Origin of the sequence: Mycobacterium sp. 1164985.4 (genome assembly GCF_001668575.1) — a bacterium.
Classification (GTDB): Bacteria; Actinomycetota; Actinomycetes; order Mycobacteriales; family Mycobacteriaceae; genus Mycobacterium.
The window spans coordinates 1-56445 of the sequence record NZ_LZMD01000038.1 but is presented as its reverse complement, the minus strand read 5'-3'; the positions used below and the strand labels follow the sequence as shown (position 1 = coordinate 56445).

Genomic DNA, 56445 nt, shown 5'->3' with positions numbered 1-56445 from the left:
AGATCAACCTGATCCAGTCGGGCGGCAACTACGGGTGGCCGATGGCTGAGGGCCGCGCGGACACCCCGGGGTTGACCGATCCGGTGATCCAGTGGCCGGTCGATCAAGCGTCGCCGTCCGGATTGGCGTATCACGACGGCTCGCTGTGGGTGGCGTGTCTGCGGGGCCAGCGGCTGTACCGGATACCGGTGGGGGCGGACGGCTCATTGGCGGATCCGGCCGCACTGTTCGTCGGACAGTACGGGCGACTGCGCACCGTCGTGGCCGCACCCGATGGCGCGCTCTGGTTCACCACCAGCAACCGCGACGGACGGGGCAGCCCCCGCGACGGCGACGACCGGATCCTGCAGTTCCGACCATGACCTCGCGTCAAAGCCGTGCGGAGCGGGCCGATTTGGTGTGTGAGGGCGGTGGCGTCCGAGGTATCGGCCTGGTCGGTGCCGTGCATGCGCTCGCCGCTGCCGGATACGAGTTCCCGCGCGTCGCGGGCTCGAGCGCCGGCGCGGTCGTCGCGTCCATGGTGGCGGCACTGCAGGCGGCGGGAGAACCGCTGTCGCGCCTGGACGAGCTCGCACAGAGCATCGACTACTCGAAGTTCGCGGACCCGACGCTGCTCACGCGGATACCGGTCGTCGGCCCAGCGCTGTCGCTCATCGCCAACGACGGGCTGTACAAGGGCGACTATCTGGAGAACCTGCTGATCGGCCTGCTGGGTGATCTCGGCGTACGGACGTTCGGTGATCTGCGCACCGGCGAAGAGCCGACACAATACGCGTGGTCGCTGGTGGTGACCGCGAGTGACCTGTCGCGGCGCAGGCTGGTCCGCATCCCATGGGATCTGCCGAACTACGGGGTGGACCCCGATGAGTTCTCGGTGGCCCGTGCGGTGCGCGCGTCGTCGGCGGTGCCCTTCGCGTTCGAGCCGGTACAGGTCAGTGGTGCGACCTGGGTGGACGGTGGTCTGCTGTCGAACTTTCCGGTCGAGTTGTTCGACAGGGACAAGCGGCCGCGGTGGCCGACATTCGGTATCCGGCTCTCGGCGCCGCCCGGTATGCCGCCGACCCACAAGATTAGGGGCCCGCTGTCCTTGGCGTTCGGCGCGCTGGAAACACTGATCAGCGATCAGGACGCCGCCTATATCGACGACCCGTGCACCGTTCGGCGCACCATCTTCATCCCCTCCGATGGAATCGGCACATTGGATTTCGACATCTCCGCCGATGAGCGCGACGCGCTCTATCAGCGCGGTCTGCATGCCGCGGAGGAGTTCTTGGCGTCCTGGGACTATCCGGAGTATCTGCGGGTGTGCCGGGGTCTGCCGGCACCGACGATCTAGTCCCCGTGTCCCATGCCTGCCGCTGCCGTGCCCGCCGGCACTGTATCCCCACGGCGGAGCTGATGGGCCAGGCACCCACTGGGGCTGGAGAATCGGTGGCAGCCACTGGGGGCAAAGCTGTTGTTATTTAGCTGAATTGGGCTCGACGCGAGGTTGGCCTATCGCGCACTGTTAGCCGATCCTATGGCGTTGCACGCGCCGCCTTCCTCCGCTTGACCCACAGCCAGATCGCCGTACCTATCGCGCCGACGGCGAAGAGCACCGCACCCACCACGATGGATAAGGGCCGATTCATGCTCTACCTCCCTTGGCAGGTTCTCTGAACTCCGGTGCCGAGGCAGCCGTGTCCGGCGGGCGCCGTTCACTATTGTCGCGCCGGACGGGATCGAGAAGTAGCGAATGTCCGGATCGGCGGCTAGGAGTTGGGTCTCAGCCGAGGTCGTCGAGCACTTGATAGCCGGCGTTGTAGCCGGGTATGAACGTGATGCCGGGGCCGCCGTGGCATCCGGCGCCGCCAAGGTAGAGCCCGTCGATGCCGATCGGTAGATCGCGGAATCCCTTCGGGCCGGGCCGGTTCGGACCCATGAGGTCTGGGTGCAGCAGGCCGTGGCAGAAGTCTCCGGCGGGGGCGCCGAACATCGTATTCATGTGGTACGGCGCGAAGGTGATGTGCCGGATCTGGATGTCCTTGAAGTTCGGCGCGTAGCGGGTGATCTTGTCGATGACGCGTTGCGCCATCTCATTTTTCAGGTGGCCATGCTGGTCGCGGGGAGTCTCGACGGGGAACGCGTAGGCATAGGCGCTGGCGGCGTGCTTGCCGGGCGGGGCCATGTTCGGGTCGTGCACGGACGGGATCTGGATACCGAGCGACGGGTTGTCGGGGACGATGCCGCGGCAGGCGTTCTCCCATTGACGCTGTTGCTCTTCCGGTGATCCAAAGATGCCAACGGACGGCTGCATGCCGGGCTCGTTGAGCAGGTCGTACGGCGGGGCGAACTCGGGGAGGCCGTCGAGGGCGAAGTGCATCTGGACGAAGGAGGCGCGGTGGTCGCGCCCCTGGAGTCGTTCGAGTAGCTGGGGCGAGAGGTGCTCTGGTACAACGAGTTCGGCGAGGGTGGTATCGGGGGAGAGGTTGGAGACGACGACGGGTGCGGTGATGGTGTGGCCGTCCTTGCAGCGGACGCCGGTGACCTTGCTGTTGTCGACGAGGATCTGTTCGACCTTGGTGCGGTAGCGGATCTCGCCACCGCGGCTTTCGAACATCTCGCGCAGGTGCTCGGTGAGGGCGCCGATGCCGCCTTCGAGTTTGGTCATCATCGCGGTTCCCTCCTCGGGGACGGCGAGGGCGAATGCCAGACAGGTTGCGCTGCCGGGGGTGTAGGGCCCGCGATAGGTGGAGTTGATGGCGAGAAAGGCGAGCATGCCGCGCATGACGGCGTGACGCTTCCGGTCGGGCAGGTAGCGGTCGATGACGTCCATCGCCGAGCCGAACAAGGTCTCGTGGATGGCGCGGCGTTCGGATTCGCTTGTGGCACAGGCGTACATCTCGTCGATGGTCTTGGGTAGTTTGCGGACGTCGAAGCGCCCGAGTGCGCGGGCGGGGCCTTGGCTCCAGGCGATGAGTTCGGCCATGCCGGTGACGGCGTCGGTGCCGTGTTTCTCGGCGAGGTGGGTCATCAGTTGCATCGGGTCGCGGTAGAAGACCATGGCTTCTTCGCCGGCCTCGCCGATGTTGACCGACATGACGCCGGAGTCGACGGTGGGCAGGGTGTCGAGACCGAGGTCCTTGGTGATCTCGCTGGGGGTGGGGAACTGGACGGACCCGGCGATCTCGTAGCGGAAGCCGTCGATGAGTTCGACGGTGGCGGCCATGCCGCCGGCGTAGGTGTTGGCCTCGAGGCACACCGTGTGCAGGCCGGCGCGTTGGAGGACGGCGGCGGCGGTCAGCCCGTTGTGGCCGGCGCCGACGACGATGGCGTCATAGTCACTCATGCGAGCCAGGGTATGTCAGTACTGACACAATTATGGCGGTTCTGACATATTTGTGCGATACGATCGCGGGACTATGGCGATGCCCGTGAACCTGCATCAGCAGCGCAGCCAGGCGACAAAGGAGGCGCTGCGGCGGGTCGCGTTGGCCCGGTTCGCGCAGGACGGGTTTGCGAACGTGACGGTGTCGCATCTGGCTGAGGAGGCCGGCGTCACGGAGCGGACGTTCTTCCGGCACTTCCCGACGAAGGAAGCGGTGCTGTTCGCGGACTACGAGACGCACCTGGAGTGGCTGGCCGAGGCGCTGGCGCGGCGACCGGTGTCGGAGTCGCTCTTCGATGCGGTCATGGCAAGTGTCGGGAGCTTCCCTCATGACATGGAGGTGGTGCGCCAGGCGGCGCTGCTGCGGGCGAGCCTGATCGGAGAGCGGGCGGCCGGTCACCTGCGGGTGGTGCAGGCATCGTTCGCGGCGGTGATCACCGATTTTGTGGGGACGCGTTACGCCGACGTGCCGGGCATCGAGCTGAAGGCCGAGGTGGCGGGGGCGGTGTTGGCGGCGGCACTGGTTGTGGCCGTGGAGAACTGGGGCCGCGGTGGGTGTGTTGGCGATCTGGGGCAGATCGTCGCGGAGAGCGTGGAGTTGGTGCGGTCGGGGTTGGTGCTGTAGCGCGGCGGACCGCGTCGACGACAGCACTGTCCCGATTGGATTGCCGATAGCACTGAATCCTCTTGCGCTTAGTACATTGTCATGTCATCGCTAACCTGGAGCTGATGTGAAATACATGGCATAACGGGCTGATGTGTTGACGGTTCTCCCACACGCTGACTGTTTGGAACGGCGCGAATCAGGCCCGCGAGAATGCTCGAGAGATGAACACTATGGAAGGACAAGGGTGCATCGGACAATGAGACCTTATGGGGCGGTCGCGGCCGTGGTCGTGCTGCTGCTGATGTGTGGACCGGCGACGGGAATAGCGCGGGCGGCCGTCGCGGCGCCAGCGGGGGATGCGATCGCTATCGGGGACCCGAATGCACCTGGGCAGGTCGATCTCTACGTCGATCCCTTATGTCCGTTCAGCGGGCGAATGGTTCGCACCCAGGGCGAGGAGATCGGACGACGCCTGGAAACCGGAGCGCTCCGCGTCAACCTTCGATTCGTGGACTTCCTCGACAAGTACTCGGCTAGCAAGACATACGACAATCGCGCGATCTACGCGTCTTTCGTGGTGGCCGGCCAGTCGCAATCGAGCGGCATCACGTGGCGCTTCGTTCAGCAGATCTTCTCCACCGAACACCAGCCGGAAGAGCAGGGAGCCACAGATCTTGACAACAATCGGCTCGCCGAGCTGGCCAACCGCGTCGGAGCCCCCGCGCTGACGCAAGACCTCATCAGGCTCGGCCTGCCGATCGGTTATGACGCTCGCGCTATCGCAGCGAGTAACCTCGCAGTCCTGCGGCAGTTCCCCGAGCCGGGCGTCCCCCTCGTCGTGATCAAAGGCGCGCCTATGGACGGGGAATCGGACTGGCTTGACCAACTGCCGGATTGAGAGTGCCGCTGATTTTCTGCGGTATTTGGGGTCCGGATATTTGCCGCGAGCTACCCCAAGAAGGTCTGCCAGATATTCAGAGATTGCCGAGTCACCGATTTGCTGCGGCTCCTCGTCGGCTTCGCCATCCAGACAACCTCAAGTCTGACTTCGAGCGCATGAGGACGACGGGGTGCAGACTTCGCACAGCAATTCGGCTGAGCATGCTGTGGTTATCCACGAAGCGAAGTCCTGATTCATTCGCGGTTCCTGTGCGTAGAGTTCTGACGCGATTTGTCGCAAGAGTCGGCTACCCTCCGCCCCGTGGACTTGGGGGTTTATGAGTCGCTGCTGACAGAGCGCCTTATTCGGCAGCTGGCACTGGAGGATGCCGCCCGCGCGGAGTACAGCAACGTGGGCGACGCGGAACAGAGCGTGGCGATCGCACGCCATCTCTTCCCGGTTATTGAACGTTCGCTACGCGCAGCCCGTTCGGCAGAGGATCGATCAGAAATCGCTCGTCAAGTCCTCAATGTGCTTCCAGAAACCTTTGCGGCAGGTGAGGCGCTCCAGGTCGTTGAACCTGGAAAAATCACTCAACTCGATGAAGTGGCTGCCGCAACGGCACTTGGCACTCTTCGCTTACCCCGTCCCGCGACGCCCTTTTCGGACGCCGCCCTCATGACGAACGCGCGTGACGAGCCCACCTTGGCGGCTGAACTGCGCGCCGAGATGGGCAGCGCCGATGAAGTGGACCTTCTTTGCGCTTTTGTGAAATGGCAGGGGCTCCGACTACTGGAAAATAAGCTCCGAGAACTACAGCGACGCGGTGTACCGCTACGGGTTATCACGACGACCTACCTCGGCGCGACCGACCCACGCGCGCTAGACGCCCTAGTGAACGAATTCGGCGCCGAAGTCAGGGTGAATTACGAGACCGACCGCACTCGCCTACACGCAAAAGCTTGGTTGCTTCGACGTAAGACTGGATTTCACACTGCGTACGTCGGTTCGAGCAACCTGTCTCATGCCGCGCTCGTCGACGGCCTCGAGTGGAACGTGCGGTTGTCCGCGATCTCAACACCTCATCTACTGGAAAAGTTCCGCGCTACATTCGATTCTTATTGGGAAAACAGGGAATTCGAGCTTTACTCGCCGAGCGATGACGGCGACCGCCTGCGCGTGGCTCTTGAGACAGCATCCGGGAGTCGCAGTAGCGATCGTGTGACCATCACGCTCTCGGGGCTGGAGGTACACCCGAAGGCCTATCAAGCCGAGATGCTCGAGCAGCTTGACGCCGAACGGACCATTCACGATCGGCATCGCAATCTCATCGTGGCCGCGACGGGTACTGGCAAGACCGTCATAGCTGCCCTCGACTACCGACGTCTGGTTCGTGACGTTCACAACCGTGACTTGAAGCTGCTCTTCGTTGCACATCGCAAGGAGATCCTGCAACAAGCACGGCGGATGTATCAGGAGGTACTTATCGACGCGTCGTTTGGTGAGATGTTGGTCGATGGACAGGAGCCGGCACGCTGGCGTCACGTGTTCGCGAGCATCCAATCGCTTTCTGCACGTCGGCTTTCGGAGATTGAACCCGAACACTTCGATGTGGTCGTGGTCGATGAGTTCCATCACGCCGAGGCGACGTCTTATCGGCGCTTGCTAGACCACGTCGCGCCCTTGGAGCTCCTCGGTCTCACTGCGACACCCGAAAGAGCTGACGGTGTCGACGTTCGGGAGTTCTTCGGCGGGCGTGTTGCCGCAGAGCTGCGACTGTGGGAGGCGCTCGAGCAGAACCTCCTCTGCCCGTTTCACTACTTCGGCATTCACGACGGGACGGATCTCGAAAGCGTCCAATGGCGACGCGGCCGATATGACCTCTCAGACCTGAACAGCCTGTACACCGGCAATGATGCGCGCACGCGAATCGTCATCAAAGAGCTTCGCGACAAGGTTTGTGGCATCGGAGAAATGCGCGCCTTGGGCTTTTGTGTCAGCGTCGACCATGCGCGATATATGGCGCAACGCTTCGTGGAAGCCGGTATATCTGCCCGAGCGATCTCGGCCGAGACATCAGCGTCAGATCGCAGAGAAGCATTGCAAGCGTTGAGGAATCGCGAGATCAATAGCGTATTCGCGGTGGATCTCTTTAATGAAGGTCTTGATATCCCAGAGGTCGACACCGTCCTCTTCCTCCGCCCGACCGAAAGCGCGACCGTCTTTCTGCAGCAGTTGGGGCGCGGTCTTAGATTGACCCAAGGTAAGACAGTTCTGACCGCATTGGATTTCGTTGGCCATCAGCGCCGCGAATTCCGATTCGACCAGCGATTCCGGGCCATGAGCGGTGTTGGCGGAAAGGCACTGCAGCGGCAAGTCGAGGAGGGCTTTCCATTCTTGCCGTCGGGCAGCCAGATCATCTTGGATCGCGTGGCGCAAACGCTGGTGCTTGAGAACATCCGCCAGCAGGTGGCGCCGAGATGGGCTGCGCTGGTTTCGGAGGTGCGTGCTCTTCCGGACGACCGCTTGGCGTCTTACCTTGATGTATCTGGACGGGCCCTCGCAGACATACTGCGTAACAATCGCTCCTGGACCACTCTCTGCAGAGAGGCCGGCAAGATCGATCGCTCAACCGGCGCGCGCGAACCTGATCTGGTCAAGCGGGTGCGTGCGCTTACACACGTGGACGATCGACGAAGATGGGCGGCTTATAAGTCGATGCTCGAAGGGCGCATCGACACGTCCAGCCCCGCTGCAAAGCGGCTAGCCGAGATGTTGTTCTTCTCGCTATTCCCGAGCGGTGGAGGATTCGACAGTATTTCAATGGGTCTTGACGCCCTTCGGAATGAGCCCGTAGCTGATGAGATGCGACAAGTCGTCGACATTGCTTTCGACGCTGCGCGGCGAACCACGTACGACCTAGGAAGCTTGGCGCCCGAGCTGGAAGATGTGCCGCTAGAGGTGCACGCTACCTACTCTCGTGAGGAAATTCTCGCCGCTCTCGGGTTTGCTTCTCTGCAGCGGATGCCGAGCACGATGCGTGAAGGTGTGGCGTGGTGCCAGTCCGTCAATGCCGACGCATTCCTCATCACCTTGAAGAAATCCGACCGTGATTACTCTCCCACAACGATGTATCGCGACTTCGCGTTGAGCCCAGAGCTGTTTCATTGGGAGTCGCAGTCGACGACCTCGTCCACATCGCCGACCGGACAGCGTTATATCCACCATCGCGAGCGAGGCTCCCACGTCCTTCTCTTCGTCCGTGAAGCCAAAACGAATGACTTAGGCGCATCGCCGTACATTTTTCTCGGGCCCGCCGATCACGTATCTCACGAAGGCGACCGACCGATGGCGATTACCTGGCGGTTGCATCGGTCGATGCCAACAGAGGTCTTTCAAGCGTCGACGGTTGCGGTCGCATGATCGACAACTCGGCCGCGGACATCATCCTTGTCACGTGCGTAAAGTCGAAGGCGTCTCGACCTTCCGCTGCAAAGGATCTCTACACGTCGCCGTTATTCAAGAAGCAGCGGGCATACGCCGAGAAGGCACGCGTTCCGTGGTTCATACTCTCCGCCGAACACGGACTCGTCGCTCCCGACGAATGGCTGGCGCCATGCGAGCGGTATCTACCCGAGACTCCAGCGTCCTACCGCAGGGCGTGGGGTATATGGGTGGCAGCCAGACTAGAGCTGCTCGCTGGACCGCTGCAGGACAAGATCATCGAGATTCACGCAGGGTCGGCGTATCTCGACGTGGTGCGCCCAGGGCTGGAGAAGCGCGGCGCGCGTGTCGTTGACCCGCTCCACGGTCTGCAGATGGGGCCGCGCCTTGCCTGGTACGGCAATACCGCTACCGAAGTAGTCACGGCCGCCGAGGATGTCGAGCGGTGCGTGCAGGCGCTGAGCGATGTGTCCGCAGCATTATCGCCGCAGCAGTTCATTGGTCGAGGCCGAACGTCAAGCGACTCGCCGGGCTTATACAGCTGGTGGGTCGACGAGGAGGGTGCCGAGGACCTAAGCCGTGGTCTCGGCCTAAAGGTTAGCCCGGGACTTATTTATGCAGGGCTCGCAGGCGCGACTCGCTGGCCAAGCGGGATGCGTTCTAACAACACACTGTGGCTCCGCGTCATGACGATGCATCTGGGAGGAAACCACGAGTTCTCTACATTCCGTCGCACACTTGGCGCGGTCGTCGCGCACTCCAATGGTGTCACGCAGATCGACGAAGAGGGTCTCACTCGATGGATGCACCGCCACCTTCGGCTCGTCACCATTCCCTACGACGACAGGGACTCGCTCGGGCGACTCGAACGCGATGTGTTGGCTGATCTTGACCCACCGCTGAACTTGCAGCATATGACACCGACACCAATTCGCCGGAGGCTCAAGCAGTTGCGTCAGGCGATCACGAAATAATCCACGGCGGTGGAAAGCTGATGTCCAGCCGCTCGACAGCTTTGAAACCCGACCACGTTGGCACTCCGCTTGGTTGCCCGCGATAGATTCCGCGTGCCGCTGCGATGACACGCTCATGCTGCGTCGGCCACTGAAGGTCCGAAGCTATCTGCTCGAGGACTTGCCTATCCCGTTGCAGCACTTCGTCAACGAGGCGCACCGCGGGTAACGCTCCGCTCTTGTCGCCATTGCACCTCGCACATGCGAGAACAAGATTCGATAACCCGTCGATCCCCGCGAGCGACCACGGCAAGACGTGGTCAATCGGATTGTTCGTCGGCAAATGGGCACGGCAGTAGAAACAATGCGGTCCGAACGCCTCTTTGAACGGTTTCCGTACCGCAGCTAGAGCTGTGCGCTCCCGCCCGAACAGATGACCAGCGACATCCGGGACCTCAGCGTCGAGAAACTTGTTCATCCGGCGCACGTCTTCGACCCACATGATTCCCAGCGCCGGCTTGAGCAGCCCTGCGAGACGAGCCAGGGAGTACGGCACTCCGGGCTTCAGCTCGATCGCATCGTCGTGCTCGCGCAGCGTCGATCGCGACACGTGGTCGTGAAGAAACGAGTCGTCGTATATGAAAGGGTCGCTGGTCGACGAGCCCGGCAGTCTCTGAAGCCGGTGCAACGGTTGCTGTGCGAGGCACATGACGACTTCGTCGATCGCGGCTTCATAGGCGGCCGGCGCACGTAGCCGCGCCACATCTACCGACCTTGCCGAACGACCCGAAGCAGCACGCAACGTATTCACGGCGATCAAGATCCTCGCGCGCGGCTGTGTCGACTGGCGTAGTTCGTGTCCATCAAACGGCCGCACCTGCGGCCAGTAGATGTCAAGTATTCGGTGAGCGAGTTCTACCAGCGGTACCTTCAGCGGCTCACCAGGCGGATCGGGAAGGTTCTCGATGCAGTGTTCGAGGAGCGCCAACAACGTCGCCAGCTTGTACGTCGCTGTACGTAGTCCGGTTTCCAGGATGGCTATGACGCGCTGACCAAGGAGGAGCGGGTCCACGGAGTCATCTGACATGGCGAATCTTCCGTGTCAGCTGATCGCGGAACAATCGCACTAAGCCATTATTGCGAGATGCTGAGGGGCGGGTGAACAAACGCCCCCGAGGCAAGTTTTTTTGAGCTCCGCTTGCGGGCCGGATCGTGCACGGGAAGCCGTTGAGCGCATGAGATTATCGCGGGATTTTCATCGCGCTTGTCCGCGAGACTCCCTGCACAGCCGGCGGGTCGTCACGGCTGCGACTACGGTGGGTGTGCACCTCCGGTGGCCCTTCACGCGTGCGATGATGACTCGAAATCCCCACGCAAAGGAGTTCTAGATGGGGTTTAAGCGTATTGACGACCTACTGAGCTGCGTGACCGCCGGCGGGTCGCTACATGGCATCGCCGCCACAGTGGTCGGCCGCGACGGCGTGCTCTACGAAGGCGTGGCCGGTGATGCGAAGCCCGACAGCATGTTCCGCAACGCATCCATGACCAAGGCCGTCGCCACGACCGCCGCGCTGCAGCTCGTCGAACAGGGCCGCGTCGACCTCGACGCGCCCGTCGCCTCGATCGTGCCGGAATTCGGTGAGCTCCAAGTGCTCGATGGCTTCGAGGGCGGCGAGCCGGTCCTGCGCGCGCCCAAGACGCAGGCGACTGTCCGGCAGCTGATGAACCATACCGCCGGCTGCGGGTATCACTTCATGAACCAGAAGCTCTTCACCTTCTGCACCGAGCAGAGCTTTCCCACCCCGCTCGACGGACTCAAGCAGGGCATCCACGCGCCGCTGGTCAATGATCCCGGCACGGTCTGGGAGTACGGCGTCAGCACTGACTGGCTGGGCATGGTCGTCGAGGCCGTGAGCGGCCAGACGCTCGCCGACTACCTCGCCGAGCACGTCTACGAACCACTCGGGATGACCGACTCGACATTCGCCCCTAGCGACGAGCAGCGTTCTCGCTTGCTGCCCATCCGCTTTCGCGCGGCGGACGGCAGCCTCGTACCGACCGACCTCGACCTGCCCGCCGACCCCGAGTGGGACGCCGCCGGCCACGGCTCCTACGGCACGATCGCCGACTACGGACGATTCGTACGCGCCTGGCTCAACGACGGCGAACTCGACGGAACGCGCATCCTCAAACAGGAGACCGTGGAACTCGCCCTGCGCGACCATCTCGACGGCGCGCCACTACCGAAGAAGATGGAACCGACCGTCCCCGAGCTGGCCAACCCGGTCGAGCTGCTCGACGTGCCGCAGGGGTGGGGCCTCGGCTTTCACCTGTACCTGACGGATCTACCCGGGATGCGCAGTGCCGGTTCGGGCGACTGGTCAGGACTGTTCAACAGCTTCTTCTGGATCGACCGCAAGGCCGGGATCGGCGCCGTCATCGCCACGCAGTTGCTGCCGTTCTTCGACGCCAAGATGGTCGAGACAATCCTCAAGTTCGAAGCCGCCGTCTACGCGGAGCTCGGTGCGGCGGTGTCCTGACCACGTCATAGACCTGTCCCGCACTCGCAGGCGTTGTACAGGCGGGTATCGGCGACGCGCGTGCCCTAAAATTTGTCCCGTCGGGTCTTCCCATTCCGGGGGGCGGGACTTCGCAACTTCGTCGCGGACGCACAGAATTGTCGGCAGGTCCCGATACCGTCGAATCAACTTCGAAGACGCCCCGCCTCAGCCCGGCCCGGTGTCTCGCCTGCCGAGGGGAGCTGGCCTTGATTCGACCCAACAACGCGACCGCACCATCGGTCATCGTGCTCGGCGACGACGAAACCGTCCGCCGCTGTGAACAATTGACGGCCCGCGCCGAGCCGCGCTCAGTAACGATCGCCGCGATGTTTGCTTTCGCCTCAGGCGCGCCCGCCTCGCACGACCACTTGACCGAGGTCGAAGCCGTCGTCGCAGCGGTAGCCCGGGCGATCGCGACCCGGCTGCCGATATGGATGCCTGATCCGCTTGCGGACCTCGGACGCGAGCAGCATTACCGTCGGTTGAGCCTGGTGCTGCAACGGCACGGACTCGACCTGCTGGTGGGCCACGATTTCTGGCCCGTCCCCGACGCGGGTGGCATAAACGAAATCGACCACGCGTTGCGGTGCGAGGTGCAGGCCGTCGACGCTCTCGATCGGGTGGCGCTGGCCGCGGCAGGGGTGGAGAGTCTCGAGAGGGTCGTCGCGCAGGCTGCGACTGCTATGCCAGTGACTCCGCACGAAAATGATTGGCCACCAACGCTTCCCCAGGCCGGGTTGCCCTGGTCCGAGCGCCGTCAGGCCCTCCTCGGCTATGTGTGTTGGCTGGTAGACGGGTGCGGAGTGACTCGCGCAGCGGCCGCGCGGGTGCTGAATTCGTCGGGTCAACGCGCTCCTGACGGCCGCGCTTGGCAGTCAAGAAGCGTGACGGCGTTACTCGACAGCCGTTACGACTGGGAAGCGACCGCATGACCACCGTGGAGTACCTGTCGGCGTCTTACTCGGTCGGGCCACCTATGTGCTACATAAGTGCTACGCTCGTAGCATGTCCACGGTGGCCTCCCGCGAACTGCGAAACGACACGGCTGGCGTGCTTCGTCGCGTTCAAGCAGGCGAAGAGGTGACGATCACGGTGAATGGACGAGCCGTCGCGGTGATCGCCGCTGTCGAGCCGAAACGTCGGCGGTGGGTGTCGAAGGCAGAATTGGTCAAGCGGCTCCAAACCAGCCAGGCGGATCCCGGCTTGCGTGATGACCTCGCGGAGCTCGCCGGTGAAACCACCGACGACCTCGACGAGTTGTGACGACCGATCGGCCCGTGGCCGGCATCCTCGACACCTCGGTCTTCATCGCCGACGAGAACGGGCGGCAACTGGAGACGTCACTGATTCCGGAGCAGCTGGCCACGACGGTGGTAACTCTCGCCGAACTGAATGCAGGTGTCCTCGCGGCGCGGACCCCGGAGATCCGGGCGCGTCGCCTTCGTACGCTGGATGCGGTCGCAGATATGACCGCGTTTCCGGTCGACGAAGAGGCGGCTCGACTTTGGGCGCTGCTACGCGTCCACGTGGCCGAGGCGGGCCGACGGGTCCGGATCAATGACCTATGGATCGCTGCAATCGCGGCCGCCAGGCAGCTGCCGGTAGTCACGCAGGACGGGAACTTCGATGTCCTAGAGGGTGTTGCGGGCCTGACGATAGTCCATGGTTGACAACGACTCTGGGTGACGGCCCGAGCTGGTCGGCCCGCACTGCGAGGCGCGGCGCTGAGGCGGCTGACGTCGAGACGCTTAAGGGGCCGGCCCGTTGATGAGTTCGTCGCGGTAGGGGAGCCGGCAGTGAAAGGGCACTATCTCGCGACGGTCTCAGCCGCGGGAGTGAACAAGGCCGCTGATCGAGTGGGCGCGGCTCCATGGCAGGAGACGTCAGCCGGGTTGAATCAGGCCGAGCGCGGCCCGTAACCGGTCGCTGTCCATGCCCCCGCGCGCGGCTTCGCCGGCGGGGAGGGTTCCGAGCAACCTGATCAAGTCGTCTCGTCGCGTCGGATCATCGGCGGCCTGTCGAGGCGTGTAACCGTCCAGGGCGGGGATCGGCTCGTCGAGCCACTTGGTCTCGTACTCCTGGATGAACTCGGTGAGCGCCTCGCTCACCTGCGGATCGGCCGGGTCCAGCGTGCCCTCGCCGGTCTGCGGCATCCGCTCGGCAAGTGCGGTGGCCTCGCGGACGGTGGGCACGGAGACGCGGGCGTCGTCGAGCACCTCCGCTTCCGGGTCAAGAGCCGCCAGGGCAGCCAGCACTCGGTCCATCCGCTGCTCGCTGTTGGTTCTGACTCGCAACGCGTCGCCGTCGAGTTCAAGCGTGGCACGTACCCGCCGCATGCCATGGGTCACAACCTGTTCCAGCCACAGGGGCGACTCATCCGGTCGGTCGTAATTTACGTCGAGCGCTGCCTCGATCCCCGGTCCGACGCGCACCGTCGCCTCGCAGAGGACGGTCGGTTCGCCTTCCGTGTTGGTCAGCCTCGGCGGCGCGAACCGTCGGCTCAACTGTTCCACCAATGTGGCCGGGTCGGGCTCGTTGTCGAGTAGCTCGATCAACGCATCTCTCTCGTGCAGTGCGACGGGTTCGACCGATCCGGAGAACTGCATGGTGTCCCCCGCGGGAATCACCCGCGCGCAGATCAGCTGCCCGGGCTTCAGGCCGCGGGTGGCCTGGCGCTCCCGAACGTCGTAGGTGTCGCCGGTGCGCACGTCGCGCACAGTGACACCCTGGCCGGGGCGGACCTGCTCGACGTCGAAGACCGACCGGTCCGACAAGAGCCACTGCTCGGCGAGCAGTCGCTCGTCCTCGGGCAGCAAGAATCCGCGCACCTCGAGGAAGTCGGCCAACGCCCCGCCCTCGAACAACACCGCGTCCATTACCAGCGCGTCAGATATCGCCGCGTCCAAGGCCTCGCGCGAATCACCATCGAAGTATTGGCTGCGTTCGAGGGCAACCTCGAAAAGTACTTCCTCCCAGTCAGTCATCGACACGTGCTGGGCGGCCTTCGCGAATAACCAGCGGACACGATCCTGCAGCGGCAACGCCTCGCGGCCGAGGTGACATTTCTTGTACTTGCGCCCAGAACCGCACCAGCACGGCTCATTTCGGCCGATGTCGGCGCGCGCCTCGGCCCGGTGCTGCTCCAGTAACTGGACCAAGTGATAATCGGGCGGGATACCGGCACGGTGAAGTAACGACAATCCGCGTTCTGCGTCGCCGCGATCGGACGCGAAACGCGCCAATTCCAACAACGTCATCGGCCAGTCGGGATCCATCGATTCGGCGGCCAGAAGTTCGCTTTCGGCAGCCTCGACTTCGCCGAGCTGCTCTAGCGCCAGGGCCCGCAGCCACCGGTAGGCGACGTGTGCGGCGCGAGGCACCTTCGGCTCCAGTGTCTCGGCGAACAGACCCAGCGCGGCCGCGCCGCGGCGCCCTGCGCGGAGCGTCCTATCCGCGAATACTGCCGCCAACTGCGGATCGGCGAGCACACCCCCGACCTCGGCCGTCAGCGCGAAGAGCGGCTCAGGAACGAATTCCTCGCCTGACTCCAGCGCCATCGACATCCGGTCGAAGATTCTGATCAGCGTGTAGAGGGCGAAAGCGTCGTCCTGATCGAGGTCATGCTCTCGGGCGAGCATCTTGCAGTTCAGCTCGAAACGCCAAGCATCGAAATCGAATTCGGCCGGTGCCAGCAAACCGGTCTGATGGATGAGGCCGCTCTCCTCGATGATTTCACCCAGCGGCGAGAGCGCCCCGGTGAATGCGCTCGGATCTTCGACCAACTCCGTCCACACCGCCTCTTGGAGGGACACCGGCTCTTCGGCGTCGTCGACGAGAGCCTTGAGCCGCGCACCGACAGTCGATACCTGCGCGGTCGTGGCGATGCGCTCGACCGCCAGCCGTTGCGAGTCCAGTCGCAACCCAACCAGCTCGCCCTCGCGCACGCCCAGCCTTCCCAGCGTGCCCGGCGCGAGCAGCAGCACTCCGGGCTCGCCAATTACGTCCAGCGGAATGTGCCGCTCCTCGAGCAGATCATCGTCGTAGCCGGGCATTGCCACGTGCGCCGCTGTGCCGTCAGCGAATCGCTGATATTCCACGTACTCGCAAAGATCGGTAAGGGAGTCCAGGTCCGGGTACACCCGGAGGAAATCGTGGGCCAGCTCGTCGGCGTCGACACGGTGTGTGAACATCCGTCCATCCACCACCGCTGGCAGCCACATCCAGCGCTCGTCGATCAATTGCCTTACTGGGCACGCCATTTCGTCGAGCAACTCATCAATGACGTCCCCAGCGTCAGCCACGCCGTTGTCTTTCAGGCGCGCCACGATGACGTCCTTGCCCAGCGGGCCGTTCTCGGTCAGGATCCGGACCACGATTTGCACCGCGTCGAGCGTGTCTGCCACAGCGACCACCCTATGCCGGGCTGGGGCGGGCCGGGAAGCTGTCACGTCCTCAGAGACGGGCGGTGCGCGGAGTCCCTACCGGCGTGGGCGCTAAAACGAATGCGATGAAGGACTAACGGCGCACCGTGCCCTGTCGCCGCCGAGCGCTTCGGTCGTCAATCCAGCGCGAATCGCCCCTCACGAAACCGCTCGGCCGCACGGTGATCCACCAACTCCATCCGATCCTCGGGATGTTTCCAGTAGTGGCGCACCATCCAATAGAGCGGCACTCCGGTCGGTACATACAAGTTCAGTCCGCCTATGACTTCCTCGGTGCCGTCGCGCAAGCACAGCACCACCGACCTACCGGCCTTCCTTCCGTCCTTGGTGTCTGAGTGGTCCTTGACATCGACAACGTCGTCCCACTCCAAAACTCTCGTCTTCAGAACGTCGGCGATCTCGACCATCGCCGGGGTGAACTTGAGGTAGCCGATGCCGCCACGCCGCCCCCACGCGACGAGAGCGATGACGGAGAACAAAGCTGTTAGGGCAAAGAGCGGTGGTGAGAAGATCTGCAACCCACGGGACATCGGAATGTCGATTGCTCCTCGCGGCAGATAGAGCGCCAGAAGGGCACCCGATGGGGCCATGACAATCAGCCCCACGACGTACAGCACGCCCACCCGCTTGTCCGGCCAAACGGTGAATCCCGTTGGATCGTTGGATGTTCGGGTCTGCGCCTTGCCTGCGGCGGCCAGCAGTAGGCCCGCCATCATCAACACTGGAAACGTGACGAAGCCGATCAGTAGTGCGGTCGTCAAGTAGTTGCCTCGGAGGCCGGCCAAGATACCGCGAACGACAAAGTAGAGCAGGCCCGCCGATACGCCGATGACCAGCCAATACAGGCGTCGGTTGACCTTGGCCCAGTTCGCGGGTTCGGGAAGATTCAGTACGGACACACGACCTCACCAATGAACTTGCCCATTTCCACGCCGCCTACAGTTCCGGCGACGGCCCCGATAATGGTAAGAAGCGGTACGGCTCCTACCGCCAGGGGACCAGTCGCTGCGCCAGCTGCCGCACCGAACTCAGCGAGGCCCCAGCCTCCACCGCCGCCGGCCACCCCGGCGACCAGTGCAATGCACCGATCTTTGTCCGACTCAGCCATCACCATGTCGAAGACCGTTGTCGCTACTGTCCCTGCCGGTCCGCCGAACTTCATTGTCTTTCCGATATTTTCGGCCGTTTCCGCGGTGACCATCGGCAAGGATCCGCCACGCGCGATGTGCTTCTCCAAGCCCGACATTGCAGCTGTGGTACCCGTCGATATGTTGTCGATCAGCTCGACGGGCACCGCACTGTGCCGACCGTCTGCGGTAGTGAAGCCGGCCTGTCGGTGGCCGGTGGGGTCCATCGACATCGTCCAGTTCGAGCCATCGGCGAAAGTGATCGACGTGTAGTCACAGTCGTTGGACAGGTCATGCCACGAACTGGTGCGCGCTACAAAGTCACCGTTCTTGTCGAACTCCTCGAGCTCGTAGAAGTTCTGCTTGCTGGGCCACTCGAACGGATCCATGCGGGTGGTGACGGCCTTGCTGCCGTCCTGTTTGATCACCGTCGTCACCTCCTCGCCGTACGCGTTCGTGGACTCGACGACTTCCCGGACGTTCTGCTGCTGATCGGCGGAACGAATCGCTTCCTGCGCCACCGCGCCGACGGGTGTTCGGGGGTCGGCCACCTCATCGGGTGGTCGCTGCGCCGTGGGTAGCAGGATGCCGCCCAGATCGGCTGGCAGTCCCGCCTCAGCGAACCCGAACTGGCTACCTGCGGCCGTCACCGCGTTCGCCGTCGCGTCGTCGGCATCACCGATAGCAATCAGCATCGTGTTGACGTTGGCCTGCTCCTGCAAGGCCGACGCCTGCAGCTTGGCCATCTCCTCCTCGGACATGTAGACCGGGTCGACGAGCACGACCCATTGGTCACTGACGCTCAACGGACCCGCGTCGAGCTCGTCGGCCTTGGCCAACAACGCTTTACGCGCACTCCCGATCGACTCGGCACCACTACTCAATGCCGCCGAGACCGCCTTGGCGTAATCCGAGAACGTCGACGCTTGGCGCTTCGCCCGACCGAACATTGCGCTCGCCGCGGCGTGCGACTTACCTGACCATGCCCGCGTTTCCGGCATTCGCTTGCACGCGGCGTCGATGCCTGAAACGCCATCGACGACTGTCTGCGCTGCCGTGGCAATCGACGCGGCAGACGTCGCCAACGACTCTGGATTCCAACTCTGGAGAGTCGGACGAGAGGGCAGCATAGGATCAGAACAGCCCGTCGAATTCGCCGGCCAAGGTTTCGTCAGTCACCTCGAAAGTGTCCCCGGCACCGCGCACGGCCTTGCCCATCCGAGCCACGTTCTGCGCCAGGTTCTCGGCGACCTCGGTGAAATGCTCACCGACCGACCGGGCCGCCCACTGCGTTGTCGACCCGGGCAGTCCGTCGGCCGCCGCAGTGGTCGTCGGGCCCACTGCGGCTCCGGTGATGCGACCGGTGATGACATCGACGTGGGCGGCGAAGGCCCGCAGGACATCCGGATCGACCAGCACAGACATACCCCGCCTCGAATCGATGGTGTGTCTAGATTCTTAACACGCCCCCGGAGCACCGGGACGCATCAAATTCGCTTCTGGGATCGCCCCGGAGGTTTCGCACCGAGGCTCGGTATGTCAACTGCCCGGGTGCGCCGCGATCAGCGTGTCACCCGGGCGCAGCGTGCCAAGCGTCAGGCGGCTTGCCGTTCCAGCTCCTTCGTCGACTCGACGGGCATGGACGTGGCGGCGTCCATCAACTGTTCGTGGTTGTCTCGCGCACCGCGGTAGGTCGACAGATAGTGGTCGATCTGCTCGCGGCGCAGCGGTCGCGCCCAGATGTTCTCGCTGGGGATCTCGATACCGCTGTCGTTGGATTCTGCGCGCTTGCGGGCACCAACGCGGAAGCCCGCCACTGCCATCACCATCAACACGACCATGCCGGCCCCGATGATTCCCGCCACCGCACTTTGAGCGGCCAGCGCGTAAACGAACGTCCCGAGTGCCGCGAAACTCAGCAGCAGGCTCACATACCCAACCGCAGTCGGCGGAATCCGGCCCAGCGCCTTCAACATCGATATCACCTCTCGTAAGCTTCAGCGAAACGCTACGCGCATCGTAGCGCTACGTTTAGTGTAGCGTTTTTCCAGCCGGAGATATTCCCGGCCAGAGGAGGTGCGATGGCACAGCGACGCGACGTCGACGACGGTATTACCGAGGCGACACTGGCGCTCCTGCGCACCAGAGGGCCCAACGCCGTGACCGTCGAGGCGGTGGCGGCGCGCTCCGGAATCGCCAAGACCACCATCTACCGGCGACATCGCGACCGTCGCGACATGCTTGCCGCCGCGCTGACGCGGGTGACTTCTCCTGAACCCCTCGCCGCATCAACCGCGGCACCGGATCGGTTCCGCTGGCTCATCGCAGAGGCGGTCAAGGCCATCGAGGTCGGCATCGGCTTCGGCGGCCTCGCCGCCATGCTCACCGACGACGACCCCGACTTCACCAAGCTCTTCCGCCGCATCCTGGCCAAGGAGCGGGCCGAACTGACATCGGTGATCGATGCGGCCAAGGCCGATGGATCGTTCCGCGCCGACATCGACAGCGCCACCCTCATCGACGCGGTGGTCGGAGCAATCATCGCCGAGCGCGCACGCACCGGCCGCGTCGCCAACGGCTGGGAAGAGCGACTGTTCGACCTCTTCTGGCCGACGGTGCGGGCCTGAACCCCACCGTGACCTGGCTGCGCACGCTGTCGGTCTGCCTGACGCGGGCCGGTACGACGTCCGTCGTACCGGCATGTCCAGCTGGCACGATGACGACCACTGGCGCGCAGATCCGAGGTTCCGATGTGTCCAATCGTCCTGTCGCCGTTGATTTTCACTTCGACGTCACGTGCCCGTTCGCATTCAGACATCGCGGTGGATCCGCGAGGTGCGCGAGCGCAGCGGCCTGGAGGTGAACTGGCGCTCCTTCAGCCTCGAGGAAATCAACCGCCAGGACGGCAGTAAGCATCCGTGGGAGCGCGACTGGTCGTACGGCTGGTCGATGATGCGCATCGGCGCGCTGTTGCGCCGGCAGTCGATGGCCGACCGCCAGCGCGTCGTCGACGCCGGCGGCTACGGCGTACCGACGCTGTTCTTCCCTGACGGGCAGTGCCTTTTCGGGCCGGAGCTCATCGACCTGCCGGCGGGGGAGGCGGCGCTGCGGCTGTGGGACTTTGTCGTCGCCTGGACCGAGTTCCCGCACCTCTATGAGCTGCAGCGACCTAAGACGCACGCCGACCAGCAGGCCATCACCGAGACCTGCGCCCGTATCTGGTGGCCAGCGACTGGGTCTCGATCAACCGGGGCAAAGTCGTCTCGTTCGATCCGCCGGGCTGATACGGCGCCGAGGACTGTTCCAAGCGCACCTCAACAAGCGGTAGCGTCTGGTACCAGTATTGGTACTGAAGCTGGTACCGTCGACGTATGCCTGCGTTGAACGTCAACTTCAGCGACGAAGAGATGGAGCAGTTGCGCACCGCCGCCACGGCTGCGGAGCTGTCGCTGCGCGCGTTCGTGCACCGCGCCGCGCTCGATGCCGCGAGCGACCACAAACGCCGCGTACGCGAAGGCGCGAGGATCGTCGCCGAGCGCAGCGCAGAGCTCAATCGTCGCCTGGCGTGACCGAATACCTGGATCGCGAGGACGTTCTCGTCTCTGGTGCTGCGGCCGTGGGTGTCGAGCTGAGGGTGACCGACTATGGTCTGCTCGACGCAGCGGTGGCTCGGCCGCAGGCCACCGTCTTCGGGGTCGACGCGTATCCCGACCTATTCACCAAAGCAGCGGCACTGCTGCAGTCTCTGGCGCGCAACCATGCGCTCGTTGATGGCAACAAGCGCACCGCATGGGCCGCTGCATGGACGTTCCTGTACCTCAACGGCGTCGAATTGGACTCTGGCTTCGATGTCGACGATGCCGAGGACTTCATGAATACCGTCGCCACTCAGGGGCATCTGGAGCTGGCCGACCTTGCGGACAAGCTGCAGGGGTTCGCCTCTGAATGACCGCCTGAGCTGGCTTATGGGGGCCTGGGTGGTCGGCGGCGGTGTGTCCGAGGAGCGACGCCCTACGCCGCCACCAACGACCCGAGTTTGATATCGGGGTTGTCGCGCTGAAAGCCGTCCAGCCGCCACGGCGTCGAGAACAGCACGAGCATGACACCGTCGCTGCGGGTCAGCACCTCCGCCGACACCTGCTTGTCCATGAACTCGGCGTCGGCGGGGTCGACGATCCGCGCGACCTGATACGGCAACGACTCCAACGCAATCGGGGTGCCGAACTCCGCAGCCATTCGGTGCACGGCAACCTCGAACTGCATCGGACCCACCGCGGCCAACACCGGCGCCTGATCGCCGCGACGGTCTGAGCGCAGCACCTGCACGACGCCCTCTTGCTCGAGCTGCTCGATCCCGCGACGAAACTGCTTGTGCTTGCTGGGGTCGGTGCCGCGCGCCACCGCGAAATGCTCCGGGGAGAAGCTCGGGATCGGCGGATACTTCACGGGCACATCACGATACAGCGTGTCACCCGGGCGCAGCATCGCCGCGTTCGCCAGCCCGATCACATCCCCCGGCCACGCCGTGTCCAGGGTGGAGCGCTGCTGCCCGAACACCGACTGCGCGTACTTCGTGACGAACGGCTTGCCTGTCGCCGCGTGGGTGAGCACGTCCCCACGCTCGAACGTGCCGGACACCACCCGCGCATACGCGATGCGGTCGCGATGCGCGGAGTCCATGCCCGCCTGCACCTTGAAAACAAAAGCGCTGAAAGGAGATTCGACCGTACGGCGAATGCCATCGACGTCCAGAGCTCCACTCGGCGGCGGCGCGAGTTCGACCAGGACGTCGAGCAGCTGGTTCACCCCGAAGTTCAACGCCGCCGACGTGAACAGCGCCGGGGTCGTCTCGCCGCTCAAGAACGTCTCGCGGCCGTAATCGGCGCCGTCTGCCGACAACAGCTCCGACTCCTCGACAGCGGTATCCCAGTCGACGCCCGCGGCCTCGGAGGCGTCGGCCGCCGCGATGTGCTCCTCGGGCGCCGCGGTGGCACCACCCGCGGTCCGAGTGAAGCGAATGTAATTGCCAGACCGGCGATCCAGCACACCCTTGAAATCACCGGCGATGCCCACCGGCCACGTCAGGGGAGTGGGCCGCAACCCGATCCGCGACTGGATCTCGTCGATCAGTTCCAGGGCATGCCGCCCGGGCCGGTCCCACTTGTTGATCACCGTGATGATCGGAATCCCGCGGTGCTTACACACCTGGAACAACTTAAGCGTCTGCGGCTCAAGTCCTTTCGCCGCGTCGATGAGCATCACAGCGCAGTCGACCGCCGTCAGCACCCGGTAGGTGTCCTCGGAGAAGTCGGCGTGGCCCGGGGTGTCGAGCAGGTTGATGACGCAGTCGCGGTACGGGAACTGCAATGCCGTCGAAGTGATCGAGATGCCCCTGGCCTTCTCCATCTCCATCCAGTCGGACACCGTCGATCGTCGACCCGCCTTGCCATGCACCGCGCCGGCCTCGGTGATCACCCGGGCGTGCAACGCCAGCGCCTCGGTCAACGTCGACTTGCCGGCGTCGGGGTGGCTGATGACAGCGAAGGTCCTGCGCCGGCCCGCCTCGGTGGAGATACGGCCAGGTGGCGAGGCGTCGCCGCTGGGCACAGCGGTCAGGGCGGTGTCGGTCATAGCGGTAGCGATGGTATTGGCCGAGCGCCGCAATCTGTTAATCGAAGCTGGTCAGGCTTTGGGCGTCACGACGTCGCGCTGACACCCTCCGACTGCGTCGCCTGCTGCCAGTTCGCGTAGACCTCGGCGAGGAATTGCTCGACGGCGACCGCTGCGTGCCCGGCACGGGCGGAGCCGAACATGTCGAAAGCGTGCTGCGCAAAGGGCAACTCGGCGTACGCGACCGGCTGGGTGCTGGCGTCGCGCAGCTTCGCGACGAACGCCCGCGCCTGCTCGACGGGAACCAGCGAATCGTTGGTCCCGTGCAACACGAAGAAGGGCGGGGCATCAGCAGTGATGTGATTCACCGGCGACGCGTCGGCGTAGGTCTCGAAGGCCGACTTCTGTGGTTGTTTGATGACCATCTGCTCGAGCAATTCGGGCATCGACGGATGCATCGCGTCCTCAAAACGGGTGAAGTCGTAGACACCGTAGAAGGGCACTGCGGCCTGCACCCGCGTGTCGACATCCTCGAAGCCCGGCTGGTATCGCGCGTCGTTAGGCGTCAGCGCCGCCAGCGACGACAAATGCCCGCCCGCCGAGCCGCCGGTGATCGCGATGAAGTCCGGGTCGCCGCCGTACTCGGCGATATGCGTCTTGACCCACGCCAGCGCGCGCTTGACGTCCACGATGTGATCCGGCCACGTGTTGCGCGGGCTGTGCCGGTAGTTGATCGCCACGCAGATCCAGCCGAGCTCCGCGAGATGGCTCATCAACGGATGTGCCTGTCCGCGTTTGTTTCCCGTGACCCAGGCGCCGCCGGGGATCTGGAACAGGACCGGCGCCTTGCCGTTCCGGTCGAGATCGGGACGCCGCCAGATGTCGAGCTGGTTGGCACTGCTGAACTCGCCGTAGCTGATGTTTCCGTCGTGGGCGTAGTCGCGGTAGATCCGCATCATTCGCAGAGCGCCCGGCGTCTTGGCGCTGCCATCCCCAGCGGGCCGGCGCCACAGGCCGGTCGAGTCCCTGCGGCGATCAGTGCCCAGGCCACTGTCCAACGCCTCGGTCAGCGGGGTAGCGGCTTTGTGGCCCGCGCGGCTGAAGTTCAGCAGACCGACCGCAGACAGGGCTGCCACCGCCCACGCGATCACGCGCACTGGACGGCTCAGGCGGCGACTGGTCAACGCCAGCCCGCCGATCTGGCTCGCCAGCGTCTGGAGCGGGAACTCGCTCACCACCATGCCGAACCCGAACGAGAAGATCGATGGGTAGCCCTTGCGCGCCAGCGGTCGGTAGCCGTTGAGCGTCGAGGCCGCGGTCACCGCCGCGACAACTAACGCCGCGACCTGCCGGGCGATGTGGCCGATACGCGCCTTCTTCATGAGGTCACCATACGAGGAGGCGCTGGCACCAGGTGATGACTGCCTGCTCACCGGCACGGGGCCCGTCCACGAAGGACGGCCGCCGCCACGCTATGGGAGAATTCCGGCATTCGCATCGGCGTGACCGTGCGATCCGCGGGGGGTTCCGCCTGGCACAGACCGACAAAGCCGTCGGTGGCGCTCAGTCACGCCGTGACCTGCACGTTTGGAGTTTTCCATGGGTGTCCACAGGACTTCCGAGGCCGGACCTTCCGCCTCACCGATCGCGGCGGGGCTCATCTGGCTCGGTGGCGGTGAGCAGCGCGACAGGGCTGCCCGCCATGAGCGATCGACCCTGGTCAGCGCCGGCGTGGTGGTGCTGGTGGCGATGCTGCTGGCGTGGCTGGTGGCCGCTGCCGCTCTGGCGCAGTCGACATCCTGGCCGCTCGCGGCCGTCACCGCGGTCACCTCGGTGTTTGGTTTGCTGATCGGCGTGCTGAGCCGGGCAATCGCCACCGGCGCGGTTCGCGGTTCCGGGGTGGCGGGACGTGCCGCCGTCGCGGTCGCCATGGGGCTCGTGGTGGGCGAGCTTGCCGCGGTCGTCGTGTTCTCCGGATCGGTCGACCGGCTCCTCGACGAGCGGGCGGCGCGCACAGCCGAGTCCAGCCCGGCCGTCGCGCAGGCCGCAGCGGACCTAGACCGGAGCCGGGCCGCGCGCGGCGAGCTTGACGCTGCGGTCGAGCAGGCTGTGCAACGCCGCCAGGACGCGCTGGTGGTGGCGCGCTGCGAGTTCAATCCGCGGCCCGAGTGCCCCCAGACCGTCATCACGGGAGTGCCCGGCGCCGGGCCCGAGAACCGGACGGCGAACGACTTCCTCGCCGACGCGCAGGGGAGCCTCGACGCCGCGCTGGCCGACCGTGATCTCCGCGCGCCCGCGCTCGATGCCCAGATTGCCGACGCCGAGCAGGCGCTGGTGGACGCCCGGCAGGCCGCGACGGCCGACGCGGATCGGGGACTGGGCGGGCGGTGGGTCGCGATGAACGACCACACGTTGGCGAATCCGGGTGCTATGGCGCTGCGGATTCTCGTCGACGGCTTCTTCGTTCTGTTGAGCATGCTGCCGCTGATCCTCAGGCGGTGGCGCGGTGAGACGTCCCAGGATCGCGGGATCGCGGCCGACGTCGTACGGGATCGCGCCGAGCTGGATGCCGACACAGCAGTCGCGGTGAAGCGGGCCGAGGTCCGTGCGGCCATCGACACCATGTGGGCGGAACAGCAGCTGGCGAGCGCGCGCATGGCCGTCGAGGCGCAGCTGGAGATCGACCGTGAGCAGCAGCGCCGCCGGGTGATGGAGGCGATCGATACCGCCAGTCCCGTACGCGCCGAGCGCATTTCGGAGCCTGAGGATGTGTACTTGCCGATCGCCGCGGAGGCTGAGGCGGCGAGTCTCGTTGCGGGACAGGCGCCGGCGGGCGAGGAGCCCGCCGTAGCCGAAGTAGAGAACTTGCCCGCACCGGTCGAGGAGGGCGGTTCCGTGGAGCAAGCCGACGAAGCCGGACGTCCGCTGATTCCCGGTATCCCAGATGTCACCCGTGCCGCCGCGCGCTGGATTCGCCCGCTGGTGCCGCCGATCATCGTCAACGCGATCGACACCACCACGAAGCCGTTGCGCAGTGCACGACAAGTCTTCGAGGAGACTGAGGAGATCCACTTCTCGATGCGACGCACCCGCAAGGTGACCACTCAGGCCGAGGAGAGTGATGACGTTGCGGGAGAACGGGCTAGCGATGAGACCAGCGGAACGCGGAGAGCGTCGACAGTCCGAGGCGACGATCACGTCCGCGGCTACGGCCAGGTCGGTGCCGGGGCGGAACACGCGTCATCCGCGATGACGAGGGGCAAGGGCCACGCAGAACTCACCGGGGGTCGGTCGCGCGAACTGAGCGAACGTCGTGGCCCACGGGAACTCCCGCCCGGGCGTTAGCTCTTCGCGGCGGCGCGCACCTGTTTGTCGATTCGCTTGATGAGCCGGTCGTCGACGACGATCTCGAGCGTGACCGAGCCGAAGTCGACATCGCCAGGCGCGTAACGCAACACCCCGGGCATCTCTTCGACGAGGTGAACGAGTTCGTCGATGAACGCATGGAATCCATCGAGCGGGATGTCCATCAGCAGCGAGCAGTCGGCCAACAGTCCGGTGTACTTCGAGGGCACGCTGACGTCACGGCACCGCTCGGCGAGCGCGAGGAACCGCTCGTGGAGGTCCATCAGTCGGTTGGCCACGTGCACGATGCCGTCGGCGTCAGCGGTGCTCGCGTCGTCGCTGTCGCCAAACACACCCATGAACGCCGGTGCTTGGATGAAGGATTCGAGCCGATGGGCAAGCTCGTACAGGTCGTCGAGGCAGTTCTCGACGAAGAGCGCCACCTCCCCGCCGCTTTGCGCATACCGTCTCGGCGCTGCTGAGTAGTGCAGCTCGAGATCGCGAAGTCGCGGTCGCACGTCTGCAAGGCGTTGCACGAGCACCGACACGAAGACCGCCCACCGCCACTCGGTGGGCCTCTCCCGAAGCAGCGCGTCGAGCCCGCTTGCGGTGTAGGCGATTGCGGCGAAGCGCCGTTCATCGTCGGACGCGTCCGCCGACGGTACCGACGGCTGAGGCGAGATCGACCGCATCAACTCGGCCCCTTCGACGCCGTAGACACCCCTGCCGTCACCGAGTTGCGCCCACCGATGCTGGCGGTCGGCGCGGTGAGCCAGGGTTTCGGCCTCGCGGGCGGCAGCCAGCCGGCGCTCCTGCTCGCGACGGACAAGCGCCCGGACCGCGAAGAACAGCCCGACCGCCACGCCGACGCCGATGATGATCCAGTAGTAGGTGACGACGAACCAGATCAGGAGCAGCACGCCGAAAGCGCCGGCCACTCCACCGGAATCCGAACCGCGGCCTGCCATCACGACGGCCCATTGACCTTGGCGAACATCTCGAGCACCTACAGCGGCTGCGTGTAGCCGATCTCGCGTGCCCACTCGACGACCGCCGGCTTGGCGTCCAGGCACATCGTGTTCACCGCCGACAGCAGCACGATCGCCGACTCCGCCGGTGCGAACCCCGTCCTCTGCAGCTTGCCCAGCACCGCCGGTGGCGGCGCCCCGAAGCGAAGGTCGTGACAGAGCTCCTTGCCGATGTCGATCATGTCGACCATCGAGCTGTAGTAGACGCCCATGTTGTCGAGCTGGGCGATGAAGTCGTACTGATCGGCGTGCGCCGGACTTGACGACAGCACCGCTCCGCAGACCGCGAGCGCGCCCGCGATTACCCCACGTCCGCGCATGATCCCCCCTTGATATAGCGCTTGAGGTTGACCATAGGCCCGCCCACCGACAAATCCGGGGCACCGGCCTCACCCGGAGTGACGGACCCCGTCGCTAACATCGAGACCAAGGTTCCTGGGGGAGGGTTCGACATGCGGTGGCGGCATCGAAGCACGGCACGGAGACGCCGATGACGATCACCCCTACCGACACCCCGCGGCTTGCCAACCGCGCCGAGCGGCGCGTCTACCAGGCACTCGTCGAACAACTCCAGCCCAACGACCTCGTCATCGCCGGCCAACGAGTCACCGACCATCTGAAGGACCACGAGGTCGACTTCGTTGTAGCCATCGAAGGCGCCGGCATCGTGTGCTTGGAGGTCAAGGGCGGAGAGGTGTGGCATGACGGAGTGACCTGGCGTCAGAAGCGTGGAGGACGTGAGCACATCATCGAGCCGGTCCGCCAGGCCCGCGAAGCGTGCTACGCCCTGCGCGATTACATCGAGAAGGACCCGCGCTGGTCGCAGGGGCGGCTGCGCTGGGACCACGTCGTCGTCCTGCCCAACACCGAACTTCCTGACGACTTCGCACTCTCGGACTGCCCACGCTGGAAGGTCATCGACCGCAACGATCTCAAGGAGATCGACGGCAAGCTGCGCCACGTGTTGGTCAGCCAGGAACTCGACCGTCCGCTGCTCAACGCGGATGGCATCGACCAGATCATCACCGCGCTGAGCGGACGCGGGCTGCCGCAGCGCGACGTCGTCGCGCGGGCCCTGGCCAATGAGGACGCTGCCGACGCGCTCACCGAGCATCAGGCAGTGATCCTCGACGCGACTCGGCTGCTCAACCGCATCGAGGTCCGCGGCGGCGCGGGAAGCGGCAAGACGTTCCTCGCGATGGAGCAGGCCCGCCGGTTGGCCCAGCGGGGCCAACGCGTCGCCCTCGTCTGTTACTCCCACGGTCTCGCTTCATATTTGGAGCGCATCACCGCAACGTGGTCGCGACGCCAACAGCCCGGCTACGTCGGCGAGTTCCACGCGCTCGGCGTCCTGTGGGGCGCACCCGAGGGCCCGGACGAATCGCTGCGCACCGAGGAGACAGTCAAGTTCTGGGAACACGATCTCCCGGTGCAAATGGCTGAGCTGGCAATGCAACTCGAACCTGGGCATAGGTTCGACTCCATCGTCGTCGACGAGGCGCAGGACTTCGCCGACTCGTGGTGGGAGCCGCTGCTGATCGCGCTCAAGGATCCCGATGAGGGCGGCCTGTACGTGTTCACTGACGAGGGGCAGCGCGTCTTCAATCGTTACGGGTCTCCGCTGGTGCCGTTGGTACCGCTGATTCTCGACCACAATCTGCGCAACACCCGCCAGATCGCGAACGCATTCCAACCGCTGGTCGACCACCCGATGCGGTTCCTCGGCGGCGAGGGGCCTGCTGTCGAGTTCATCGCCTGTGACCGCGGGGACGCGATGGACGTCGGTGACGATCAGATCGAGGCCTTACTCGAAGAGGGTTGGCGGCCTGAGGATCTTGCGTTGTTGACGACGGGCAGCCGGCATCCCGAGCAGGCCGAGCGGCAGAAGGAGGGTCACAAGGCGTACTGGGATACCTTCTGGGACAGCGACCAAGTGTTTTACGGTCACGTGCTTGGCTTCAAGGGACTCGAGCGACGTGCGGTCGTCTTGGTGGTCAACGATTCGGGCCAATTCGAGCGCTCCCGCGAACGCCTCTACGTCGGATTGTCGCGGGCGCGCGACCGTCTCGTCGTGTGCGGCGACCCTGACTTCATCCGCGAGGTCGGCGGCCCCGACTTGGCGCGTCGCCTGGGCGTGTCTTCGGCATAGATTTCGACGGCCAGCCCGTCAGCGCGAGGTCCGCGATGGCGTGGAGATCAGCGCGGTCGGCCCCGCTTCGCGCCTGGATCGCGATCCCCTGGCATACCGCCGCGATCCAGCGTGCCAACGCCAGAGTGTCGACATCCGGTAGTTCTCCGTCGGCCACCGCCGTCGCGAACCGCTCGGCGAGAGCTTGCACAGTCGCCTCCCGCCACTCGGCCAAGCCGGGTGCCTCGCCGACGGTCAGGCACCCCCGCACATCACCACTGACCGCGTCTGCCGCACCATGCACCATGGCCTCGGCGACCTCGCGGGCTGTCGGTCGTCTCAGCGCATCGGCCGTATAGCTGCTCGGCCCTGCGAGGTATCGCCGCATGGCTCGCTCGAAAAGCTGTTCCTTGGAACCGAATTCGGCGTAGATGCTGCGTCGGTTCAAACCGGTTGCGGCGGTGACGTCGGATATCGAGACACCGTCGAAGCCGTGCGCCCAGAACAGCTTCATCGCGGTGTCCTCGACCTGTTCGGGGTCGTATCCCCGGGGGCGACCTACGGACACCGTCGCCCACCTCCTCTGCTGTGATGCCGGTCACATCGGGGAATGCTGACCGGACGAACGGGTTTGACCTGAGCATACTAAGTAACAAATCGGTTCGAAACTGCCAGGAGGCTTGATTATGAGTGCAGCACCACTCGCCGGACGCCGAGCATTGGTCACGGGAGGATCGCGCGGAATCGGCGCTGAGATCGTTCGGCGATTGAGTGCTGACGGCGCGGCCGTCGCGTTCACCTATTCGGCGTCGGGCGCGAATGCCGAGAAGCTGGCCGCCGAACTAGCTGGCAACGGCGCGACAGTGGTGGCTATTCAGGCGGACGCCGCCGACGGCGCGCAAAGTGCCGCCGCCGTTGAGCGTGCTGTCGAAGATCTCGGTGGGCTGGACATCGTGGTGAACAATGCCGGTGTCGCGCACATCGCGCCGATCGACGACTTCCCAGCAGAAGAGTTCGAGCGTCTCGTGGCGATCAACATCGGCAGCACGTACTGGACGACGCGGACGGCGATCAAGCATCTCGGAGACGGTGCCCGCATCATCAACATCGGCAGCATCAACGCCGACCGCATTCCCGGTCCGGGGTTGTCGGTGTACGGCTTGACCAAGGGCGCGATGTCATCGTTCACCCGCGGGCTTGCGCGTGACCTCGGGGACCGCGGCATCACCGTCAACAATGTGCAGCCGGGGCCGATCAACACCGACGCGAATCCTGACCACGGCGACTTCGCCGAGAGCCTGAAAGCCGTTACGACGCAGGGACGTTACGGACACACGACGGACGTCGCTTCACTAGTGGCGTTCTTGGCCGGCCCCGAGTCCGGATACATCACGGGTGCGAATCTAAATGTTGACGGCGGCTTCACCGTCTGACTCAGTCGTGCGCGTCGGTTTCGCAACCGTGTGGCAGCGCCACTGGCGTCGACGATGTCCGTCGCAAAGCGAAGTGTTCGGTTGAAAGTCCGTCACTCTTGAGGCCTGATTATGACCGGGCTGGCGCTCAGAGGTTCGATTACAACCCCCACGTCCCTCAGCAGCTCAATCGAACGATTGGAATTCATCACGGTCTCTACGTCGCCCTCGAGGACCATGTACGCGGCGCGGTTCATCCGACCGTAGAACTCTTTCATCGAATCCACGCTACGGAAGACAGGCATGTACCGAACGCCGTCGCGTGCCAGTAAAAACAGCCTCTGCTCGCCGTCGTTTGTGTCGCCGAACGGGGTGGAGTAATAGACCTTGCTGTCGGCGGTCGAAGTCGGCTCGCTCTGCGGCTTGTTCTTCTTCTTGAAAATGTTCACCGAACCTCCTAGATAGCTTCATCTACCAATTTCGTAATCTCCTCAAGCGATCTCGACATCAAATGACTGAAAATCGTCGCCGCGGGCCCCATCAGAACAGCGCGCCCTTCCGACGTGCGTAGTTCGAAGATCCCCTCTTCGATGGCTCTGAATTGGACGCCCGCAGCAGGACCGAGCGAATACAGGTCTTGCCGGACTGCATCTCGAGCAAGCGACGACCATTCCCAGATCAGATACTTTCGACGAGGTCGTACGTTGCGAATATGGCGACATCGCTGCGTAATTGCCCGCGGTCGTCGACTGTGTCGATCACCCACCGGTCGTCGGTATGCCGCAGGTGAAGCGAGTAGTCATCGGATGTGAAGCGACTCTCGTGACCGGGCTGAGCATCCGACACCGCCGCATGCGTCAAACCGGCACGTTGCGCCGAATACAACCAGCACGCATACAGGCGTGAGAAGTCCGGCTCGAGACGCCTCATACTTCCGCCTCCGCATACGCTGACGGCGGCAGGTGGTCGTCATCGCTGTTGAATATTCCGCCCGGGTTGCACGTCTCGCAATCCTCGCCGTAAAAGCAATTTGGGTTCGCCGGTTCCCACCACAGCGAGTCGCCGTGCCGTCGGAAGTATCCATGTCTGCTCACGAGGCCACCTTTCGGTCATCCTTCGTCGTCCTCAGGCGTCGCAATGCCTCTCGAAACGCCGGGTTCGGATACGCACCGGGCAGCACCGCGGTTACGTCCCGCACAGCTTCGTCAACTCCGACGTCCCTGAGTCGCGCCCCGTACAAGGCGCCGATGGTCGGCGTGCGGCTGTACGCGGCCACGCAGTGCACCAACGCCGTCCGCCCCTCGCGCCGTAGTTCTTCGATCAACCGCACCGTGTCCGCCAAGACGAAGTCCAGGTGCGGGTTCTCGTCGTGGGTTGTGCGGTCGATCAGTCGTATCTCGATGTGCGGCATGTCGTGGCGCATATCCTCGTCGGCCAATCGACACAACGACACCACAGCATCGACTTCCGATGGCAGGTTCCGCAGGACGCCAATGCCGCCGAGCAGAATTCGCTCGTCGTAGGGGTGACGCGCGCAAGTATCGATCGACGAGTCGAAGTACGAGTAATCGAAGAGGTCCGGTTCACCGCCGCGTGCGATTGCAGACCCGAGCGCCACCAACTCATGCGCGCTGATGTCTGGCCAGCCGTGCAGTAGTCGCCGCCATGCGCTCGGCACCGCCGACGCTCCATGCGCTGCGCCCAGTAGACCGCCCGCGATCGCCGCGACCGTGTCGGTGTCATGCCCCGCGCGCACCGCGGCGTCCAAAGCCAGACGAAGATGGTCCGCGCGGAAGGTGCCGGCCTCGGGCTCGTCCTTCGGCACAGGTGTCGTCACGATCGCCGACCACGCCGCCTGCATCGCCGTCACCACCCAGCCGTTGTTGGGGAACGAAGCGGGCGCGGCCGACTCTGCGGCACTCAGGCGCGTCTCCCATAGGTCGCGGCGTTCGGCAGTGATGTGACGCAACCCCGCGCGCGCATCGAGCTCGCCAGTGAGGACCGCGTGCCGTATGGCACTGCACCACAACACGCAGGCGTCACCGGCGTCTTCGTCATGGTGGGTCAGCTCGCTGATCGCGCGGGCCGCCTCCACCATGGCGTCCTCATCATCGAGGTATGCGAGTGCTACGGGAGCGGTGCGCATCAGGGAGCCGTTCCCTGCTGTGCGGCCGGTCTGCCGGTGAAGGGCCTCGGATGCACTCCGCGCGTCCGATGCCGTGATGTGGCCACCACGAGACGCCGAGCGCAGGACGGAGCCCGTCTGAATCCCAACATCTTTGGCAGTATGCGACCATTCGAGCCATCGACTCACGATGGCGTCCTGTGCTGTGGCGTCTCGCAGATCTGCACCCGTGGCTGCTACCTCGGCGATCGCGATCGCCATCGCGGTGTCATCAGTCCATTCACCACGCTGCCAGGGTCCGCCGCCGACCATCGCCACCTCGAGCTCTGGTGCTCGCGGCGGCTGGAACTCGTATGGCGCACCGAGCGCATCCCCCGCGGCGGTGCCCAGCAGTACACCTTCGACGCGGTCATCGTATGCAGACATTTTTGCCCCCTCCGGGTATAGTTTGCGCAAATATGCGCTAATTGTCAACACAGTACGCTGAGGCTCCGACATGAGTGAAACCGTCTACCGAGACGCCAGCGGGCGGAAGCTGTCCGACTACCCGCGGCCCTCGGTCGCGGTCGATACCGCGGTACTCACGCTTGATCCTGAGCACGGCCTTGTCGTGCTCGAGGTACGTCGTCCAACCGGAACGGGCTGGTCGCTCCCTGGAACCTTTGTCCATGAAGGCGAAACACTCGCGCAAGCGGTTGACCGATCGCTGCGGGTGAAAGCCAACGTGCGTGGGTTGCATCCACGTCAGCTACGTGTCTTCGACGATCCGTCGCGCGATGATCGCGGTTGGGTGATGTCGGTTGCTCATGTGCAAGTGGTACGCCCGGACCAGTTGGTCGGCCGCTCTTCGGAGACGACGAGGCTGGTTCCTAGCAACTCGCCTGGAAGGCTTCCGTACGACCACGCCGACATCATCGAGTTGGCAGTCGCAGACATCCGAACGCGATATGCGGAAAAGCCGGATCCGGACGACCTGCTCGGTGAGGCCTTCACGCTGCGGGAGTTACGCATGGCCCACGAGGCGATCGCCGGGCGGAAGCTGCAGCGCGACACCTTCCGGCGTGCGATGGAGCCGCACCTCACTGCCACCGGTCTGAGCAGCACGGGCGGCCGGGGCCGGCCCGCGGAATTGTTCCGTCGTCGCGGCTGATCGGCGCGCGGGCGAATTGCACCTTGGCCCCGTCTCGGGCTCGTGGCCCGCTCCGTCTTCCGGTCGGCGAACTTGCGCGTCGAGCAGCGCGCCAGGTCAAAACTGCCGAGCCTCTCTTAGTTCTCCGCATCCGGACGCTCCGCATCACCACTGCTCAGACCAGACCCGATTGATAGCTGCGACCGCGCTGTCGGGTAGCCCCGGCCCCGCTGTTTTGTCGGTCTGAAGCAGTAAAATTGCAGTGGGCATGATGAATACGAGACCAAGGGGCGTTGAACTGATCGATGTGGCGGCCGGTTGGCCAGTTTGCGGCAGATGCTGCGAAGTCGCGTACTTTTCGTGGATGGGTGGTCCGCATGACTGCGAACAGTCGTCGGACGAGGATGAGAGGCTGCAGGTCGTCTTACCCGAGCCGCCGCCGATGCCGTACGAGTGTGGAAATGCCTGGCGAGGGCTGCTGTATCAAGTGATCATCGTTGAGGGGGTGCAGTTGGCGCATCTTGTAAGGTTCTTTGAGCGCGTACACGACGATGCGGGGGTATCCAGTCTTCGAATTGTGGTGCGTGCGGGCACACTTCAGCTCTACGGCGGACCGGGGATGTACAGCGCGGAAGTTGGCAGCTCCGAGGCGGATTAGTCGACCGGGGAGGGCGCCTGAGTGCAAGCACAGCTGATCAGCCACGAAGCGCTCAAGGCGTTGCGATTCGTCCCCGACAGGCGCTTTAGCGGTTGGGGCTTGACCGGCAGTTCCGAGGCGAGGCCGCGGTGTCAGCGAGACTCCCACCTCGGGCCACTGTCATGACGTCTGGAAGCCGAAATGAGATGCGGCGGCGGTGATCAGGTCATACCGTCCGTGACCATCCGTTCCAGATCATCGACTGGCATGGACATCAGATGACTGAAAACTGTTGCTGAGGACAACGGCAGCGTTGATGAGGTCGACTGCCCACCAGCCGTTTTCCTCTCTGAGATAGAAACGCTGGTCCGTCGAGAGGAAACCGAACTCGGTGTCGTCGTCGGTTGGCGACACCGAGACGTCTGACATTTGCATCAACTTTGCCCAGTCGGTCCAGTTGCGTGATAGGCGTGAGAAGTCTGTCACTGGTTCACCCCATCCAATTGCCAAGCTTGCTAGTTGTGTCTTGTTGCTAAGTCAAACCTTTGCGCACCATCTGCTCGAGCTCCTCGACTGACTTGGACATGACGTGACTGAAGATCGTCGCGACGGACCGGGGCACTACGGCCGAACCAGCGGACGTGCATAGCTCCACTGCGCCTTCCCGTTCGATTGGAAAGACATCCACGCCCGACGCCATACCTAGCGACTGAAGTTGCACGCCAAGTTGTTTAGCGCCGATCGCAGAACGAGTTACAGAAGACCAACGCCATGTGAGGAATCTCTCCGCGAGGCCAAAGTCGGAGAACTTGGCAATGTCATTCTGCGGTTGCCCACGGTCGTCGACCTTGTCTACGACCCACCAGTCGGCGTCATGCCTCAGATGAAAGGATTGGTCGTCTGACTTGAAAAGGACACGGCAGTCCTCACACTCGGTCGATATCGAGACAAGACGCATCCGTGCGAGTGTCGTCCATTCGACCCAGCTTCTTTCCAGCCGGGAGAAATCCGCCACTTGTTACCTGACCTCCTTCAGATATCCCCAGTCGATCAAGGCTTCGATCAGCGAATTTGCCAACCGACGCATCGCCCAATTTCCTCCAGAGCTTCCGAAGACAGTTCCGGATGGAGTTGACTGAACCTGCTGATGATGTCGCTGACGCCCTCGGCCAAGGTCATCGTTCCCCAATCGATGGGCATCGCTACCGCCTCCCGGACTAGGGCGATCACCTGGTCGGCGATAGAACTGCCTTCGGACTCTCCGTAGCGGTCAAGCAGCTTTTGCCGGTCAACTCGAGGAATCGCTGATTCACTGATACTCAGGATGACTGCCTCGTTTATTAAGTCTGCGTTCATTCGGCGAAAGTCCTATCTCTGGAACACGATTGTTTCGGTGCCGGTGTCGGGGTCGATCACAGTAATCGTCGTGACTCCTGTGTTTTCCATGAGGCGAGGGAGCTCGACAGTCTCCCAGACATTCCCGGGCCGCCGATTCGATCCAATAACTCCTTGCACCTCTCCGGAAGCATTTTCGGCATACATCTGCGAGATAGCTGACCACCAGTTCTCGGCATGAACGTCGTTAGGACTCCACCTTGGTGGCTGTATCCCTTGCCGCTCCAATAATGCTTCCAGGGTTGTCGCGCCGCTTGCGTCAGCGATGAGGTCCGCTGAGCCGTTGCCGCCCGCAGTGATCGGCCCGATACCCATTCCATCGGCGCCTCTGCCAGACCAGAAAAAGGCCCCATCCGATGGGGTCTCCAATTGCGATGGCTCTGGCAACGGGTAAGGACCAGCGTCGGGAAGTTGGCTGAAGGCCGGTCCGGCCGACATCGATGCCTCATCTATGGCCGACGTCTGATGACTTGGCACCTCGGCGAGCGGAGTCGAGTGCTCGACTCCGTGTGTGTGACTTGGCATGTCGATGACATCGTCGGGTATGGCAGCGCGGGCCGCGAGAGCGGCTTCGCCGCCGCCGAACACCGCGCCTGGTGCGGTCAAAGCAGTACTGCCAGCGACCTCGCCCAGGTAGTGCCCGGGGTTACCGCCTCGGCGCCGCCGGCGTCGGTGCGCACATAACTGTCCGCCGCCTGGCGGTGTCCCCCCGCGTGCGTGGCGAAGTCCTTGGCGAACCGCGCCCCGCCGGCCTCTCAAGCAGCCAACATCTTCGGCAGCGCGGCAGCAGCCGCGCCCGATCCGAGTGCCGCAGTGCCCGCCCGTGAATGCGCGGATTGATGCGCCGACCGAAACCCGCTCGCCTGGTCGTCGAGCCGGTCTGCGGCCATGCGCAGCTCGGTCGGGTCGACCTTCAACGGGTCGTTCGAGTCAGACGCCAAGCCCCCTTTTGCATCGTTGCCGAACACTAACACCGCCCGGCCGACCCCCCCGCGCAGCAAATTTCCGTTAAGGCCCCGCCCGCCACGCGCTAAGCTCTTCCCATGGAGCTACTACGCAACGTAGTTGTACTGCTGCACATCGTCGGCTTCGCGATCACCTTCGGCGGCTGGGCAGCCGAAGCCCTGGCCCGGCGCTTCCGCACCACCCGCGCCATGGACTACGGCCTACTGCTCTCGCTGCTCACCGGTCTCGCCCTCGCCGCGCCGTGGCCCGCCGGCATCGAGCTCAACTATCCGAAGATCGGCATCAAGCTCGTCATCCTCGTGATCCTCGGCGGACTATTGGGCATGGGCAGCGCCCGTCAGAAGCGCACCGGCAATCCCATCCCGCGTCCGATGTTCTGGTCGATCGGCGTCCTGTCCTTCGCCGCCGCAGCCATCGCGGTGCTGTGGTGAATCAACGCTGCGAAATCTGCTGCGCCACCTCGCCGTAACGTTCGAACCGCTCCGGATCCGCCAGCGCGTTGTACAACACCACGCGTGAGGCCACCGGGCCGTACTTCTCGATCAGCGCGTCCGCCAACCCATCCCACGTCGACTCCGTCGCGAACTTCGCGATGTGTTTATCGGTGATTTGCTCGGCCATGCCCTTGTAATCGCCGGCCTTCTGCTTCTCCCGGATCCGCGCGGTCGTGCCCTCGAATCCCGCCTCGTCCCAGATGAAGGCATAGTTCGGCGTGCTGCCGTAGAAGCTCATGCTCGTGCGCACCAGCTCCCGCTCTCGATGGCGCTCCTCGTCGGTGTCACCGACGATCGTCATCACCGGCACGATCACCGCGACGTCGTCGACCGAGCGGCCCGACTTCTCCGCTCCCTCGGCTAGATTCGGCATCACATGCCGTTCGATGTACCCCGGTTCGCCGAGCGGGTGCACGTGAATCCCGTCGGCGACCTCACCGGCCATCCTCAGCATCCACGGGTTCACCGCCGCCACATCGACCTTCGGGTCCGGCGCATCGATCGGCCCCGCACTCCACTGCGGCGTGATGAAGTCCAGGCTGTAGAAGTCGCCCCGGTGCTCCAGCTTGCCCGTCCGGAACGCGTGGAAGCACGCCTTCACCGCCAGCACGTAATCGCGCAACCGCGGACCCGGGCGCTCGAACTCCATGCCGTAACGCCGCACCACATGCGTGCGCACCTGCGTGCCCAACCCCAAACGAAAGCGACCGCCCGACGCCTCCTGCAACTCCCACGCCGTCGCCGCCGTAACGAATGGGCTGCGCGGAAACGCCACCGCGACCCCCGTCGACAACTCCAGTCCCGGCGCCGCCTGCGCCGCCACCGCCGCGTTCATGTACGGCGTGCGCCCTGTCTCCGTGAACAGCAGTCCGGAGAAACCTGCCCCTTGCGTCCGTCGGGCGAGGTCGCCGATTCGCAGGAGTGGCTGCGGTGTTGTCATCGCGTCGACGTGCACAATCGCACCCTACGCTCAACGAGGTCCCGGCCGACGCCGCCGCGTAACGCGACTTCGGCGAACCTTCCCTCAACTACGAACCCACGCCAAGTTTCGGAACCTCCACCAATCTCGCGACGCATTTCGTTACGTTGGCCAAGACGCTGCGAATGTGAATCCATCTCCCGGGGGTATCGCAATGACGGAGCAGTTCTTGGAGCCCGCGCCGAGCAAGGCCGAACTCGCAATCTCGAAAGGCTGGGTCCAGGGCGTCGCTCTGGTCATGGTGTTCGGATTCCTGATAATGGGGATGCTGGCCGCCAGAACCTACTCGGACTCGATGCCGCTGCCGCAGCGTGTCGTCGGACCGGACGGCCAGACCCTCTACACCGAACAGCAGATCACCGCCGGACAGCAGATCTTCCTCCGCCGCGGCCTGCAGCAGTACGGCTCGGTGATGGGCCACGGCGGCTACCTCGGTCCCGATTACACCGCCGAATACCTGCGGCTCTCCGCCGACCACGTCGGCCAGGAACTGCGGGACTCCGGTGCACAGGACCCGACCGCGGCCGTCGTCGAGATGATGCGGACCAACCGCTACGACGAGGAAACCGGCACACTGCAGTTCACCGCCGAGCAGGTGAGCGCGTTCGAGAAGATCCGTGCCTACTACGCCGATTTCTTCGGCACCGACTCGACCGAGCACGGGTTGATACCGCAGGTCATCACCGATCCACGGGAAATCCAGGACCTCACAGCCTTTTTCAGCTGGACCGCATGGGCCAGCGCGGCCGAACGTGAGGGTCACTCCTACTCGTACACCAACAACTGGCCGCCCGAACAGCGAGTCGACAACACACCCACCGCCGACATCCTGGTCTGGTCGGCGATGTCGCTGATCGCGCTGTTGGCCGGGCTGGGCGCGCTGTTCGCCCTCTACGGCCGGTGGAGCCGCAAGATCGGTTGGCACGCAACCGAAACACCGTCACTCGCATTCCGTCAACCGGGCGAGGTGGCGATCACGCCGTCGCAGAAAGCGACCGCGTGGTTCTTCCTCGTTGTCGCGGTGCTCTTCCTCGGCCAAGCGATACTCGGTGGGGCGATCGAGCATTACCGCGCGGAGCTGAGCAACTTTTTCGGCTTCGACCTGGCCCAGATCCTCCCGTTCAACCTGGCGCGGACCTGGCATGTGCAGCTGTCGCTGCTGTGGACGGCAGCATCCTTCCTCGCCGCGGGTATCTTCCTGGCGCCGATCATCTCCGGCCGTGAACCACGTCGGCAGTCGTGGCTGACCTACGGCCTGCTCGGCGCGCTGTTCGTCGTTGTCGCCGGCACACTGATCGGCACCGCGCTGAGCACCTTCGGCGTCGACTGGGCGAAGGGCTCGATCTTCTTTGACCAGCAGTGGGAATACCTTGACCTGCCGCGCTTCTGGCAGGCGCTGCTTGTCATCGGGCTGTTCCTGTGGATGGCGATCATCTTCCGCGCAATCCGCTCGCGGCTGAAGACCGAGAGCAAGCTGAACATGCCGTGGCTGTTCTTCTACGCCGGCCTGGCCATCCCCGCGTTCTACGCCGTCGGCATGCTCGCCGGCACGGAGACGCATCTGACGGTCGCCGAGTTCTGGCGGTTCTGGGTGGTGCACCTGTGGGTCGAGGACTTCCTGGAACTGTTCACCACGGTCATGGTGGCCTACATCTTCGTGATGCTGGGCGTGGTGCGACGCAAGATCGCCATCCAGCTGATCTTCCTCGACGTCATCCTCTACTCGATGGGCGGCGTCATTGGGACGATGCACCACCTGTATTTCTCCGGAACACCGGTGGAGCACATGGCCCTTGGGGCGTTCTTCTCCGCGCTGGAGGTGATCCCGCTGACGTTCCTGACCGTCGAGGCGTGGACGTTCCTGCAGTTGGGTTCGCGGCAGCAGTCACGCAGCAGCGCGCCCTTCCCGCATCGGTGGGCGGTCATGTTCCTGGTAGCGGTCGGCTTCTGGAACTTCGTCGGCGCAGGCATTTTCGGTTTCCTGATCAACCTGCCGATCGTGTCGTACTACCAGATCGGCACGGCACTGACCGCGAACCATGCGCACGGGGCGATGATGGGTGTGTACGGCATGCTCGCCGTCGGGTTGGCGCTGTTCGCACTGCGTTACATCATTCCGCCGCAGCGATGGCCGGATAAGCTGGCGAAGCTGTCCTTCTGGTCTTTGAATATCGGCCTGGCGTGGATGGTGTTCGCCACCCTGCTGCCGCTCGGCGTCCTGCAGCTGTGGCACTCGGTGAACGACGGCTATTACGAAGCAAGGACTTTGGGCTACATCACCCGATCGGGCAACGTAGTCCTGGAGTGGTTGCGCATGCCAGGGGACTTCCTGTTCATCCTCGGCGGCGTGCTGCCGTTCCTCTGGATCGCCTGGCTGGGTGTTCGTTACGGAATCAAGGCGACGACGCACACGCTGCCCGCCGAGACGTTGTTCGTCGAAGAGCACGCCCACGCGGAGGAGGACCGCACCGGCTTGGCGGTGCCGGGCCGTAGCCGCTACGCCTCCGACCGTAGGGTGGCTCCCGATGAGGGCGGTGACGGACCGTGATCGCCGGCATCGGGATCGACGCGTGGCTGACGATCGGATACGCCGCAGCGCTGGTGCTCATCGCCTACGGCATCGATACGTTTGCGCGGCGCGCGGCGGCCAAGGTCGAGGGATACCGGACGGGTGGGTTCGTCTACCACGAGGACCACGACGCGTGGCGGTGTCCGCAGGATCAGTGGTTGTGGCCCACCTCGTTTGACCCCGACAACCGGGTGATGCGCTACCGGGGCACCCCGACGGTGTGCAACGCCTGCCCAGTCAAGCACACGTGCACGTCGTCGCACGACGGGCGCGAGGTGAGCCGGGCGATCGACAGTTGGCCGGCGTCGGAGGCGGCGCGGTTCCACCGCGGAATCGCCTGTGCCGTCGGTGTCATCGCGCTCATCCTGCCGCTCGCGACGGCGTTGACGGCCGATACCGCGCCCGAGGCGCTGCTGCTACTGGGGTCCGCCGCCGCCGCCGGTGTGTTGACGTTGCCGCTGTGGTCGCACCTGCGCCGCACCCGTGCTGTCCCGGACGGAGTCGTGTTCCACAGTCTCGACGAGAATATCGAGGAACGAAAGCGGCTGGCCGAAGCGGAGATTCGTCGCCGCAGCTCGTACGCATCCGACCGGCGCAGTGAACCGCGGGAGGTGCGCTGATGAACGCGTGGTCGGTGGTTGTCATCTTCTTCGCGATAGTGCTGGTCGGACTGGCGGTGGCGTCGATCCGCATCGTCAAGGAGTACGAACGCGGTGTCGCGTTTCGGCTCGGGCGGCTGCGCGGACCGCTCGGTCCCGGCATCGTGGTCGTGTTGCCCGGCATCGACAAGCTCGTGCGGGTCGATCTGCGGACAGTGACGCTGACCATTCCGCCGCAGGAGGTGATCACCCGCGACAATGTGACCGCCCGCGTCAACGCCGTCGTGCTGTTCCGGGTCACGGATCCGACGAAATCGGTGATGGCCGTTGAGAATTTCGCGGTCGCCACGTCACAGATCGCGCAAACGACACTGCGCTCGGTGGTCGGGCGTGCGGACCTCGACACACTGCTCGCGCACCGCGCCGACCTCAACGAGGACCTCGCCGCCTCGATCGCGACGCAGACCGAGCCGTGGGGTATCAGGGTCGAGGTCGTCGAGATCAAGGACGTCGAGATCCCCGAGATGATGCAGCGGGCCATGGCGCGCGAGGCCGAGGCGGAGCGGGAGCGCCGCGCCAAGGTGATCAGCGCACACGGCGAGTTGCAGGCGTCTGCGGAACTGCGCGATGCCGCGATCACCCTCAGCGAGAGCCCGGCCTCGCTGCAGCTGCGTTATCTGCAAACGTTGCTCGAACTCGGCGCCGACCAGAACTCCACCGTCGTCTTCCCGATCCCGATGGACATCGTGCGCCCGTTCCTCGAAGGCTCGCGGTCCAATCCGGCCAGCGGTCCCAGCGACACGGTTCCCCACATCAGGAGGGTGAAATCCGATGAGTGACAGCGTATCCGACCCGGCTGCGGTCGGTGAGCCCGGCGGTGTCGCCGACGACGGCCGCCCCGTCGTCCTCGAGCCGACCCCTCCGGGTCTTTGGCGGACCTTGCTGGGCACGGCGGTCGCGGTGCTGGCGCCGCTGTTCGGCTTCCTTGTTGGCGGGATGTTCGGTGCGGGGATGGTCGGGGAGTCGGTTGATCCGATGTTCCTGTCGTTGTTCACCGGCATCGTGATCGGTGGCATCGGTGTACTGGTCGCGATCTCCGGAGGGGCCCGACTGTGGCGGCACTTGCACCGGCAGGACGGATCGGTATAGCGGTCCGCTATCTGTCGAGCATTGTGACACCGTCGCGCCATGCGTTGAGGACGGCCTCGACGCGGTCGAACACTTCGGCACGCGCCGACTCGCGATCGACACCCGCCATCAGCAGGTCGTCATAGTCGGTATCGAGGTGGCGGACGGACGCGACGACCGCGAGGCGGACGGCGTCGGGATCCAGGTTCCGCGCTGCGGCGCTTCTCCCTACCCTGCGGCTGCCGCGGGCCGCGGCGTGCAGGGCGATCGCCTCCGCGCGGTCGGGAGGACACCCGGGAAACTGCTTGCGAATGGCGGCGGCGAACTCGCCTTGGAAGCGCACGTCTTCATCGGCGCGACGAACTCGGTCGCGATCTCTACGACGAGCGCGGATGTCAGCGTCCGACAAGCACTCGCGTGCGGCTTGTTCGATCGCCGCCGGCTCAGCCAGAATGCCTTGTCGTTCATAGCGATATCGGCGTCGATTCCACCGCACGACGACGGCGGACAGCCGACTGGCCTTCTTCGCGCGACGGGACAGCGCGGCATCGCCCGAAGGTAGGAACTCGAGGTGGCCGAGGTCCGCGCAGTCCAGGCACAGCGCACCCTTGCTGCCCTTGAGGAAGAAGTCGCCGCCTTCGCCGCACGATGTGCACTCCCATGCGTGGTCGGCCGAGATCACACTGATGTCCCGGAAACGGCGCGGCTGGGGTCGCTCCGGCTCGACATGGCCCGGTGTCGCCCAATGTGTGCGGTACAAATCTTCGATGTCGGGATCACCCTCGGCCGTGAACATCAGGTCGCCGTAGTGGCCCTCACGTCGTTCGAGGCCACGCTCTTCGGCCCACTGCCGCAACGCTTCCGCGGCTTCGATGACCTTGCCCTGGCTGACTTGGACAGATCGGTCGAGCGACGGAACACGGCCCCGAACCCACCGCTCGATGTTCGGTTGCGCGAGCCAGCCTAGACTCACGAGGACATCAACCGGGCGGACTGCGCCGCGCTCGGCCAGCACCGCATCTGCCGCCCGGGCGACGCGCGTCTTCACGTTCACCATGAGCCGACGTTACTTCCCGGGGCTGACACCATCATGCCCCGCGCCATCGCTTCCGGTGTGATCGACGATGTACACGAGATCGCGACGCAGTTGCGGACATGGTGCGCCTGAAACTCGAAATCAACGACCGGCCAACCACGCGAAGAACTCCTCGGCGGTGAACACCGCCTTGCCGTACTCCTGCGCTTTACGCGCCTTGCCCGACTGCGTGCCGGCCTCGGCCGTCACCAGCACCTCGCACCGCGTCTTGGTCACCGACCGCACCGGCGTCAGACCGGCCCTCGCGGCCATCCGCTCGATCTCGTCACGCTCTACCGCCCGGCCGGTGAGGTCCAAAGCCGTTCCGGTGAAACAGATCCGAGCACCTGGCACGAGCGCCTCTTCGATGTCATGGCGGCCCACCAATTCCGCGTCGCTCACTACATCGACGCCCAGCAGCGCCGATGCCGCACGCAGCCGCGCGATCACCTCGTCGGGAAGCGGCGTGCGGGAAGCAGCCACGCGCAGCTGATCGGCCACCACCGACCGTGCCGCCGCGTCCCATGATGAGTCGAGGTCTCGCTGCACCGTTGCACCCAGCAGCACCGCTCCCACGTCACGGCTGATCCGTAACAGTGCGGACAAGCCCGGCAGATGCTCGGCCTTCGGGGTCGGCACGTCCGGGTCGCGGCTGACCAGTAGACCCGAAACCGATTCTCCCGGTTCGGGTTCCTCGAACGCTGTCGAGCCGGCTTGGACGTCCGCCGACGCATTGGCCTTCAACGCCGAGCTAGCCTGCTCTAAAGCCGTCCGTCCCGATATGCGGGTTCCGCGCAATTCGACGCCCAGCGGCATGGGCGTGACGTGACCCAGGCGTTTGAGCTCGAAGTCGATGAGCCCCAGCATCTCGTCCACGCTTGGTCCGACCGGTGTACACCCCGCCAGCATCGGCGCGATCACCGCCCAGGCTTCGCGCAGGGTCGGCGCCAGTAGAACATCGGAAACACTGATGCCGTAGGCGCTTCGCGCGTCGGCCAGATCGCGCTGCGGGTTGACCAGCGTCGAGACCGCGGTGCCGTCGTCGAACGCCACCGCCAGCTCCACCGGTCGCGGACGCGACATCCGACCTTCCTCTCCGACGGTCAGGATGCCGATGGCGCAGTACTTGCGCGCCGTGGCTCCGCTGATCGAGGTACGCAGGAACCGCGCGATACGTCGGTCGGTCTTCAGATCTTTCGGCAGCACAGGGCGTTTGAGCACCAGGCCGGCCAATGACGTACAGCGGCTCAACGCGACATACAACTGTCCCGTGGAGAACATGCCGCCGGTCAGGTCGACGACCACCCGCTCCAACGTCTGTCCTTGACTCTTGTGAATCGTGATCGCCCACGCCAGCTTGAACGGCAGCTGGGTGAACGTCCCGATCACCTCGCGCCGCAGCGCACCGCCGTCGACCACCGGGCGCGTCGCCTCCCACGTAAAGGGCGTGACCTCCGCGCACGAGCCGTCGGCGAACTCGACCTCCACGACGACGCCGTAGCGGTCATAACCCACACCCACCACGCGCCCGATCGAACCGTTGACCCAGCGGTCGCCCTGATCGTTGTTGAGCATCATCACCTGGGCGCCGACCTTGAATCGCAGCTCGTCCTCGATCGGCTTGTCGAACAGCGACAGATCGCCAGATTCCCGGGCACGGTGCATCATCTCGTCACCGGGGAGGCGCTCGAGGTGCTGACGGTTGCGCGCGGTCACCAGCCGATTGGTGGGAGCCAACGTGAGCCAGAACTCGTCGTCGGGCGGCACGAAGTCCTTGTCGGCTCGGGCATTGAGCTGCTCCTGGGCGTGCCCGAGCAGAACGCCCTCACGAATCTCGTTGAGTATGGCGGTCATTCGGTCATCGCCGAGCTGGCGAAACACAGTGGTCAACGAGACGGTGGGAAAGTCGTCGCGGGCGAACTTGCGTGCCGAGAAGAAGTACGGCGTTTCGTAGACCGTCGAAAAGTAGCCCTCTTCGCCGTCGCCAACGACCGGCGGCAGCTGGTACAGGTCGCCGACGAGGACGATCTGCACCCCGCCGAACGGTTCTCCCGGCACGGGCCCGAACCGTTCGAGCGCCGTGGCCACCATGTCGAAGACGTCGGCGCGGACCATCGACGCCTCGTCGATGACCAGCGTCTGCAGCGATGCCAGCGTCTTGGCGAACCGGCTCGGCCGATAGTCGCCGCCGGTGACGTCGGCCATCGTCGTCGTCGTGCGGAATCCGAACAGCCGGTGGATGGTGTAGCCGTCGACGTTGAGCGCTGCAATCCCCGTCGGCGCGACCACCACCACGTTGCGGTCGGTCTCCGCCATGAACTGCCGGATCAACGTCGACTTACCGGTCCCCGCCTTACCCGTCAGGAACAGATGCCGGCCTCCGGCCAGGAGCGCCAACGCCTCGCGGAACTCGTCGGTGAGGATCAGATCCCCGCTCACGGGTCGCCACAGTACCCGCGGATCGTCGACAGATGCGAAGGCTATCCACAGCTCCCGATCTCTCGATGCCCAAGGCCCTGGCTGCCTGCTCACACTGGAGGGAACCTCATGCGCGGTCGGCCTGAACACGAAGCGGCATCGCTGCATCATGATGCACTGATGCTAAACTGTGGCATGCGTACGACCGTCGATCTCCCCGATGAGCTGCATAAACAGGCGATGGCGATCGCCCGCGACACCGGTCGGACCTTCAGTCAGGCAGTCGCGGATCTGATGAGGCGGGGTTTGGCAACCCACGGCGCGGCATCGATCAGCACGGACCCCCGGACGGGTCTGCCGGTTGTCAGCGTGGGAACACTGGTGACGTCCGAAGACGTGCGTTCGTTGGAGGACGAGGAGTGACGATGCTGCTCGATGCGAACGTGCTCGTGGCGCTCGTCGTCTCCGACCACGTTCACCACGACGCGTGCGCCGACTGGCTGGCCGGATCAAAGACGGCATTCGCGACCTGTCCGATCACCGAAGGCAGCCTGATGAGGTTTCTGGTCCGGGCTGGTCAGCCGGCGGCCTCCGCGCGCGATGTCATCAGGGCACTGGCGGCAGCGGACCGCCATGAGTTCTGGCCAGATACCGTCTCCTACGGGGAGGTCGACGCCACGGGCATAATCGGCCACCGTCAAGTGACGGACGCCTACCTGGCTCAGCTCGCGAGAAGTCGTGGCGCGCAATTGGCGACCCTCGATGTCGGCCTGGCGAATCTGCATCGCGATGTAGCCGTCCTGATATCCGATGCGCGCTGATAGGTCATTGGCCGGGTCCGTCCGACGAGCGTCCGTTCAGGCCATCGCCATCGCTTCGCGCTCGATGACCTCCGCGGCCGCCCGCTCGCCGGAGCGCACGGCCCCGTCGATGAACCCGTACATCACCGCCGAGGTCTCGGTGCCAGCCCAGTGGATGCGCCCGCACGGCTCGCGGAGCGCCGGGCCGAACTCGGTCAGCACGCCCGGGGGAGTGTGGGCGATCATCCCGCCGCCGGAGTACCGTTCGACGGTCCAGTTCTGCTCGACGTAGTCGACCGGCGAAAGCGCCCTGTCGCCAAACCTTTCCGCAACGGCGCCGAGCACGGCACTCCTGCGCTCGTCGTCGCCGAGGCTGGTCAGTCGCCGCGCCTCCGGCCCCTCGGTGATGACGGTCAACATGCCTGGGGATCCGGTGTCGGTGCACGAGTCGATCGTCAGGTTCGCCGGTGATCCCGGACCGAACGACTGTCCCGACAGGCCGTCGGCGCGCCAGAACGGTTCGTCGAACACCAGGGCGATCTTGTAGACCGCCCCACCCGGCATCCGCTGGTGCAGGAACGAGCGATCCGCGGGAAGCATTGGCTCGTAGACGATCTGGCTCGCTATCGAGATCGGTACCGCGACGATCGCTCGGCGGGCGTTGACCACCATGTCCTCGGAGCGCACGATCACCCCGTCGGTGTTCTGCTCGATGCTGCGCACCGGCTGCGACAGGTGGATGACGTCGCCGAGTTCCGCCGCGACCGCACGGTGAATCGCGCCCATGCCGCCGACCGGCCGTGCATCCTCGGCCGCGTCCTTGACGCCGAGCACGAAGCTCGGGCCGCCGGCCGACGCCATCTGGTAGAGCACGAACAGCAACGAAATCTCCGATGCCGCAGACGTATACAACCCGGATACTGCGCTTTCCAGCAGTTCGCGGGCCGGCTTGGACAGCGTGTTTCGGTCCAGCCACCCGGCCCAGGTGGTCTGGTCCCACTTCTGCGCCTTGCGCGCCGTCCACGGTGCCTCCACCGGAATCGCCTTGCACATCTGCGTCAGCTCGAGGAAGACCGTGCCGATGTTGGCGACGGCCCACGGGCTCATCGACAACGGGATCGTGCCGGTGTAGCGGTATTTCTTGCCGTCGACGAACATCATCGCGTCGCCCTCGGTGTACTGCTTGTAGCTCGCCACCCCGAATTCCTTCATGAGCGCGTAGATCGCGTCCTGCCCGGGGCCGATCCATGCGCCGCCGCGGTCGATCCACGAACCGTCGTCGCGGACCTGGGTGAAGGTGCGGCCACCCACGCGGTCGCGAGCCTCCAGTAGCGCCACCGAGTGACCCGCCTGCTTCAGGCGCAGTGCCGCGGTCAGGCCGGCGAACCCGGCACCCACGACGCAAAAGTCCTCGTCTGCCATGAGCAGCCCCTTCGATCGAATTGCGCGGGGCCGGGCGGCCGGGTGCAAGCCTCGGCGCGCCCTCCAGCGGCGCAAAGGCATTTAGACTCAACGCCTGATTATCGCCCCTGTCAATAAACCGTTGCGTCGGCAAAGGTTCGGCGGTTGTAAGGAGACGGGGCACCGGCGGGCGCGTGATTCAGACTGCGTCAACGACCTTGTTGCCCACTGGTTTCCGGGATAATGGCACGACGCGTAAGCCCTCGTACGCCGCGCGCACCAGCTGTTTGTCGGTGAACCGCGGTCGATCCAGATGCGCACCCGGAATCAGCAGCGCGATTTCGTCGCGCAGCGCCCACAACATGCTCCGCGGAGGCGCCTGTACCAGGAACCGGAGCCGCTCGGTCGCCGTATCTTCGCGGACCCGGCGAATGACGTCGAGGATCGCCGTCTCGACCGAATCCGCCCGCACGCTGCCGGTCCAGCGGTGCTCGTCCGAGCAGGCCGAATAGCGGATCGCCGATCCTCGGGGGCGGGCCAAAGCGAGGGCGACCGAAGTAGTCATGGCCGGAACTGTATGTGCGGGGTCCGACATTTAGCCGATCTCTCAGGCGACGCAGCGGAATCCGATGTGCGTGGTGGCGCTGTCCTGCGACTGCGACGACCGGGCGGCGGGCCGGTAGCGGTGGCAGTACTCGGGTGCGCACAGGTGCGAGCCGCCCTTGAGCGTCTGAAACTTTGACGGGTCACCGGTCGGCGGTGCGCAACAGCCCGACTTCTGGGGCCGATGCCGCGGCGAGTACGGCGTCGTCGTCCACTCCCAGACGTTGCCGATCATGTCGACCAGACCAAATCCGTTGGGCGGGAACGTGCCCACCGGTGAAGTGCCGGCCCAACCCAGCGCGCCGTCGTTGCGGTACGGGAACCTGCCTTGCCAGGTGTTGGCCATCAGGCGTCCTTCGGGCTGGGCGTCGTCGCCCCACGCGTAGCGGGACGCAGACCCTGCCCGGGCCGCGTACTCCCACTGCACTTCTGTGGGCAGGCGGCGGCCCGCCCAGGCGGCGTAGGCCGCGGCGTCCGGGTAGGCGACCTGCACGACGGGGTGGTCGGGGCGGTCGTCGATCGACGATCCGGGCCCGAACGGATGGCGCCAGCTCGCGCCGGGCATCCAGGTCCACCACTGCCGCCAGTCGCGTAGGTCGACCGCGCCGCGGGTGGGACGGAAGACGAGCGCACCGGGAACGAGGTCGTCGGGTGAGGCGCCGGGATAGGCGGCGGGGTCGAGCTCTTGTTCGGCGAGCGTGACGTAACCGGTATCGGCGACGAACTCCGCGAACTGCGCATTGGTGACCGGATGACGCTCGATCGAGAACGCCTCGACCGTCACCTCGTGGACGGGCGCCTCCTCCGGATAGAAGTCGACCGATCCCATCCGGAAGGTGCCCGCGGGCACCTCGATCAGTTCGGTCAGCACCCCATCAGGCTAGGCGCAGCGAACCATCTCGCGACGCGAAGGCCCGTGCGCGTGCCACGATGAGGCGATGAGCGACGACATGGCCGCCGAGCGCGACTTCAACGAACGCAACATCGAGGAATTCCGCCGCAACGGCGGCAAGGTCGGCGGACAGTTCGAGGGGTTTCCGCTGCTGCTGCTCACTTCGACCGGCGCAAAGAGCGGAGCGCAGCGTGTCAATCCGGTCGCGTACTTCGACATCGACGGCCGCATCTACATCGTCGGCTCCGCGGCCGGTCGCGAGGCCAGCCCCGGCTGGGTGTTCAACCTGCGCGCCAACCCGACCGCGTCTGTCGAGATCGGCACCGACCCGCCGAGGCAGGTCACCGCCCGCGAGCTCCCGCGCGACGAGCGCGACCGGATCTACCGCGTCGTCGTGGAGCGCGCGCCCGGGTTCGGCGAGTACCAGCAGCGCACCGACCGCGTCATCCCGGTGTTCGAGCTCGCCTAGTCGCTGGGCTTTCGCGAGACGTACACCAGGGTCGTGGTTTGCGACCGGACCACAGCCCTGGTGTAGCTCTCGCGAGGCATGCGAGCCGGCCCCTACAGCGGCAGCAGGATGTTCTTGACGCTCGGGTCGGTGGCCAGGAACTGCTGCACCGCAGGGTCTTTGAACGTCTCGACCAGCTTCTTGATGTTGTCGGTGTCGGCCCAGCGGCTGCCGATCGTCAGCTGGCCGGCGAACTCGTCCGGTGCGGGCGGCGCGAAGATCTGGTACTGCAGCGGCACTTTCGCCGCCAGGTAGTACTCCGTATACCCGACGGCCGCATCGAGGTCCGGAAGCGAGCGTGACTGCGCCGCGAAGTCGAGCAGCGTGAACTTCAGATTCTTCGGGTTGGCGACGATGTCCTTCTGCGTCGCAGTCCACTTGTCGACCGCGGGGTCGAGCGTGATGAGCCCCGCCCGCTCCAGCAGCCACAGCCCCTGCGCCTCGTTCGCCGGGTCCGAGTACAGCGACACATTCGCCCCGTCCGGCAGCTGTGCGGGGTCGGTGTACTTGTCGGACCAGATGCCAAAGCCCCACCGGAACACCGGCGTCGCCGCCTCCTCGCGGAAGTCGGGGTTGGCCTCGAGTACCTGGCCGAGCCACAGCTTGTGCTGGTAGATGGTGCCGGCCACCTCGCCGTCGCTGACCGCTCGGTTGATCGTATTGCTGTCCGCCAGCCCGCGGAACGCCACCGTGATCCCGTGCCTGGGCGCGACCTCTCGGGCGATGAACTCGATCAGCGCCTGCTCGGCGGCGTTGCCCTCGTTGGTGGCGACGACGAGCGTCGCGCCCTCGATTTCGTTCGGGGACTGCGCTTTACCGAAGAACACGAACCGCGCGGCGGTGACGAGTGCCACCACCACGACGAGGCTCAACACGATCCACACCCACTTCGGTCTGCGCTTGAGCTCGAACCCGTGGTCGCCGTCGACCGGCGTCGTTGTCGTTGCCATGACTTCCTCTCAGGCTGTCGCCGCGCGCACCCGCGCATGCGGAGTGGTGAACCGGACAAGCGCATCGCCGATCAACTGCACCGCGGCGACGGTCACGACCAGGATCACGATTGTGGCGAGCATGACGCCCTGATCGAAGCGCTGGTAGCCGTATGTCACTGCGACGTAACCGATTCCGTCCGCGCCGATGGTGCCCGCGATCGCGGAGTATTCGATCATCGCGATGACGTTGATGGTCAGGCCGCCGAGGATCGACGGCACCGCCTCGTTGATCTGCGCGGTGCGGATGATCTGCAGCCGCGATCCGCCCGATGCGCGCGCCACCTGCACCACCGACGGCGGCACCGAGCGCAGCGAGTTCTCGACGATCCTGGTGAAGAACGCGATGCCGGCCAACGACATCGGCACCACCGCGGCGGCGATACCGATGTTCGTGCCCGTGATGAAGCGGGTGAACGGCATGATCGCGGCCATCAGGATCAGGAACGGCAAGGACCGGCCGACGCTGATGATCCAGCTCAAAACCGTGTGCAGGGTCGGGTTTTCGAACAGCCCGCCCGGCGCCAGGTTGTGCACCAGTGCGCCCAGCGGGACGCCGACCAGCACCACGATCGTCATCACGATGCCGACCATGGTCAGCGTGTCGAGCAGCGCCGGAAACAGCAGCGGGGGCAGCTCGTTGAACGGGACCTTGGCGTTGGCCAGGATGGTCTCGGTCACGCCACACCCTCCAGCTCGTCGACGTGCACGTCGCTCGTCGTCGCCAAGCCGTAGCGCCCCAGCACGTCCGGTACCCGCGCGCTCAAACCGTCGGCGATGCCCAGCGTCGCGCTGCCGACGGTCACCCCGCCGACCTCCTGCACCGACGCGCCCAACACCGACAGCGGGGCACCGAGATCCGCCGACGCGCGGGCGATCCAGTCCGACGGCACATCTGGCGCGTCGTACACGACCTGCCACACCCGCTGCCCTGTTGCCGCGCCCGCGGCGACGCCTTGCGGGCGCAGTTCCGCGCCGAGGCCGGAGTCTGGGTCTGTGAGCAGATCGACCAGCCGGCCCGATTCGACGATGCTGCCGTGGTCCAGGCGGGCCACCGAGTCGGCGATCTTCAGCACGGTGTCCATCTCGTGGGTGATGAACACGATGGACAGGTTCAGGTCGTCGCGAAGTTCGCGCAGCAGGTCGACGACCGACGCCGTGGTCGTCGGGTCCAAACCGGCCGTCGCCTCGTCGGACAGCAGCACCGACGGACGCAGCGCCAACGCCCGCGCAATCCCGACTCGCTGTCGCTGACCCCCTGACAGCTGGAACGGGTAGTGGTTGGCGCGTGACGTCAGGCCCACGCGGTCGAGCAGTTCGGCGACGCGTTTGCGCGTTTCTGCGGCCGTGACCCCGAGGTACTCCAGCGGCAGCGCGACATTCTCGGCCGCGGTGCGGCGTTCGAACAGTCCCGACGACTGGAACACGGTGCCGATCCGTCGGCGCGCGACGCGCAGTTTGTGCGACGACAGTGTGGTGAGGTCTTCACCGTTGACGACGACGGAGCCCGACGTCGGCAGCGTCAACAAGTTGATGCATTGTGCGAGAGTGCTTTTGCCTGCCCCGCTGGGGCCGACGACAGCGAGGATCTCGCCCGCTTCGACGCGGAAGTTGATGCGGTCGAGCACGACGGTACGGTGCTCGCCGGTCCCGTAGATCTTGGTCAGGTCGGTCAGCTCGATCATGGACGTCCTAGTGGGGGGAAGATGCGCAGGCGTCATCGCCGTCGGGTTCACGCTGCCAAATGCGTTGTGCGGACCGACACCTTTGCGCTCACGGTGAATCGATGCCGAAGACGCTCAGCCTGATCCAAACCATGGGCTTTGCGCGATCTGCCTCCCAGACTTTCGGACACATGAGCATTGACGAGTCTGTCTCGGTCGCCGAATCACAGCCACATGGGTTCACCATCGCGAAGCGAGGCCGGTGGCCATTCTTGTTGATCGGCGCGGTCGTGGTGTCCGCAGTCGTCGCCGTGTTCGTCGTCGCGCGCACCAATGGCACCGCGTCACCCAATGAGACCGCCGGCGCCACGCTCGATGTCGTCTACCTCGACTCGAATCCCGCCGAGAAGCTGATCATCGAGTACATCGCCGAGAACATCGCGCCGGACTACGGCGTGAAGGTCGGCGCCGTCGGGCTCGGTGACAGTACGCAGATCAACCAGGCCATCAGCGATGGCCGCTACGCCGGAACGATCTTTCAGCACCGGCACTGGCTCCAACAGGTCCTCGACGCCAACCCCGGTTTCCGCGAAGAGGCCGCGACGGGTCCATTCTTTCACTGGGTGTTCGGCATCTGGTCGGACAAATACAAGGCGCCGCAGGACCTTCCGGACGGCGCCAGTGTGTCGCTGCCTGCCGACCCGGCCAACAACGCGCAGGCAATCTGGTATCTCGCGCAGGCCGGTCTGGTCGCGTTGCGACCGGACGCCGACATCACCGCGCTGTCGCAGAAGGACATCGTCGACAACCCGAAGAACCTGAAGTTCACGATGCTCGATCTCGGCGCCCAGCCCCGCGCGTTGCGCGACCTCGACGCGATCGTTGGGTATGCGGAGTCGTTCCTGGCGGCGGGCGTCCCGGAGGACAAGCTGATCTTCGCGCCGACGTCGCCCGGCGAGTTCGCCTCGGTGTTGACCGTCGGCAGCGATTACGTCGACACCGAAAACATCCAGAACCTCATCAAGGCGTTCGAGGACCCGCGGGTGCAGACCTACATCGCCAACGATCCCGAGGTGAGAAAACTGGCACTGCCGGGTGATCCGGCATGACCGAGCGGGAGCTGCACCTCGGCGTCAACGTGCTGTCCGACGGGATGCACCCGGCGGCGTGGCAACATCCCAGCGCAGACCCGAACTGGTTCGCCGATCCGTCGTACTGGATCGAGGTCGCACGAATCGCCGAGCGCGGCACGCTGGATGCGTTGTTTCTGGCCGACAGCCCGTCGCTGTTCCAGCCGCCGGACGCGCCATTGACGGCGCCGCCGCTTGCGTTGGACCCGATCGTTCTGTTGTCGACGCTGGCGTCGGTCACCACCCATCTCGGGCTGATCGGCACGGTATCGACGTCGTTCGAGGAGCCGTACAACATTGCGCGCCGGTTCGCGACGCTGGATCACCTGAGCCGCGGGCGGGTCGCGTGGAATGTCGTCACCAGCAGTGACCCGTACGCGTGGAACAACTTCGGCCACGGGGACGGGGTCTCCGGTCAGCCGGACCGGCGCGACCGGTACCGGCGCGCAGCAGAGTTCATCGATGTGGTTCGCGCGCTGTGGGATTCGTGGGACGACGACGCGGTGCTCGCCGATAAGGAGTCAGGGGCCTTCAGCAGGGTCGGCGCGATTCACACGATCGAGCATCGCGGCGAGTTCTTCAGCGTCGACGGGCCACTGACATTGCCACGGTCGCCGCAGGGGCATCCGGTGTTGTTCCAAGCCGGCGGGTCGACGGGCGGGCTGGATCTGGCGGCGAAGTACGCCGACGGAGTGTTCGCGGCGCAGGCGTCGTTGCCGGATGCATTGCGCAACGCAGCTGAATTACGCTCGCGCAGTGCGGCGTACGGGCGTCGACGCGATGCGATCCGGATCATGCCGGGGCTGTCGTTCGTGCTGGGCAGCACGTTCGAGGAGGCGCGGCGGCGCAACGAAGAGCTGAACGAGCTGGCAGGGGAGCGTCGGCTGGCGCATCTGGCGTCGCAGCTGTCGGTCGACCCGTCGGAGCTGTCGTGGGACAAGCCGCTTCCGCAGTATCTGCTCGACGGGGCGGTGACCGATCATGGATCGCAGGGTGCCCGCGACATCGTGGTGAACCTGGCCCGCCGGGAGAACCTGACGGTGCGGGAGCTGCTCGACCGGGTGATCACATGGCATCGGCTGGTGATCGGCGGGCCGGAGCAGATCGCCGACGCCATCGAGGAGTGGTTCGTCGCGGGGGCGGTCGACGGGTTCAACCTGATGCCCGACGTGTTCCCCTCCGGGCTCGAGCTGTTCGTCGACCACGTCGTGCCGATCCTGCGCGAGCGCGGGCTGTTCCGTCGTGAGTACCGGCACACCACGCTGCGGGGCCACCTCGGGCTGTCACGGGTGCCGGACCGAAGCGGCAGGTCGACGCGCGATGGGAATGTGGTCGGCGTCGCAGCGGTTGGCTGAGTCATGGGCAGAATGACGACCGATCAGCGCGAGAAGTTCCTAGCCGACGTCCACGTCGGTGTCACTTGCTGTCGAGCGGCCCGACCGGGCACCGTTCAGCGTGCCGATCTGGTACGGCTACAAACCCGGCGGCGAGGTGCTGCTGTGGACGGAGGAGTCGTCGCTCAAGCACCGGCTCATCAAGCAGGCCGGCCGGTTCTCGATCACCGCGCAGGACGAGGCGCCGCCATATCGGTATGTGACGGCGGAGGGCGATGTCGTCGGTATCGATCGGGCGGAGGAAGCGATAGGGCGGGAGATCGCGATCCGCTACCTCGGTGAGGACGAGGGCAATGCGTTCGCCGACCAGAACCTCACGCCGACGTCGGTCGTCATCCGGATGCACCCGAAGCGCTGGCTGAGCTTCGACTACTCGACGGAGTAGCGCTCGGAGGCCGGCCGCGAACGTGCGTGTCTACCCACGACACGCCGCTGATTCCCGCGACTTCTGCAGGAGGGTCGTGATTTTCGACCGATCGCAGCCTTCCCGCAGATTTCGATGACGCTGGCAGCAGCTGTCGTCATGCACGCTCAGCCGGCCGCGAGCGTGCGCAAAGTGCTGACAATGCGCGGCGTGTCGTGTGCAGACACGCACGCTCGCGGCGCATGAAGGGCCGCGGCCCGCCAGACCTAGATCTGGCCGTGG

56 protein-coding genes and 2 pseudogenes (1 of these 58 only partly in view) are annotated in these 56445 nt (G+C 65.0%); 30 read left to right on the top strand and 28 right to left on the bottom strand.

Going from position 1 to position 56445, the window contains the following annotated elements:
* Both A5650_RS05405 and A5650_RS05400 read left to right on the top strand, forming a co-directional pair.
* Window positions 1–362: the end of a PQQ-dependent sugar dehydrogenase gene (locus tag A5650_RS05405; RefSeq protein WP_082950621.1), read on the top strand. It extends 694 nt beyond the left edge of the window; 362 of the gene's 1056 nt are visible here — the last part of the coding sequence; its start codon lies beyond the left edge, outside the window; its stop codon occupies window positions 360–362.
* Window positions 359–1336 carry a patatin-like phospholipase family protein gene (locus A5650_RS05400; RefSeq protein ID WP_067287166.1) on the top strand — a complete coding sequence of 326 codons (978 nt, stop codon included), beginning with the start codon at window positions 359–361 and terminating at the stop codon, window positions 1334–1336. The genes A5650_RS05405 and A5650_RS05400 overlap by 4 nt, the downstream gene beginning before the upstream one ends.
* Window positions 1337–1765: 429 nt before the next feature.
* Here the strand turns inward: A5650_RS05400 and A5650_RS05395 are convergent, their stop codons facing one another.
* Window positions 1766–3328 (bottom strand): phytoene desaturase family protein, encoded by a 1563-nt coding sequence (locus A5650_RS05395; protein WP_067287162.1) that lies wholly within the window; start codon window positions 3326–3328, stop codon window positions 1766–1768.
* Window positions 3329–3401: 73 nt separating this feature from the next.
* On the opposite strand from A5650_RS05395, the gene A5650_RS05390 reads away from it, so the two are divergent.
* The 4 genes from A5650_RS05390 (at window position 3402) to A5650_RS05375 (ending at window position 9272) form a co-directional block, all read left to right on the top strand.
* On the top strand, window positions 3402–3992 hold the full coding sequence (locus A5650_RS05390; protein ID WP_067287159.1) for a TetR/AcrR family transcriptional regulator: 591 nt from the start codon (window positions 3402–3404) through the stop codon (window positions 3990–3992).
* Between the two features lie 238 nt (window positions 3993–4230).
* Window positions 4231–4872, top strand: coding sequence for a DsbA family protein (locus A5650_RS05385; protein WP_067287155.1), 642 nt, complete (start codon window positions 4231–4233; stop codon window positions 4870–4872).
* A gap of 303 nt (window positions 4873–5175) precedes the next feature.
* Entirely contained in the window at window positions 5176–8277 is a 3102-nt protein-coding gene (locus A5650_RS05380; protein WP_082950620.1) for a DEAD/DEAH box helicase, read from the top strand.
* Window positions 8274–9272, top strand: a complete 999-nt coding sequence (locus tag A5650_RS05375) for a DUF6884 domain-containing protein (protein WP_067287150.1) — start codon at window positions 8274–8276, stop codon at window positions 9270–9272. The genes A5650_RS05380 and A5650_RS05375 overlap by 4 nt, the downstream gene beginning before the upstream one ends.
* On the opposite strand, the gene A5650_RS05370 is transcribed toward A5650_RS05375, so the two are convergent.
* Entirely contained in the window at window positions 9262–10338 is a 1077-nt protein-coding gene (locus tag A5650_RS05370; protein WP_067287147.1) for an HNH endonuclease, read from the bottom strand. The genes A5650_RS05375 and A5650_RS05370 overlap by 11 nt on opposite strands.
* A gap of 301 nt (window positions 10339–10639) precedes the next feature.
* Between A5650_RS05370 and A5650_RS05365 the strand changes: the two genes are divergently transcribed.
* The 4 genes from A5650_RS05365 (at window position 10640) to A5650_RS05350 (ending at window position 13482) form a co-directional block, all read left to right on the top strand.
* Window positions 10640–11791: a serine hydrolase domain-containing protein gene (locus A5650_RS05365; protein WP_067287145.1), complete on the top strand. Its 1152-nt coding sequence runs from the start codon at window positions 10640–10642 to the stop codon at window positions 11789–11791.
* Between the two features lie 227 nt (window positions 11792–12018).
* The gene (locus tag A5650_RS05360) at window positions 12019–12744 is read left to right on the top strand and encodes a hypothetical protein (protein ID WP_156744016.1); all 726 of its coding nucleotides are present in this window, start codon (window positions 12019–12021) and stop codon (window positions 12742–12744) included.
* A 73-nt stretch (window positions 12745–12817) separates the two neighbouring features.
* Window positions 12818–13075: a type II toxin-antitoxin system Phd/YefM family antitoxin gene (locus A5650_RS05355; RefSeq protein WP_067287140.1), complete on the top strand. Its 258-nt coding sequence runs from the start codon at window positions 12818–12820 to the stop codon at window positions 13073–13075.
* Window positions 13072–13482, top strand: a complete 411-nt coding sequence (locus tag A5650_RS05350; RefSeq protein WP_156744015.1) for a type II toxin-antitoxin system VapC family toxin — start codon at window positions 13072–13074, stop codon at window positions 13480–13482. The genes A5650_RS05355 and A5650_RS05350 overlap by 4 nt, the downstream gene beginning before the upstream one ends.
* Before the next feature lie 213 nt (window positions 13483–13695).
* Here A5650_RS05350 and A5650_RS05345 read toward each other — a convergent pair whose 3' ends face one another.
* From A5650_RS05345 to A5650_RS05325, 5 genes are all read right to left on the bottom strand, one after another.
* Window positions 13696–16215, bottom strand: a complete 2520-nt coding sequence (locus A5650_RS05345; RefSeq protein ID WP_067287135.1) for an SEC-C metal-binding domain-containing protein — start codon at window positions 16213–16215, stop codon at window positions 13696–13698.
* Window positions 16216–16370: 155 nt separating this feature from the next.
* Window positions 16371–17153, bottom strand: coding sequence for a hypothetical protein (locus tag A5650_RS05340; RefSeq protein ID WP_067287131.1), 783 nt, complete (start codon window positions 17151–17153; stop codon window positions 16371–16373).
* Window positions 17141–18331: a hypothetical protein gene (locus A5650_RS05335; RefSeq protein WP_231992544.1), complete on the bottom strand. Its 1191-nt coding sequence runs from the start codon at window positions 18329–18331 to the stop codon at window positions 17141–17143. Before A5650_RS05335 ends, A5650_RS05340 begins: the two co-directional genes overlap by 13 nt.
* A gap of 184 nt (window positions 18332–18515) precedes the next feature.
* Window positions 18516–18800: a type VII secretion target gene (locus tag A5650_RS05330; protein WP_067287223.1), complete on the bottom strand. Its 285-nt coding sequence runs from the start codon at window positions 18798–18800 to the stop codon at window positions 18516–18518.
* A 176-nt stretch (window positions 18801–18976) separates the two neighbouring features.
* Entirely contained in the window at window positions 18977–19357 is a 381-nt protein-coding gene (locus A5650_RS05325; RefSeq protein ID WP_067287221.1) for a hypothetical protein, read from the bottom strand.
* Between the two features lie 105 nt (window positions 19358–19462).
* Between A5650_RS05325 and A5650_RS05320 the strand changes: the two genes are divergently transcribed.
* The 4 genes and pseudogenes from A5650_RS05320 to A5650_RS05305 all read left to right on the top strand — a co-directional run bounded on the left by A5650_RS05320 (window position 19463) and on the right by A5650_RS05305 (window position 21330).
* On the top strand, window positions 19463–20008 hold the full coding sequence (locus A5650_RS05320) for a TetR/AcrR family transcriptional regulator (protein WP_067287124.1): 546 nt from the start codon (window positions 19463–19465) through the stop codon (window positions 20006–20008).
* A gap of 89 nt (window positions 20009–20097) precedes the next feature.
* Window positions 20098–20665: pseudogene (locus tag A5650_RS05315) on the top strand (DsbA family protein).
* An 87-nt stretch (window positions 20666–20752) separates the two neighbouring features.
* Window positions 20753–20950 carry an antitoxin Phd gene (locus A5650_RS05310; RefSeq protein ID WP_067287120.1) on the top strand — a complete coding sequence of 66 codons (198 nt, stop codon included), beginning with the start codon at window positions 20753–20755 and terminating at the stop codon, window positions 20948–20950.
* A complete protein-coding gene (locus A5650_RS05305) occupies window positions 20947–21330 on the top strand; it encodes a type II toxin-antitoxin system death-on-curing family toxin (RefSeq protein WP_067287116.1) in 384 nt (127 codons plus the stop codon). The genes A5650_RS05310 and A5650_RS05305 overlap by 4 nt, the downstream gene beginning before the upstream one ends.
* 62 nt (window positions 21331–21392) lie before the next feature.
* Here the strand turns inward: A5650_RS05305 and A5650_RS05300 are convergent, their stop codons facing one another.
* A complete protein-coding gene (locus A5650_RS05300) occupies window positions 21393–23012 on the bottom strand; it encodes a peptide chain release factor 3 (protein ID WP_067287112.1) in 1620 nt (539 codons plus the stop codon).
* Window positions 23013–23077: 65 nt separating this feature from the next.
* The gene (locus A5650_RS05295) at window positions 23078–24373 is read right to left on the bottom strand and encodes an alpha/beta hydrolase (RefSeq protein ID WP_067287109.1); all 1296 of its coding nucleotides are present in this window, start codon (window positions 24371–24373) and stop codon (window positions 23078–23080) included.
* A 217-nt stretch (window positions 24374–24590) separates the two neighbouring features.
* Here A5650_RS05295 and A5650_RS05290 point away from each other — a divergent pair, with 217 nt between their 5' ends.
* Window positions 24591–26336, top strand: a complete 1746-nt coding sequence (locus tag A5650_RS05290; protein WP_067287106.1) for a DUF4407 domain-containing protein — start codon at window positions 24591–24593, stop codon at window positions 26334–26336.
* Here A5650_RS05290 and A5650_RS05285 read toward each other — a convergent pair.
* Together A5650_RS05285 and A5650_RS05280 are read right to left on the bottom strand one after the other, a co-directional pair.
* Complete coding sequence (locus tag A5650_RS05285; protein WP_067287103.1) at window positions 26333–27304, bottom strand: hypothetical protein; 972 nt, start codon at window positions 27302–27304, stop codon at window positions 26333–26335. The genes A5650_RS05290 and A5650_RS05285 overlap by 4 nt on opposite strands.
* A 38-nt stretch (window positions 27305–27342) precedes the next feature.
* Complete coding sequence (locus A5650_RS05280) at window positions 27343–27684, bottom strand: DUF732 domain-containing protein (RefSeq protein ID WP_067287099.1); 342 nt, start codon at window positions 27682–27684, stop codon at window positions 27343–27345.
* A gap of 170 nt (window positions 27685–27854) precedes the next feature.
* On the opposite strand from A5650_RS05280, the gene A5650_RS05275 reads away from it, so the two are divergent.
* The gene (locus tag A5650_RS05275; protein ID WP_067287219.1) at window positions 27855–29513 is read left to right on the top strand and encodes a nuclease-related domain-containing DEAD/DEAH box helicase; all 1659 of its coding nucleotides are present in this window, start codon (window positions 27855–27857) and stop codon (window positions 29511–29513) included.
* On the opposite strand, the gene A5650_RS05270 is transcribed toward A5650_RS05275, so the two are convergent.
* Entirely contained in the window at window positions 29455–30060 is a 606-nt protein-coding gene (locus A5650_RS05270) for a TetR/AcrR family transcriptional regulator (RefSeq protein ID WP_067287096.1), read from the bottom strand. The genes A5650_RS05275 and A5650_RS05270 overlap by 59 nt on opposite strands.
* A 118-nt stretch (window positions 30061–30178) precedes the next feature.
* Between A5650_RS05270 and A5650_RS05265 the strand changes: the two genes are divergently transcribed.
* Window positions 30179–30925 (top strand): SDR family oxidoreductase, encoded by a 747-nt coding sequence (locus tag A5650_RS05265; protein WP_067287092.1) that lies wholly within the window; start codon window positions 30179–30181, stop codon window positions 30923–30925.
* Between the two features lie 92 nt (window positions 30926–31017).
* Here A5650_RS05265 and A5650_RS05260 read toward each other — a convergent pair whose 3' ends face one another.
* The 3 genes from A5650_RS05260 to A5650_RS05250 all read right to left on the bottom strand — a co-directional run bounded on the left by A5650_RS05260 (window position 31018) and on the right by A5650_RS05250 (window position 33455).
* Entirely contained in the window at window positions 31018–31353 is a 336-nt protein-coding gene (locus A5650_RS05260) for a hypothetical protein (protein WP_067287089.1), read from the bottom strand.
* A 229-nt stretch (window positions 31354–31582) separates the two neighbouring features.
* Window positions 31583–31834 (bottom strand): hypothetical protein, encoded by a 252-nt coding sequence (locus tag A5650_RS05255; RefSeq protein WP_067287086.1) that lies wholly within the window; start codon window positions 31832–31834, stop codon window positions 31583–31585.
* Between the two features lie 160 nt (window positions 31835–31994).
* On the bottom strand, window positions 31995–33455 hold the full coding sequence (locus A5650_RS05250; RefSeq protein ID WP_067287062.1) for an ADP-ribosylglycohydrolase family protein: 1461 nt from the start codon (window positions 33453–33455) through the stop codon (window positions 31995–31997).
* A 70-nt stretch (window positions 33456–33525) separates the two neighbouring features.
* Between A5650_RS05250 and A5650_RS05245 the strand changes: the two genes are divergently transcribed.
* Both A5650_RS05245 and A5650_RS05240 read left to right on the top strand, forming a co-directional pair.
* Window positions 33526–34179, top strand: a complete 654-nt coding sequence (locus tag A5650_RS05245) for an NUDIX hydrolase (protein WP_067287059.1) — start codon at window positions 33526–33528, stop codon at window positions 34177–34179.
* Window positions 34180–34522: 343 nt separating this feature from the next.
* Window positions 34523–34816: a hypothetical protein gene (locus A5650_RS05240; protein ID WP_067287056.1), complete on the top strand. Its 294-nt coding sequence runs from the start codon at window positions 34523–34525 to the stop codon at window positions 34814–34816.
* Window positions 34817–35050: 234 nt separating this feature from the next.
* Here A5650_RS05240 and A5650_RS26685 read toward each other — a convergent pair whose 3' ends face one another.
* The 4 genes from A5650_RS26685 to A5650_RS27075 form a co-directional block, all read right to left on the bottom strand.
* Window positions 35051–35281, bottom strand: a complete 231-nt coding sequence (locus tag A5650_RS26685) for a hypothetical protein (protein WP_156744014.1) — start codon at window positions 35279–35281, stop codon at window positions 35051–35053.
* Window positions 35282–35327: 46 nt separating this feature from the next.
* A complete protein-coding gene (locus A5650_RS05235) occupies window positions 35328–35810 on the bottom strand; it encodes an Imm61 family immunity protein (RefSeq protein ID WP_082950619.1) in 483 nt (160 codons plus the stop codon).
* Window positions 35811–35857: 47 nt separating this feature from the next.
* The gene (locus A5650_RS05230; protein WP_067287054.1) at window positions 35858–36151 is read right to left on the bottom strand and encodes a hypothetical protein; all 294 of its coding nucleotides are present in this window, start codon (window positions 36149–36151) and stop codon (window positions 35858–35860) included.
* 794 nt (window positions 36152–36945) lie between these two features.
* Entirely contained in the window at window positions 36946–37131 is a 186-nt protein-coding gene (locus A5650_RS27075; RefSeq protein WP_197501793.1) for a hypothetical protein, read from the bottom strand.
* Between the two features lie 102 nt (window positions 37132–37233).
* On the opposite strand from A5650_RS27075, the gene A5650_RS05215 reads away from it, so the two are divergent.
* Window positions 37234–37587 (top strand): Fe-S protein, encoded by a 354-nt coding sequence (locus A5650_RS05215; RefSeq protein ID WP_067287045.1) that lies wholly within the window; start codon window positions 37234–37236, stop codon window positions 37585–37587.
* A 1-nt stretch (window position 37588) separates the two neighbouring features.
* On the opposite strand, the gene A5650_RS05210 is transcribed toward A5650_RS05215, so the two are convergent.
* The gene (locus A5650_RS05210; RefSeq protein WP_067287041.1) at window positions 37589–38605 is read right to left on the bottom strand and encodes a TIGR03617 family F420-dependent LLM class oxidoreductase; all 1017 of its coding nucleotides are present in this window, start codon (window positions 38603–38605) and stop codon (window positions 37589–37591) included.
* 178 nt (window positions 38606–38783) lie between these two features.
* Between A5650_RS05210 and A5650_RS05205 the strand changes: the two genes are divergently transcribed.
* The 4 genes from A5650_RS05205 to A5650_RS05190 are packed head-to-tail and all read left to right on the top strand — an operon-like array spanning window position 38784 to window position 42946.
* Window positions 38784–41177 (top strand): nitric-oxide reductase large subunit, encoded by a 2394-nt coding sequence (locus A5650_RS05205; RefSeq protein WP_067287038.1) that lies wholly within the window; start codon window positions 38784–38786, stop codon window positions 41175–41177.
* The gene (locus A5650_RS05200) at window positions 41174–41818 is read left to right on the top strand and encodes a hypothetical protein (RefSeq protein ID WP_067287034.1); all 645 of its coding nucleotides are present in this window, start codon (window positions 41174–41176) and stop codon (window positions 41816–41818) included. The genes A5650_RS05205 and A5650_RS05200 overlap by 4 nt, the downstream gene beginning before the upstream one ends.
* Window positions 41818–42636 (top strand): slipin family protein, encoded by an 819-nt coding sequence (locus A5650_RS05195; protein ID WP_067090704.1) that lies wholly within the window; start codon window positions 41818–41820, stop codon window positions 42634–42636. The genes A5650_RS05200 and A5650_RS05195 overlap by 1 nt, the downstream gene beginning before the upstream one ends.
* Entirely contained in the window at window positions 42629–42946 is a 318-nt protein-coding gene (locus A5650_RS05190) for a hypothetical protein (protein WP_067287029.1), read from the top strand. The genes A5650_RS05195 and A5650_RS05190 overlap by 8 nt, the downstream gene beginning before the upstream one ends.
* Window positions 42947–42953: 7 nt before the next feature.
* On the opposite strand, the gene A5650_RS05185 is transcribed toward A5650_RS05190, so the two are convergent.
* Complete coding sequence (locus A5650_RS05185; RefSeq protein ID WP_067287026.1) at window positions 42954–43982, bottom strand: DUF2293 domain-containing protein; 1029 nt, start codon at window positions 43980–43982, stop codon at window positions 42954–42956.
* Between the two features lie 120 nt (window positions 43983–44102).
* Window positions 44103–46439: an AAA family ATPase gene (locus tag A5650_RS05180; RefSeq protein ID WP_082950618.1), complete on the bottom strand. Its 2337-nt coding sequence runs from the start codon at window positions 46437–46439 to the stop codon at window positions 44103–44105.
* A 174-nt stretch (window positions 46440–46613) separates the two neighbouring features.
* Here A5650_RS05180 and A5650_RS05175 point away from each other — a divergent pair, with 174 nt between their 5' ends.
* Window positions 46614–46841: an antitoxin gene (locus A5650_RS05175; protein WP_067287024.1), complete on the top strand. Its 228-nt coding sequence runs from the start codon at window positions 46614–46616 to the stop codon at window positions 46839–46841.
* Between the two features lie 2 nt (window positions 46842–46843).
* A complete protein-coding gene (locus A5650_RS05170; RefSeq protein ID WP_286150357.1) occupies window positions 46844–47239 on the top strand; it encodes a TA system VapC family ribonuclease toxin in 396 nt (131 codons plus the stop codon).
* A 36-nt stretch (window positions 47240–47275) separates the two neighbouring features.
* On the opposite strand, the gene A5650_RS05165 is transcribed toward A5650_RS05170, so the two are convergent.
* The 3 genes from A5650_RS05165 to A5650_RS05155 all read right to left on the bottom strand — a co-directional run bounded on the left by A5650_RS05165 (window position 47276) and on the right by A5650_RS05155 (window position 50093).
* Window positions 47276–48640 (bottom strand): flavin monoamine oxidase family protein, encoded by a 1365-nt coding sequence (locus tag A5650_RS05165; protein ID WP_067287018.1) that lies wholly within the window; start codon window positions 48638–48640, stop codon window positions 47276–47278.
* 178 nt (window positions 48641–48818) lie between these two features.
* Window positions 48819–49184, bottom strand: a complete 366-nt coding sequence (locus A5650_RS05160) for a hypothetical protein (RefSeq protein ID WP_067287015.1) — start codon at window positions 49182–49184, stop codon at window positions 48819–48821.
* A gap of 42 nt (window positions 49185–49226) precedes the next feature.
* Window positions 49227–50093: a formylglycine-generating enzyme family protein gene (locus A5650_RS05155; RefSeq protein ID WP_067287011.1), complete on the bottom strand. Its 867-nt coding sequence runs from the start codon at window positions 50091–50093 to the stop codon at window positions 49227–49229.
* A gap of 67 nt (window positions 50094–50160) precedes the next feature.
* On the opposite strand from A5650_RS05155, the gene A5650_RS05150 reads away from it, so the two are divergent.
* Window positions 50161–50583 (top strand): nitroreductase family deazaflavin-dependent oxidoreductase, encoded by a 423-nt coding sequence (locus tag A5650_RS05150; RefSeq protein WP_067287009.1) that lies wholly within the window; start codon window positions 50161–50163, stop codon window positions 50581–50583.
* Window positions 50584–50675: 92 nt separating this feature from the next.
* Here the strand turns inward: A5650_RS05150 and A5650_RS05145 are convergent, their stop codons facing one another.
* From A5650_RS05145 to A5650_RS05135, 3 genes are read right to left on the bottom strand one after another with little or no spacing between them, the layout of a single operon-like run.
* On the bottom strand, window positions 50676–51572 hold the full coding sequence (locus A5650_RS05145) for a MetQ/NlpA family ABC transporter substrate-binding protein (RefSeq protein WP_067287006.1): 897 nt from the start codon (window positions 51570–51572) through the stop codon (window positions 50676–50678).
* A 9-nt stretch (window positions 51573–51581) separates the two neighbouring features.
* Window positions 51582–52292, bottom strand: coding sequence for a methionine ABC transporter permease (locus tag A5650_RS05140; protein WP_067287003.1), 711 nt, complete (start codon window positions 52290–52292; stop codon window positions 51582–51584).
* Entirely contained in the window at window positions 52289–53296 is a 1008-nt protein-coding gene (locus tag A5650_RS05135; protein WP_067287000.1) for a methionine ABC transporter ATP-binding protein, read from the bottom strand. Before A5650_RS05135 ends, A5650_RS05140 begins: the two co-directional genes overlap by 4 nt.
* A gap of 170 nt (window positions 53297–53466) precedes the next feature.
* Between A5650_RS05135 and A5650_RS05130 the strand changes: the two genes are divergently transcribed.
* The 3 genes and pseudogenes from A5650_RS05130 (at window position 53467) to A5650_RS05120 (ending at window position 56184) form a co-directional block, all read left to right on the top strand.
* A complete protein-coding gene (locus A5650_RS05130) occupies window positions 53467–54384 on the top strand; it encodes a MetQ/NlpA family ABC transporter substrate-binding protein (protein WP_067287213.1) in 918 nt (305 codons plus the stop codon).
* On the top strand, window positions 54381–55760 hold the full coding sequence (locus A5650_RS05125; RefSeq protein ID WP_067286997.1) for an LLM class flavin-dependent oxidoreductase: 1380 nt from the start codon (window positions 54381–54383) through the stop codon (window positions 55758–55760). Before A5650_RS05130 ends, A5650_RS05125 begins: the two co-directional genes overlap by 4 nt.
* 3 nt (window positions 55761–55763) lie before the next feature.
* Window positions 55764–56184, top strand: a pseudogene (locus A5650_RS05120) (pyridoxamine 5'-phosphate oxidase family protein).
* Window positions 56185–56445 lie beyond the last annotated feature (261 nt).

Excerpts from the sequence above, each read along its gene's own strand:
- A5650_RS05300 (WP_067287112.1), bottom strand. The coding sequence starts at position 23,012 with ATGACCGACACCGCCCTGACCGCTGTGCCCAGCGGCGACGCCTCGCCA.
- A5650_RS05195 (WP_067090704.1), top strand. The coding sequence starts at position 41,818 with ATGAACGCGTGGTCGGTGGTTGTCATCTTCTTCGCGATAGTGCTGGTC.
- A5650_RS05335 (WP_231992544.1), bottom strand. The coding sequence starts at position 18,331 with ATGTTCGGTCGGGCGAAGCGCCAAGCGTCGACGTTCTCGGATTACGCC.
- A5650_RS05175 (WP_067287024.1), top strand. The coding sequence starts at position 46,614 with ATGCGTACGACCGTCGATCTCCCCGATGAGCTGCATAAACAGGCGATG.
- A5650_RS05310 (WP_067287120.1), top strand. The coding sequence starts at position 20,753 with ATGCCTGCGTTGAACGTCAACTTCAGCGACGAAGAGATGGAGCAGTTG.
- A5650_RS05205 (WP_067287038.1), top strand. The coding sequence starts at position 38,784 with ATGACGGAGCAGTTCTTGGAGCCCGCGCCGAGCAAGGCCGAACTCGCA.
- A5650_RS05255 (WP_067287086.1), bottom strand. The coding sequence starts at position 31,834 with ATGAGGCGTCTCGAGCCGGACTTCTCACGCCTGTATGCGTGCTGGTTG.
- A5650_RS05145 (WP_067287006.1), bottom strand. The coding sequence starts at position 51,572 with ATGGCAACGACAACGACGCCGGTCGACGGCGACCACGGGTTCGAGCTC.
- A5650_RS05355 (WP_067287140.1), top strand. The coding sequence starts at position 12,818 with ATGTCCACGGTGGCCTCCCGCGAACTGCGAAACGACACGGCTGGCGTG.
- A5650_RS05280 (WP_067287099.1), bottom strand. The coding sequence starts at position 27,684 with ATGCGCGGACGTGGGGTAATCGCGGGCGCGCTCGCGGTCTGCGGAGCG.
- A5650_RS05265 (WP_067287092.1), top strand. The coding sequence starts at position 30,179 with ATGAGTGCAGCACCACTCGCCGGACGCCGAGCATTGGTCACGGGAGGA.
- A5650_RS05245 (WP_067287059.1), top strand. The coding sequence starts at position 33,526 with ATGAGTGAAACCGTCTACCGAGACGCCAGCGGGCGGAAGCTGTCCGAC.
- A5650_RS05285 (WP_067287103.1), bottom strand. The coding sequence starts at position 27,304 with ATGGCAGGCCGCGGTTCGGATTCCGGTGGAGTGGCCGGCGCTTTCGGC.
- A5650_RS05290 (WP_067287106.1), top strand. The coding sequence starts at position 24,591 with ATGGGTGTCCACAGGACTTCCGAGGCCGGACCTTCCGCCTCACCGATC.
- A5650_RS05190 (WP_067287029.1), top strand. The coding sequence starts at position 42,629 with ATGAGTGACAGCGTATCCGACCCGGCTGCGGTCGGTGAGCCCGGCGGT.
- A5650_RS05385 (WP_067287155.1), top strand. The coding sequence starts at position 4,231 with ATGAGACCTTATGGGGCGGTCGCGGCCGTGGTCGTGCTGCTGCTGATG.
- A5650_RS05370 (WP_067287147.1), bottom strand. The coding sequence starts at position 10,338 with ATGTCAGATGACTCCGTGGACCCGCTCCTCCTTGGTCAGCGCGTCATA.
- A5650_RS05150 (WP_067287009.1), top strand. The coding sequence starts at position 50,161 with ATGAGCGACGACATGGCCGCCGAGCGCGACTTCAACGAACGCAACATC.
- A5650_RS05365 (WP_067287145.1), top strand. The coding sequence starts at position 10,640 with ATGGGGTTTAAGCGTATTGACGACCTACTGAGCTGCGTGACCGCCGGC.
- A5650_RS05240 (WP_067287056.1), top strand. The coding sequence starts at position 34,523 with ATGGGTGGTCCGCATGACTGCGAACAGTCGTCGGACGAGGATGAGAGG.
- A5650_RS05230 (WP_067287054.1), bottom strand. The coding sequence starts at position 36,151 with ATGAACGCAGACTTAATAAACGAGGCAGTCATCCTGAGTATCAGTGAA.
- A5650_RS05165 (WP_067287018.1), bottom strand. The coding sequence starts at position 48,640 with ATGGCAGACGAGGACTTTTGCGTCGTGGGTGCCGGGTTCGCCGGCCTG.
- A5650_RS05395 (WP_067287162.1), bottom strand. The coding sequence starts at position 3,328 with ATGAGTGACTATGACGCCATCGTCGTCGGCGCCGGCCACAACGGGCTG.
- A5650_RS05125 (WP_067286997.1), top strand. The coding sequence starts at position 54,381 with ATGACCGAGCGGGAGCTGCACCTCGGCGTCAACGTGCTGTCCGACGGG.
- A5650_RS05390 (WP_067287159.1), top strand. The coding sequence starts at position 3,402 with ATGGCGATGCCCGTGAACCTGCATCAGCAGCGCAGCCAGGCGACAAAG.
- A5650_RS05185 (WP_067287026.1), bottom strand. The coding sequence starts at position 43,982 with ATGGTGAACGTGAAGACGCGCGTCGCCCGGGCGGCAGATGCGGTGCTG.
- A5650_RS05275 (WP_067287219.1), top strand. The coding sequence starts at position 27,855 with ATGACGATCACCCCTACCGACACCCCGCGGCTTGCCAACCGCGCCGAG.
- A5650_RS05375 (WP_067287150.1), top strand. The coding sequence starts at position 8,274 with ATGATCGACAACTCGGCCGCGGACATCATCCTTGTCACGTGCGTAAAG.
- A5650_RS05400 (WP_067287166.1), top strand. The coding sequence starts at position 359 with ATGACCTCGCGTCAAAGCCGTGCGGAGCGGGCCGATTTGGTGTGTGAG.
- A5650_RS05130 (WP_067287213.1), top strand. The coding sequence starts at position 53,467 with ATGAGCATTGACGAGTCTGTCTCGGTCGCCGAATCACAGCCACATGGG.
- A5650_RS05135 (WP_067287000.1), bottom strand. The coding sequence starts at position 53,296 with ATGATCGAGCTGACCGACCTGACCAAGATCTACGGGACCGGCGAGCAC.
- A5650_RS05215 (WP_067287045.1), top strand. The coding sequence starts at position 37,234 with ATGGAGCTACTACGCAACGTAGTTGTACTGCTGCACATCGTCGGCTTC.
- A5650_RS05170 (WP_286150357.1), top strand. The coding sequence starts at position 46,844 with ATGCTGCTCGATGCGAACGTGCTCGTGGCGCTCGTCGTCTCCGACCAC.
- A5650_RS05160 (WP_067287015.1), bottom strand. The coding sequence starts at position 49,184 with ATGACTACTTCGGTCGCCCTCGCTTTGGCCCGCCCCCGAGGATCGGCG.
- A5650_RS05295 (WP_067287109.1), bottom strand. The coding sequence starts at position 24,373 with ATGAAGAAGGCGCGTATCGGCCACATCGCCCGGCAGGTCGCGGCGTTA.
- A5650_RS05325 (WP_067287221.1), bottom strand. The coding sequence starts at position 19,357 with ATGTTGAAGGCGCTGGGCCGGATTCCGCCGACTGCGGTTGGGTATGTG.
- A5650_RS05250 (WP_067287062.1), bottom strand. The coding sequence starts at position 33,455 with ATGTCTGCATACGATGACCGCGTCGAAGGTGTACTGCTGGGCACCGCC.
- A5650_RS05320 (WP_067287124.1), top strand. The coding sequence starts at position 19,463 with ATGGCACAGCGACGCGACGTCGACGACGGTATTACCGAGGCGACACTG.